Genomic DNA, 57,671 nt, shown 5'->3' on the forward strand with positions numbered 1-57,671 from the left:
CGGACGCCATGAGATTGAAAGGAGGGTGCATGGTGCGAGGGATGCGGGATAAAGGGCGGTATGTTACCGCACGCTATGCGATTGGTATATTTATGGGAGCTGTCATATAGCGGTGGCCATCTGATTCAATAAGGCGTCGCCAACATGTAGCCGTTGGTGGCCAGTGCATCCCAATCACTCCCCTGGCCGACAAGGCGCCGCTGCCACGGTGGTAACGGATCACCGCACCATCGGGAAAGGCACAGAGCTGTTCATCGAGGCTATTAGACGGGCTGAGGTGTTGAGCAGAATACAAACCCAGCAACATTACCCCAGCAGCGGGTTCGCCGTTGGGGGACAGCAATAAGCATTGTTCGCCGACCGTGGGCGGCGACCAAGTGCGGGTAGTGCCAGCGCGCAGGGTCAACCAGGGCAGCCAGGTGGAGTGCAGGCCACCCGATTGCACCCGTACGCGGGGGCGGTTGGGCTTGAACAGAATGAATGGTGCCGAAGCGAATCAGCGATTCGAGACGGCGGGCAAGATCAGCGAAAGAGTCCATGCGGCGAGTGTGCCACAGGGGTTAGAGGGTGGAAATCAAAGCTGGTTGTGGGTAGGACTGGGACAACGGGATGGTGCTGATATGTTAACGACCAATACAAGGGATGTGACCATGGCGGACAGGTCAAACTCAATAGAGACCTTCAATATATTGTTTAATCGGCTCCGGCAAGAGATCTTGTGGATGATCACCACCGAAAGTCGCCCATTTGCTCTTGCCAGAGATCACGATGGAAGCGAGTTCCATATTGCTTCTCGAGTCAACGATGATCAGTTTAATCTCAACTCGGTCCGAGATACCGGACCATTCAGTGTTTCGGTCTTCCCAGTGCAAAATCTCGGGAATGACGAGGTATGTGAAGCTACCTTTGCCCTCTATCTGAAGGCACGGCAGGTCGGTGCAGTGCAAACTGACGACAACTCTGTCGGAGAATCTCGAAAACGCAGATCGAGCCGCAGCGGCAGTTTGTCGCCCGGAGGCTTGATACTCCTTCTCGCCGTAGGCGCCATTTTTCGGTGTTGCAATGAGTATGGGTTTGCCTCGCTCCAACTTAGTACTGGGCGATGTAACAACTTCGTGCTTGTAGGTGGATACGCATGCACACAAAGAGAGGCCAGCTAAAAACGGTATCAGATGACGCATATTTCACCAAACAGGTGCTGTCGAAGTTCCCGCATACGCGTCGGCCACGGAGCTGTACTTGCTGGCTGCCGGACTGAAGGGTTGGTTGTCATTGTGCAACATCGATCACTTGGGCGAACTGTGGCTTGTAGAGAAGAATGCGCTCAAATGGCGATTCGCCAATTCTTGCTCCAACGGGCCACCACAACTCCTGATCTTGTGCACTGTCCATGAAGTCAATCACCAACAACAGCCAATATACATCGCAAGGCAGATACGCTTTGGCCTTCTGGCTCTTCGCATTGACCACCTCATGAATGTGGTTAACCGATAACGGACAAGCGTCATAGCCCTGTACCAGCCGCCATGTCGGATCAAGGTACTCCGTGGCGTTGTAATAAACGCATCGCAATTGCGGAATATTCTTGAACAATTCTGGATGGACCCGCCCCGTAGCCATATTCTCGATTTGCTTGGCCAAGTTGGCTAGCGCGCGAGCCAAAGGTGCTTTTTCGAAGATAGGTTGGTTTGGCTCAAAGTCTACCGACAGTTCAATGCGCTTGCCCCCATCGGCCAAATATAACTTCTGAGCGCACGCCAGCGTTTTCTCTCGGTAAATGCGTTGCTTTTGTTCGCTCGTGGGTTCGTGACCGGGCGAGATGTACAAATTCGTAATCTCAATGCCAAGCGTTTTGTCGCCACGAATGATGACGTCGGGTTTGTCGGTATACTCTAACGCGCCCTCAGGCACCCGGTAATGCGCCTGAAATTGTTCGAAGTAGCGCTGCTCAATCTTCTGGTGGCTATTGCGTTTCATCTGCATGGATATCAGCCATAATCAGTTGCTTATTTCGTAATCTGCTTGCAATATTCAGTATCTGCAATATTTAATCAGACCGCAACAATGCGCTATGTATTAAATGTCGCATTTTTAAAGATGTCTTCTGATAAGTAGTTCGACTAACTGCTCATCCTGGTCAGTCAACCCCACCATGACCTTATCCGGACTGGTCTCAATCTTCAGGTATTTGGCGGTGCGCAACTTGGCAAACAGGCCATGTCGTAGCGTCCCTTTCCGCTGATACAGCTGTGGCTTACGCGGGGCATAGGGCGTGCCATCCGGGTTCAACTGCGCGGCAATCCGTTGTTGCTGGCTACGGCGTAGCTCGGGCGCAATCTGCCGCGCCAGCTTGTGCCGTTCGGCTGGTTTGAGCTTGGCCAACAGGCTGTGCAGTTCACTGTCCCAACGTAATTCAGCCATCGATCACCTGCCCATTGACAATGATCTGCAGCGGGTTGGGCAGCGGGCAGCATTCGCCCAGATCGGGTTCCGCTAGGTGAATCGCTTGCAGGGTTTCGCCTTGCTGTTTCACTTGCACCGGTTCCGACAGCTAAATCTGCAGCTTCAAGTCATAGCTGCTGTGATTGAGGATTTCCGCTTCAAACTGGATGGCTTCACGGGCGGTATCGGTGTTTTGCAATAATGACGGCTGATGCTGCCGTAACCATTGCAACACCGGCACCATCACCTGGTCAGTGTGTCCCGCGAAATCCAACAGCCCGACCGTGACCTGGTAACGATACTCAAACGAGGGGCTGCCCAGGCCGGCCGCGATCTGGTCCGATTCGATGACTTCACCAACTGGGTGGCAGGGCTTGATTGGATGAGCCTCGATTGCAATTACCCACTGCTCAGTTGCTACGCGGCGGTATGTGGTAGCAAGAGTGGTTCGCCAATCTATAAATGCAATATTCGGAATGTTGAAAATTTTCGATCGGATTTGATATAGTCTCGCCCCCATTTCATAAGTTAAAAAAATGAATTCCAAAATCCAAAAATTGAAGATGAGCCTGTTATTGAGCCTGGCTTTGCCAACGGCGGTGGTCGCAGCTGGCGCGAACGGTGACGCACGTATCCAGAAAATGGTTGGTCCACATATGCTTACCATTGTGACGACCGATCGTGTGGCGGGCGCAATTGACTCGATGACGTGGGGCGGCGTTGAATTTGTGAACAGTTCCGATCACGGTCGACAAATTCAATCATCAGCTTCTTTCTTGCCCTGCGGAGAAGCGTACAACCCAACTGAAGCTGGATCGGAGGTGGATGGCGTCGGTAATTACAGCAGTAGCAACCTATTGGCAATCAGTGCTGTGGATAATGTGCTGCGGACCAGTACACAAATGGCATACTGGCGGCGGGTCACTAGTGTGCTGAATTGTCCGAGCAATTTGCCGGCATTGTCCAATTTCAAGATGCACAAGGCCGTGACGGTTGGTAGCGGGCCATTCCCTCACGCGATCAAATATGAAACAACCTTTGAAATTCCCGGCGGTTTACCGTCTGCGATCAAGGCCAGTGACTGGTCCACGCTCGAAGTTGTGACGGGATACTTACCATCGACAGGATTTTCGGCAGATGATGCCTTCCTGTATACACCCAACACTGACCATCGGCTGCGTACGCCGATCGCATGGCGTCCCTGGCCGGAAGCAAATAGCCGCTACCAAGAATTCCAGACACCGGTGATTATGCCCAATCGCAGTGGCACTGCTGCACTCGGTATGTATTTCTTGCCTTCCACTAACGGCCCTTACTTAAAGTACCGGGTAACTGATTTTTCGGCTTCCGGTGTGGTTACCTGGACATTGCGGGTTGATGAGCCCCGACCATTTGCACACGTGGCTCAGGATCAACCGACACCGGCCTATACTCGGTCATATCGCGTGTATGTCATTGTGGGCTCAATAGAGAATGTGCAGACCACGATGGATCAAATGGCCAGCAATCCTGGGGCATTGTAATTTGATGGTAAGTCGAGTCATTATTCAACAATGGCTCATTTAGTTCATAGGGCGGCCATTAAGGGTGGTGGCCGCCTGTAAAAGGAGCCATTTTTCCTTGATATCACTCATGCTGTACTCCCTTCTGACATCGTGCGAACAGTGCCACCTGTGCCACGCACGCTTCCAGCGCTTGTCGATGGTCGATTAGGTTTTACGCCAACTGCCGGTTGGTGGTCGGTTGGTCGCTGGGTAACGGGTACGGTGTCACAGTTGGGCACACCTGCACCCGAACGGCAGCCATGCCGGCTTCATCCTGTACATGACCGATGCCGCGCAGAACCCGGCCGACGTGGATGCGCTGCGCACTGCCTTGAAAGACAGCAAAGGCCCTGGCAACTTCCGCAATCTGTTCATGTACGCGCCCAACGGCAAGAAAGACGGCATCCAGATCATGCCGATCAGCGAGGTAGCGGCCAAGGATGAGTTCTTCAACATCAAGAATGTCACGCGGGATGATGTATTGGCGGCGCACCGGGTACCACCGCAGCTGATGGGGATTGTGCCGAACAATACCGGTGGCTTTGGCGATGCCAGCAAGGCGGCGCAGGTGTTCTATGAGAATGAGATTGTGCCGTTGCAGGCACGGTTACAGGAGTTGAATGATTGGCTGGGGGAAACGGTGATCCAGTTCTGATCATATACGTTAGCGATGCTAGACGCCATCCGCCCAGGACGCTAGCCAATCGATTAGCAGCGGGTAGCACCGCTACCCCTTGTGACGTGCCCCAAGCCAGCCGCCCATCATCAATCCGGCCAACGACGAATAGATAATGACGGACAGGGAGGTTTCCCAATGCGGCTTGATCACAAAAATGCAAATGGTCCACGCCAGGACGGCAAATAGTAGGCACCCGCCCACGCCCAGCCCGATGATCCGCAACACCTTCACTTCCAATCCTCCAAGGCCGGGCAGTTGGTATAAAGCCCGGTATCACTGCCCCCGGCTTTCACCAGCGTTTCAACAAACGTGGCGCAATTGTGCGGTAGCACACCCCATAACCAATCTTGGCTGGCCAGCTCGTCAAACTTGCGCTGCATGGCGTCGGGCTTGGTGATCTTGATCGATTTGCGCTGCAGCTCCGTTTTGCGGTTCTCTTTCAGGCAACGTCGATAACCCGCCTCATCCATGTAATACGGGCGGTCATTGCCATCACCGGCAATATGGAAGTAGTGTCCACCCACACCACCTGCATTCAGGATGGCATGTCCGCAAGGATTCGGAAATGTGCCGCTGACGACGATGACTTGTGAATGGGTCCAGGGAAACAGTTTCGAGAAACACTGATAGAGATTGATACCTTCGTACGCCATGACCAACGATTTCCACGCAAAAAAAGCACAAGGATATGCAAACGTCACATCGCAACGCAACTAGATGCGGCAGGCGGCAACTAGCCTTGGCCAACCCCCAGCGCGCGCACCACGCCCGCACGCTAAAGGGGTGGCTTTTTATGCAGCTGCATGATTGCTCGGAAGGGCCGCCAGCTATAGGGCTTCCAACGTTTAATCACCCCGCAAAAGGCTTGCGAAATCATGCAGCCAAGCTCATGCAGTTGCATCCTCAGCGCGTCACTAGGGCAGGCTCCGATTCAAGCAGCAGGGGGAGGGTCAAAAAAAGGTAATATGGGTAATTCGCTCTGGAATTGTCATGTAAGTCATTGAAATTATTGGTTATGAAACATTACCTTGCTAGGGTAATTTTAGGTAATACAAAAGGTAATATTTTTATAAGCTATTGAATTTATTGGGTATGCTGAGATAGGCAAATGACCTCTTAAAAAGGTAATTTCATTACCTCAATATTACCTAAAAATTACCTTTTGCAATCCGTTTCAAGCTATTGATGTATATGGCTATTCTTGCTTTTTGAAAACTTGCATTACCAATATTACCTTTTTTTTAACCCCCACCGACTTGGCGAAATCTCCGCGCATGAGGTGCGCACGCACGTATACATCGTGTCTGTGATTCACATCATCACCGAAAGATATAGGCATGATTCAAACCTATAGAAAGCGGCTACTCATAGTTGAGTATCGTAAGAAGTGGCTTTGCTCGGAGCCAAACATAACGAAAAGCAGATGGCTAGGATGGGAATTTTTAGAAGGATAGAGGCGGGATTGTGAACAATGCAAAACGTTTTTGTGTAGCAAAACAAAAGGGGCTAGCTTGCGCTAACCCCTTGAAATGCTTGGTGGCGAATCAGGGACTCGAACCCCGGACCTGCGGATTATGATTCCGTCGCTCTAACCAACTGAGCTAATTCGCCGACATGAGCCGCGCATTATACGGATTCTTTTCTGCCTGTCAAACGTTCTGTGTAACTTTCTTTAATATTTTTGGCGGCTACGATACCAAGCCCATGGCCGATCTGCGCTTTGATAATACTATCCATATGATTGGCAAGATGTAATTGGTTTCACAGTGAGCGGCTTCGGTCGCCGTAGCTAAAGCCACTTGGGGTGTAGGACACGCCTTTACCCAGGCCGATGACTTTGAACAGTTCACCCATTTCTGCCGGACTGGTCAGTTTTTGTACGGCGTTGGTAATAGGGAGCCAGGTTTTTGGGACTGTTTGATCGCATTCCGCCAGAACGGATTGCAAGCCGCCGCCCAGCAAGAACATGGCCTGTGTCGTGTAACCGAGGAAATCCAGTCCATGGTCAACTGCGGTATGGGCGATGGCACTGAAGTCGACATGGACAGTGATGTCTTGCAAGCCAGGCAGAAAGAAGGGATCGCCATGGGCATGATGACGATAGTGGCACATCAGCGTACCTTGATCGCGTTGCGGGTGGTAATACTCGCTGGCGCCAAAGCCATAGTCGATGAGCAAGATGATGCCTTGTCGTAGATGGTCGGCCAGACTCTTGATAAAGCCGCGGTTGGTCAGGCTGATTTCAGTGAGATAAGGGGCTGATACATCCAGTGTTTCACAATGCGCGATCAGGCTTGGATGAGAGAGTGGTCTGTCTTCGAAGGCCAGTTGATCCTGCTGCCAGATTACACCACGTTCCAGCCAGCCACCTTCAGTGTGATGAACCAGCCGGGCGGGCATGGCATCCAGTACTTCATTGCCAAGTACCACGCCATTGAAGCTTTCGGGGATCTGATCTATCCATTCAACGTGTTTAAGCAGGTGCAGATCATGCTGAAAGGTTTGCCATTGGCGCTCTTTCAAGTCTGCAGATACATCCAGAATATAGTAGCGATCTGGTAACTGGCCGAGCGCAGCCAGCTCGCGCAGGATATCGAGGGCCAGTTTGCCGCTGCCGGCGCCGAATTCGAGCACATGACGAGCAGTATGCTGGAAAGCCTCAATCACTTGGCGGGCGAGTACGCGACCAAAGATAGGTGTCATTTCCGGCGCGGTGATGAAATCGCCAGCACCACCGAATTTGGCGCTACCGGCGGTGTAATAACCCAAGCCGGGGGCATACAGGGCATCTGCCATGTAATCGGCAAATGACAGCCAGCCATCATATTGATCGATATGATTGCGGATGTATGAAAGTAGATTTTGACTGTGCGCCAGTGCCTCTGCACTGGGCTTAGGTAGTGATGACATGGGTGTTATGCTACATTTGTTCGATTGGTGACTTGAGTTTACAGTGTGTTGATGTGGCCTGCGAGCAATGGGCCGGTTTGATTTGATGCATGTTGGGGAGATCGCGGTGCAAGGCAAGGTGGTGTTGGTGACAGGCGGTGCAAGACGGGTGGGGGCAGCGATTTGCCGCCAGCTTCATGCCGCTGGTGCGCAGATCATGGTGCATTACCGCAGTTCGACAGGCGATGCTCGCTCGCTGGTAGCTGAGCTGAACCTGAAACGTCCGAACTCGGCTGCGATGGTGCAGTGTGATCTATTGAATGTATCGGCGTTGCCGGCACTGGTGGCGCAAACGGTGGAATCGTTTGGCCGACTGGATGGGTTGGTGAACAATGCATCCAGCTTTTACTCAACTCCGGTGGGCGATATCACTGAAAAGGACTGGGATGACCTGCTGGGTTCAAACCTGAAGGCGCCATTGTTTTTGTCACAGGCCGCTGCAGCTGAATTGCGTAAACACCATGGCGCTATCGTGAATATTGTTGATATCCATGCCGAGCGGCCCATGCGTGGCCACATCGTCTATAACATTGCCAAGGCGGGGCTGGCCGGCCTGACGCGATCGCTGGCCCGAGACCTGGCACCGGATGTGCGGGTGAATGGTGTCTCCCCTGGCGCCAATATTTGGCCTGAAGGTGACTCGGTGTTTGACGAGGTTGCGAGGCAGCGTATTCTACATACCGTGCCGTTACGACGGGTGGGTGAACCTGATGATATTGCCCGTACCGTCAAGTTTTTGCTGCAGGATGGGGACTATATTACCGGCCAGATTATTGCCGTGGATGGTGGCAGGTCAATCAACCTTTAGTTTTGTCATTTCACCAGCTGTTATTTGCTAAATTCCATAACTATCATTCATTTTACTCATCAAATTGGTAGTCACTTCTGATTGCCACGTCTGAATTCCCGCCACAGCCATCAATTGAATTGATCAAGATGTAAGCGTGATATGTTTGGTCGCAAACACGCGTTACTGCATATGCTATTCCGCCAGACGGAAGAAATTCATGCATCGGTAATGAAATGACGCTGATAATCTATTTGAATAAAATAGCCAATAAAACAAGTTGTTGGTTTGGATTTCCCAGATGCTAGATTGATAATGGCAGATACTGTTTGCTTATTCTGAATATTTCAAATTGATGAAATCTTGCTGACGCAATATTGCAATCTCTGTACGCTATGCTGCCCAAATTTCCAAAACTATTATTTGTGGAATTTGGCATATAACAATCAGGGAAGAGATACATCATGCTATTGAGGATTTCACACGTGCCGCGCATCATCGCCTTATCGCTGCTGTTGATGGGTACCGCCCAAGCAGCGGGTTCCGTCGTTGTCAGTCAGGTTTATGGCGGTGGTGGTAATAGTGGTGCAACATTGCGCCATGATTTCATTGAACTGTTCAATCGTTCGACTGCGCCTGTCGATCTGACGGGATGGAGTGTGCAGTATGCCTCCAGTTCGGGTAGCACATGGCAGGCCACTGCACTGAGTGGTGTGTTGCAGCCAGGACAGTATTTGCTGGTACAGGAAGCTGCGGGCAGTGGTGGTAGCACCCCCCTGCCAACACCAGATGCCATCGGTACCATCAATATGTCGTCATCCAGCGGCAAAGTGGCACTGGTGAATACCACAAGCTTGCTCAACTGTGGAAGCAACTGCTTGCCGGATGCGCGTATTGTGGACTTTGTCGGTTTCGGCAGCGCCAATAGTGCAGAAGGTGGAGCAGCACCTGGGCTGAGCAACAGTAATGCTGCATTGCGTCGTGGTAACGGGTGTACTGATAGTGACAATAACGCGGCGGATTTTGCAGCCAATACGCCTATACCACGTAACCGAGCGGTTGTTGTTACGGCATGTAGTGATACTGGCGGCGGTAACGGTGGTGGCAATGGCAATACTGCGCGAATCAGAGATATTCAGGGTAAGGCACACTTGTCCCCAGTGAATGGCCAGTCGGCCAGCAACGTGCCGGGCGTGGTTACACTGGTGCTGAGCAATGGCTTCTTTATGCAAGACCCACAACCGGATAACGATGTAGCAACATCTGAAGGGATTTTTGTTTACACCAGCACTGCACCGACAGTACAGGTGGGCGACGCCGTGATGGTAAGTGGCAAGGTCGCAGAGTTTCGTGCGGGTGGTACATCTGGTACCAATAATCTGACTACAACCCAGTTGACTGGGGTGACTGTTAATCGTGTGTCCAGTGGCAATGCATTGCCTGCCGCAGTGGTTATCGGTGCTGGTGGCCGCATACCACCAGCAAAAGTGATTTACCAAGGCTCTGTGGGAGATATTGAAAGTGTAGGGACATTCAACCCGGCGATCAACGGCATTGATTTCTGGGAAAGCCTGGAAGGCATGCGGGTGCAATTGAACAATGCCGTGGCCAGCAGCCCATCCAACAAATATGGCGAAGTTACGTTGCTGGGTGATGGCGGGGCGTTTGCCAGTACCCGTACACCGCGTGGCGGCGTAATCATTTCGGCCGATGATTATAATCCGGAACGCCTGATCGCGCTGAATGGTACGGTGAAAGTGCCGAAGGCCAATGTGGGTGATCGTTTTGCACAGGCTGTGGGCGTGATCAATTACACCTTCGGGAACTTCAAGCTGCAACTCAGCGAGCTGAGCCCATTGATCAATGGGGGCTTGAAGCAGGAGCAAACCCGCAAACAGACTGCAGATGAACTGGCTATTGCATCATTCAACGTGGAAAACCTTGCACCTGCTGATCCACAAAGCAAGTTCGACCGATTGGCTACTCAAATGGTGAACAACCTCCAGGCACCGGATATTGTCGGTTTGATGGAGATTCAGGATAACAACGGTGCTACCAATGATTCGATCGTCGATGCAACCAACACCTATAACACCCTGATCGATGCGATCGTGCGTGCTGGTGGGCCGCGCTATCAGTTCCGGTCGATCAACCCGGTGGACGATCAGGACGGTGGGCAACCTGGTGGCAATATTCGTCAGGGCTTCCTGTTCAACCCGGCCCGCGTGTCATTTGTGGATCGTGCCGGCGGTACCGCAACCGCTGCGGTCAGTGTGGTGAAGCAGGGCGGGGTTGCTGCCTTGTCATTCAGCCCGGGGCGCATTGCGCCGACTGACCCTGCATTCCAGGCTAGTCGTAAACCCTTGGTAGGTGAGTTTCTGTTCAATGGCCAGAAACTGTTTGTGATGGCAAATCATTTGAACTCGAAGGGGGGGGATCAGGGCTTGTTTGGCCGCAACCAACCGCCGGTGCGCTCCAGTGAAGTGCAACGGAATCAACAGACCGCCATTCTGGCTGATTTCACTAAACAGTTGTTGGCGGTAGACCCGAAAGCCAATCTGGTGGTGCTGGGTGACTTGAATGACTTCGAATTTTCACCTGCAGTGGCCAAACTGAAGGCGGCGGGGCTGCATGATCTGGTGGAAAGTTTGCCTGCCGGGGAGCGCTATACCTACGTGTTTGAAGGCAATTCACAAGCGTTGGATCACATCATGGTCAGCCATAATCTGGCTAACAAAGCAGAATATGATGTGGTGCATACCAACAGCGAATTTGCAGATCAGACCAGTGATCATGATCCGGAGGTTGCCCGTATCAGGTTTGCACCACAATTGAATGACGTGACGGCACACCTGACGGTCGGTGCATCGGGTTTGAGCTTCAATCGTGCGACCAGCCAGTATCAAGGCACCATTACATTGACTGCTAAACAAGCACTGGCCTCACCACTGGGTGTGGCATTGCAAGGGCTACCTGCGGGCGTATCTCTGCTCAATGCAACCGGAAATGTGGCTGGGGTGCCTTATGTCAAGCTTGCGACCCCGCCTGCAGTTGGACAGATGATCAGCATCCCGGTGTTGTTCAGCAATTCCTCCAACATTCGTATTGGTTTCAACACCATTGTTTATAGTGGCCAGTTGTAAAGGTTGATAGCTGGGTGCTTAAAGCCGTTTCACCAAGTTTTATTAGCGGCTCTTAACGGCACCCGGCATGTCAGGCGGATTGGGTGGGCAAGTTATTGTCTGGGCTTGCCCTGAGACTTAGCCTTGCCAACTGCGGTATCGATGTCAAATGAATCGGGGCGGCTATGCCCCGATATCACGCGTTTTAAAGGAAATATTATGTTTGCACGCTTCAAACAACATGTGCTGGCCTGTTTGGCTGGGTTGGTAATGACGACGTCTGCCTGGGCTGGGCCGATGTATCACGTAACCATTGATACCCAATCGCTTTCATCCCAAACCGGTTTTATCGATATTGGCCTGATGGGATTGCTGGACTCCCCGTTGGCCCGGGTGGTGGTCAGCAAGTTACAGGGCGGGACGCAGACAGGTGTGGCAGACGTGATGGGTAACGTGCTGCCCACAGCAGATGGTTGGGCGTTGGTGAATGATGCCAATAGCGACCTGCTGTTGCCATGGCAGTTTGGCGCCCGGCTGAGTTTTGATGTGGCGCTGACCGGTGATTGGTTGACCGCAGCATCGGGAAGCGGTACCACTTTCGCGGTGAAATTGTTCGATCAGGCATTCAACAACGTGCTGACGACCGATACGGCTGGCGATTTGCTGCGACTGGAATTGATGGCGGGTGGCAATGTGGCCCCGGCGACGTTCACAAGCGACCAAGCTGGCAACCCGTCGGTGGTCAGCCTCTCGGTTCAGCAACTGCCGGTGCCGACCACCTTGTTATTGGGCCTGACCGTGTTGGGTGGCATGGCAGTCACACGCCGATATGTCCGCCGCTGAAATGGTGGCCTGATGGCAAAAAGCTGGCTTGCCATGGCAACGTCAGCTTTTGTTTTTGGGCTTGGTTCGGGTTAATTGCCAGACCATGCCACCTAATATGCCGACCCCCACCAGAAGCACCGCCCATAAGGCGGCACGTTTCCAGTCTATTTGTTCTGCCAAACCAAAAGCAGTTTGCTTTGTGGGCTCGGTAGTGTGCTGCATGGTGCCTAACACTGCCGAGTCAATCGCGGGTGCCTGCGAACTACCCCAGCCTGGCACCAAGGTGTTGATTGGCAGGGCGGTGGTTTTCAGACTGGGTTGGCCAATTTGTAGTTGATAGGGTGGGTTGCCACGTGCCAGGAAAATGACCTGATAGGCGGTGCTGCCGATACGAAGTGTGGGCGGTGTCTGGCCAAAACCACCGCTACGTTCATCGGCATGTATACGCAGGCTTCGTAACGGTTGGCCAGTCAGTGCAAGCTGTGTGTGGGTCCATTCGCTATTACCTTGTTGCACGCGGTAAACCACCCCGTTGGTCAGGGTGGCCCAAGGCTGTTTAGTGTCATATTTGCCCGCGATATGAACGGGTAACAGCGTGTTGGTCTGCGGCAACTGGATATCAAGCTGATCGATCACGATGGCGCGCGGTAGGTTGAGTGTCAGCTCATTCTGGGCACTTCGCGTGGCCTGCATCGGGGGGGACCAGACCGTTGGCGCTGGCTGCCAAGCCTGATCGCCATAGCGCAGGCTGACTTTGCTCAGGCTGGGGGCGTTGGCAGGTGCGCGCCACAACAGGCGTAAATAACGGGCTTTAGTACCATTCAGCTCGATGCGCTGTTGGCTGATTCGCTGGCCGTTGAACTCCAGGCGCGCCAGTTGGCCATCGGTTAGCGACCGCCAATGCTGCAGATCGTCACTTCCTTGAATCTCGATGCGCTGGAACCCTGTCACCGCGGCATCCCACTCGATATCCAGGCTGATCAATGGCGTATCGATTTTACTGGCATCCAGCAAATAGCCGATGATGGGTGCCGCCTTTGTTTCCTGAGACTGGCCCTGTTCAACCCGTACGATGGTACCGCTGGTGTTGCGTTCTACCTGGACGGTCAACGGCTCATTGGCGTTGCTGGCATCGCCATGCAGTGGAAAAGGAGTCAGCGAAGCGTGCAGTTGTTGCTGTTCATTGTGGCCACTCTGCCGAATCAGGCTAAACGGTATGTTTTCGCCTGAGGCATTGGTCATGCGCAGGTCGGCCAATGTCGGGTCATGTGCGGCCAACATGGCTTGCATCGGCAGGGTCAACCGATAGTAAGGGCCGTTGCCTTGCAATTGAATGGGCGCTTGGGCCTCAAACGTAGCGGGTGTCGCGTATGCACCACCGGCGATTAGCAGCATGGCCAGATTGCGGCAAGCCGATAACATCATGGGGTTTTGTCCTCTTTGACTTCGCTATCCGTTTTGGGTGGCAGCGGGGCGAAGTAACCAACAATCAACAGCAATACTCCCACCCCAATAAACGAAACGATTCGCGCCAGCCCGCCGCGGTTGCCCAGCTCGACCAGGAACAGCTTGCCGACCACGATGGCCGCCAGTGTGGCGCCTACCATCCACATTTGCCGCTGGGCGCGGGCATGGCCGGCGATCATCAGGCCCAGCGCCGCCAAACTCCACACCAGCGACAGGCTGGCTTGCACCAACATGGAAGCCATCAGCTCATCGAATTGGAACGGCACACCGGCTAGATGATGGGCGCCACGGAACACTGCGCAGGTCAACATCAACCACAACGAAAAACCCACCACCCATTGCCACTGGCTGGTTGGCAGGGAGGGTGACCATTCTTTGTTACGTGCCTGCAACCACATCACCACACTGGTCAATACCAATAACTGGCCGATTTCCAGTGGGTTGAGCAATGGCAGATAAGGTAAGGGGGCCGCCGCGCCTGCGCTGGCCAGATTGCTGAGCCAGAACCAGCCAAACATGACTGCTGCGACAGGCAATGCTGCTGTGTTACGATAGGTGTTTTCATATTGAGATATTGGCCAGAAACGGCCCAGGCGTTGTGATGTCGCCATCACCAGATAGGCCGCTGGCACCAATACGCCGCCAAGCCAGCGCCAGGCGGTATGGTGTTCACTCAGTTGCAGCAGCAGGAAGCGCATCTCGACCGACATGGTCAGTAGCCACAACCATAGCCCCCCCACATGCAACATCGTTGACAGTGACGATGGCAACAAGCTATCCAGTTTGCGCAAGGTATAGAAGTGCAAGCCAATCACCAGCCCCCAGCCTAACCAGCCCAAACTGGCCAATGGGTGATATTGGCCGGTATCGTTGACCGCAATCAGTAGGATCAGTGCAGAGGCTGGCACAATCAAAGCACACAGGGTTGCCATATCGCGCCATGACCAGCGCCGGGCCGCCCATTGCCATACCAGTGCAGTGCCTGCGAGCAGAATCAACAACAGGTGGCGGGTGGTGGCGCTGTCATGCAAGCGCCACAGCTCATTCACCCAAGCGTAAGCCCACCAGCCGGTGGCCCAGACCAACAGGATGGCACTGATTTCACGTAGGCCGGTGATAATGGCATTGGGCTTGGTTTGCTGGGCTTCCTGCCATAATCGCCATGCGCCTATATAGGCTGCCACGCCCAGTGTAATGGGCGCCCAGAAATCGATGTGGCCAAAAGCAGGCAATTCTGGATTCAATACCAAGCGGTCAAGGTGAGCCCACATCAATGCCGCACCACCCACAACTTGAAGTGCCAGGCCAAATACCAGCGACCAGCGCTGTTTCAACCACACACTCAGCCACACGATGCCCAAGCCACTGACTGCCCAGACTGCACTGGCTGTATTCCATGGTGTGACAAACAGCACGGCCATGTTAATGAATACCAGGCCGAACAACATGGAAAAACCCAAGGGTTTCATCACCAACGGGTCGACTTTGGCCACAGGATCGCGCATGGCCAGCACCAGGCCTGCGATGGTTGCAAGACCAAGCATGCCTGCAGCCACCACACCACGCCAACCGGAAGCCAGCACAGTGCCATCGGTGCCAGATTGCAGGTGACTCAGAAAGATAATGCCCGCCAATGCTTGAATCCCCAATGCTGCCGGTAACCAGCTGCGGTCTTGCAGCCTCAGGCCAGCATAGAGCGTAGCCAAACCCAGCAAGGCCCAGGCCATGGTGGCGCCTTGCGCGTCCAGCAACAAGGCGGGTACCAGATCCCAGGCGGCCAGGCCCATCAAAGCCAGCGGGCTGGTGTTCTCCCAACTGCGGTGCTGTTCGGCCGGTGTCTGGCGTAATTGCCAGTAGCTGAACAACCATGCGCCACCCAGCATGATGGCACCTAAGGTGGCTCCATCCAGCAGTGTGGTGGTGCCAACGTACAGGGTGGAAAGGTAAGCCAGGCTGGCCGCCAATTGCAGGCATAGCGCAAAGCCGCGTGCTACCGGCCGCTGTTGCCGTAGTCCTACCCAATAAATACCTGCGCCTTCTACCGCCCAGGCGGCCGAGGTCCAGCGTGCATCCAACCCAAGTGGAATGGCCAAGGTGCCAAAGATGACGCCTAGCGCCAGTAGAATTTCCATCAACAAGGCATGGCGCCATTGCGAACGATGGTGTAACACGCTGGCCAGGATCAGATAAGCCAGCCCCATGGCTAATGCGCTGAAGGCTGCACCGAATTCGAGGTGTCTGACCACGGCATACTGCAGGCCAAAACCGATCAGTGGCGTGCCGAACAGTATGGTGCCATCGACGTAATTGGCCTGCTTGGTGGACCAGGCAAGCAGGGCAGCACGGTCGGACGGGGCTTCTCCTGCATCCAGCAGGGTTCGGCGGGCAAATAGCAGGCCGATGGCCAGATACATGGCGAAGAACAGAATCAGGAAAGGCTCGGTACTGGCAAACAGTTCAGGCCGATAGCTGCGCAACCCCCAGGCACCACCAATACCGAACGTGCCGACGAACCCAACAAGATTTAACAGCCGCCATGCCTTGAACCATGCGATAGCAAAAATGCCGGTATTCAACAATGCGAAGTAACTGAACAGTGCCACATGATTGCCGCTACCAGTTGATGCCAGAATCGGGGCCGCAAAGCCACCCAACGTGCCTGCCACCGCCAAGCCCAGGGCATCCTGCAATATGGCCAGGATTGCGGCACAGATGGTAATGATGATCAGCAGTACAAAGCCGGTTTGAGGTGTCAGCAACGGGTGCAGACGCATGGCGGCGAACACGGTCAAGTACATGACGGCAACTCCGGCGCCCTGCATGGCCAATCCGTAGGCTGCCTGCTTCAGGCGTACCCGCCAGCCAATAACCAACAGCACGATGGCGGTGAAGGCGACACCCGCATAACGTAATTCAACAGGTACGACGACGCGCTCTGCCGCATATCGCAGCAGGAAGGCCAAGCCCAGAAACAGCAGCAGAATGCCGACACGCAATACGGTATTGCCACCAAACAACCATACCTGAAAAGCGGCAATGCGCGTCGATAGCCAGTCTGGCTCAGCCGATACGGGGTGCGTCGGTTGGGTAGTTCGGCGATATGCTGGTGCAACACTTGCCGGTTTGGATTCTGATTCAGCCTGTGCTTGAGGGGCTGTAGCAGTGGCCTGCTCAATGTCTGGCTGACTATCGGCCGGAGAGAGCGGAGTCAGTTCAATTTCAGGCTGTGGCGGGGTGGGTGGAGGTGACCCTTGTTCAGGTGGCACCGCTAGTATCGCCAATTCGTCAAATTGAAGCGGTTCAGGAACTGTAGCTGGTGCATCGACAGGTTGTTCGATGGCAATTGGTACGGCCACTACGGGTGCTGTTGGTGGGGCGGTGGTGGCCGGTTTCTCGATTTTGCTGAGACGGGTGTGGATATCCAGCGTGACCTGGTCGAAATGGCTGCGGAATTCGGCCAGGATGGCCATTTTGGCTTTGGCGTCGTCTTCCAGCGCTTGCAGACGTGATTTCAGGCTGATCAATCCGCCCAGCAGCCAACCAACAATGGCACCAAACACGCCGGCCTGAAATGACTCGAACATGGAGCCAGCGATGACGGCACCAATGATCATGAGCGTGAAACTTAGCAAAGGTGTCTCCAGTGTGCGGATGATAGGTATGAATGCTTCGCGATTACCTCTACCAATAAGTGCGGGGCAGATCTTGGCTCAACGTGATCTGGCCAACCTGTCTTGCCATCAACCAACCGCGGAGCAGGCCAATCAACTCCGCTTCATCAGTTTTTCTGACGTGGTTGACAATGTCTGCCAACAAGCCATTGGCGACCCGATCATCATTACTGTGGCCAAATTGCGACTGAAGTTGGGCCAGCCATTCCGCAAATTTCTCGTACCGTTTACCACCATACGCCATCTGCCCGAACTCACCGAGATAACGCATTTTTTTACCGGCAATACGGCTTTGATGTCGTGCCAAGCCATCCTCTGCTGCTTTGGATAGTGTAGCTTGCAGTCGCTTGGCGTACTTTTTGAGGACAGGTCCCAGTGCTTCGTCAAAATGGATAAGCGTTTCCTGATTGGTAAGGGTGGCAAAATAGCGACCCCACTCCAGTAATAGGAGTTGATAGCGTCGGCTGCTTAGCGTCAAACGTGCTTCGTCATGCGCAGCATAGCCGCGGGCGACCAGTCGCGCATGCAATCGGCTTCGGGCGGTGTGGGGACCAATCTGCTCAAATAGGGGTGGCAGTGTCTCTCCCAGTAGCACGTCCCAATCCCGGGCATTGCCCAGAACAGTTCCCAGCCAACGTAGTTCGGTCATTAGAAAGGACACTTTATCCGGGTCTGGTAAATGGGGACGGAATGCACTGAGCAAGACGCGTAGCCGGCGCAGGGTCACTCGCATTTGATGCAGGTATTCTGACTCGTCCGGGCGGCGTAGAAATCCAGTCTCGTTTCTCTGGAAGCTATCAAGCAGGCTGTGTGCCAGCGTGCTGACGGCGTCAGTCAGCGGGGTATCAGCTGCGACTGTGGGCGAGGTCCATTTCTGTGGTGCAGTGATCTGTTCGCCATAAGCCAAACGGTAACCGCGTTCGGCCTTGCTGGCATTTTCAATATGGATGTTGTAACGGCTTGCAATGGCCAATGCTATGTCAAACAGTGCGGAAACTGGCCCAGCCTTCAGCTCTAGCTCAATTTCGCAAATCGGTTCGGTTTTGTCGGTTACGACAATTTCACCTTGGTCCAGTGCCAGCTCGATTTCCACCTCGTCAGTGGGGCGAAGGACGCGTACTGTACGCTGGAAATTGGTCGCAAACACTGGCTTCAGCCGTGTAATCCGCTCTTCATCAAACCAGTCAGCCCACGGGCTGTCAGCAGCCGGAGCAAAGTCCAACGCACGACCTGAAACCGGGTATTCCAGCTCTTGGCGGGAATGTAGGCCACCAATGACTTGGCCCCCACCTTTGATGGTCTGTAGCCACTGCTTACCGGCACATCGCAATCGTAAGCCGATGCGGGCTGCTTGCAGTTCATGATCCGGGGTGTCGAAATAAATGTTTTCCAGCGACACTCGTTGGCTATGGGCTTTGGTCGCTGGTTTCAGGAGGGGATCTTTCAGCAGCTTGCTGACATCGCTTGGGTCAATCAGCAGTTTCAGTTCAACTTCCATGGTCGTGGCTGCCGCAACTTAATAATAGAGAACCGCCCGAGTGTAGACGAGGTGGGCTACAGGTTCCAGCACCACAGAAAGAAAAACGGACCGCCCTCAGGCGATCCGTTCCTAATATCAAGTTGAAGTCAGCCGGTAAGCCGGGTTCTGTCGTGGACAATCATTCCTCTAGGCCTTGCATTGCTCCAAGGCTCAAGCTGCCTACCCGCGGACTCAGCGAGCAACCTCAACGTCCGCCTATTTGGCATTGCTCCGGGTGGAGGTTACCGCGTTTCACCGTAACTGAATACGCTCGTCTCTGTGGCCCTATTCCTCGTCTCGCGACGTACGGCCGTTAGCCGTCACCCTGCTCTGTGGAGCCCGGACTTTCCTCCCCCCGATTGCTCGGGCAGCGATTGTCTGGCTGACTTCAGGCGGAATTCTACCACCGAATCGGAAAAATTCCGCCGCTGATCCGGATGAATGCCAGTATTTAACCCTGCATGCACCAGCCGATGGTTTCGCCAGCACGCAGTGGCACGACTGTTGAATCGCCGAACTGGTATTCGGCGGGCACGGTCCAGCTTTCCTTTACCAAGGTGATGGTATCCGAATGACGTGGCAGGCTATAGAAATCTGCCCCATTGAAGCTGGCGAATGCTTCCAGCTTGTCCAGGGCGTTTACGCTTTCGAAGGCTTCCGCATATAGCTCAATCGCAGCATGGGCAGAGTAGATGCCGGCACAGCCACAGGCGGCTTCCTTGGTGTGCTTGGCATGCGGTGCAGAATCCGTACCCAGGAAGAATTTTGGATTACCGCTGGTAGCGGCTTTCAGCAGTTCCACCCGATGTTCTTCGCGTTTCAATACCGGCAGGCAATAGTGATGTGGCCGTACACCACCGATAAACAATGCATTTCGATTCATCAGCAGATGCTGTGGCGTCAAGGTCGCACCAATATTGCTGGGTGCCGCCATGACAAATTGTGCGGCTTGTTTGGTGGTGATGTGTTCGAACACGACTTTCAAGCCAGGGAACTGACGAGTCAACGGGGTCATCACTTTGTCGATGAAGACGGCTTCACGGTCGAATACATCTACGTCGCCATCGGTTACTTCCCCATGCACCAATAAAGGCAAGCCCTGTTTTTCCATTTCTGCCAGCACGGCAGCGCATTTGCCCAGCAGATCGGTCACACCTGAATCGGAATTGGTGGTTGCACCGGCCGGATACAGTTTGATGGCTTTGACGAAACCACTTTGCTTGGCCTTGATGACTTCCGCTGGCGAGGTCAGGTCGGTGAGGTACAACACCATCAACGGTTCAAAGCGGCTACCTGCAGGCAGGGCGGCCAGAATGCGTTCACGATAGGCCGCAGCGAGTTCTACTGTAGTGACAGGTGGCTTCAGATTGGGCATCACAATGGCTCGCCCGAATTGGCGTGCGGTGTCCTTTACCACATCGCGCATGGCGATACCGTCGCGCAGATGCAGGTGCCAATCGTCAGGGCGGGTCAGGGTGAGTTGCTGGGTCATGAGGCGGCTCGCAAAATCAATGAAAACAGACAGACATTATAACTCTGTTCAGTCTGCTGCTTTCAGCTTCAGCGCGGCATCGTATAACTGCTTTTTGTTGGCTCCAGTGATTTCCGCGGCCAACCCGGATGCCTGTTTGACTGGCAGCCCTTTCAGCAGGATACCTAACACACGGAGCGTTTCAGGGCTGATCGATTCATCAGCTTCAACTTCCGGCGCACCCTCAATGATCACCACAAATTCGCCACGGGTCTGATTGCTGTCAGACGCAAACCAGGCTGCCACCTGGCCTAACTGGCAGCGGTGAATGGTCTCGAAGGTTTTGGTCAGTTCGCGGGCTAGCAGGACTCGACGTTCCGCCCCAAATATCTCGGCCATGTCTGCCAGACATTCTTCGATCCGGTGTGGTGCTTCATAGAATACCAAGGCATAAGGGGCATCCACCAAAATCTGTAGCGCCTTTTTGCGCTGACCTGATTTAGGGGGCAAGAAACCGTAAAACAAGAACTGGTTCTGGGTGAAACCGCTGGCCGACAAAGCGGTGACCACGGCACTGCAACCAGGGATGGGGACAACCTTGAGGCCAGCCTCACGTACCACATCCACCAAAATGGCACCAGGGTCGCTGACTGCGGGGGTGCCTGCATCGGATACCTGCGCAATGGATTTGCCTTCCCGCAGCCAATTGATGATACGTTCGGCTTCACGACGCTCGTTATGTTCGCGCACCGAGATGGTTTTGGTCATGATCTGGAACGAGGCCAATAACTTCTGTGTGACCCGTGTATCCTCGGCTGCAATGATGTCCACGGTGCGTAAAACCTCCAGGGCACGCATACTTAAATCGCGTAAATTCCCAATGGGAGTGGCCACCACATATAATACGCCTTCTTCCACGGCGCCATTTTCCAAATGCGACAACGTATTACCTCATTCCTGCTAGCGATAAGCTGCTTACTATACGCAGGCTGTGCGCACCAAGCCAGCCGCACGCCTGCTCCGATTGAAAAACGCGATGCACAACCAGCTTACAAGTTGGCGCCCATGCCTTCTGCCAAACCAACTGCTGCCACTAAAACTGCGCCAGCCAAGCCGGCAACCAAGGCAAGCGACACCGCGGTGGTGCAAGTGACCCCACTGGAGACTGCACCGCCGCTGGCGTCAGTGGCCAAAGCGGATACGCAGGCAAGCAGTCCGCCAGCCCAGGCAACCCGTGGCCCAATGATCGCCTTGATACTGCCCATTGGCACGAAAGCCTTGGGCATGCCTGCCGAGGCGATAAAGGAAGGGTTTAATGCTGCAGTAACAGCAAGGCCAGAGACTGATTTGCCGATTCGTGTCTACCCAACCAACGAGCAGACCGATGATCTGCTCTTCAACTATAAGCAGGCATTGGATGAAGGTGCCAGCGTAGTAGTGGGGCCACTAACCAAACCGGCGATCACTACATTGGCGAATTCGGGCTTGGTGTCTGTTCCGACGCTGGTATTGAATACGCCAGATGCCGGTACTGTTTTACCTGGGCAGATGTTTGCATTCGGATTGTCGGCGGAAGCTGAAGCCCGCCAAGTGGCACGTGGTGCGTATGGCGGCACTCAGACACGGGCCTTGGTGATCAGTATCGATACCCCGTTGAATCGTCGTATTGCACTAGCTTTCAGCGAAGAGTGGCGGCAGTTGGGCGGTAACATTGAAGCAGATTTCCAACTAGGTAGTCAGGCTACATTTTCCCGGTTACGTGACACAATCGAGCGGATTCGCCCGGAGTTGGTATTCCTGGCGTTGGACCCAAGACGTGCCCGGCAAGCAAGGCCATATATTGGTTACGGTATGCCAGCCTATGCAACGTCTCAAGTACACAACGGCATGATGAATGCACCGGTAAACCGTGATCTGTTAGGCGTGCAGTTTGTTGACATGCCTTGGTTGACTGACAAGGGTAATGAATTGGTTGGCCTTTACCCCGTAAGTACACAGAAACTGACGGCTGATCTGGATCGCCTGTATGCGATGGGAATCGATGCTTATCGAATTGCAGCAAAAATGGCCAAGGGTGAGGTGCCTGCCAGCTTTGAAGGGGTGACGGGCCATATTGAGCTGAAGCGACAGCAGTTTCTGCGCACGGCCACCATGACTTCATTTGGTAGCGATAGCGTCCAATGAGTATCGATGGTGCCGCTGCCGAAGCGGTAGCTGCCCGTTTTCTGATCCGCCACGGTTTGAAGATCGTGGCGCGCAATTATCGTTGCCGTTTGGGTGAAATCGACCTGATCGCCTTGGACGGGAACACATTGGTGTTTGTCGAGGTCAAAGCCCGTTCGGGGTCTGGCTTTGGCGGCAGCATATATAGCATTACACCGGCCAAGCAGCGCAAGCTGCTGGCCACTGCCCAACATTATCTTGCCAGCCTGGGTCGTGAGCCTGCTTGTCGTTTCGATGCTGTATTGTTCGAAGGACAGGGCGCACCGACTTGGCTGCGCAATATCCTGGAAGCCTGACAATGGATTTGGTTGAACGTATCAACCGGCAATTTGCCGACAATATTGAACTGACAACCCGCGTGATGCATGAGCTGTCGCCTGGCATAGCTCACGCTGCTGAGCGTATCGTGTCCTGCCTGATGGCAGATGGCAAGCTGCTGGCTTGTGGCAATGGTACGTCAGCTGCTGACGCGCAGCGTTTTGCATCGTTGTTGTTGAACCGATTTGAACGCGAGCGTCCGGGTCTGGCCGCTTTTGCCTTGGCCAGTGATGCCACCACTTTGGCTGCTATTGCTGAAGATTATGATTTCGACCTGGTCTATTCAAAGCAGGTGCGTGCCATTGGTCAGCCAAATGATCTGTTGCTGGCCATTTCGGCCAGCGGTAGTGCAGCGAATGTGGTTGAAGCCATTCACGCTGCCCATGAGCGCCAAATGGGCGTCATTGCCCTATCGGCAGAAGGCGGACTGGTTGGTGATGTGCTGACATCGGAAGATGTTCACCTCAGCATTGCGGATGGCCACCCACCTCGCGTCAGGGAAATACATATGTTGACGTTGCATGCTTTGTGCGACGCCATCGACTGCATGTTATTGGGAGCTGATTGAAATGAAGAAGACATTTGTATTGATGGCCTTTGCCACACTGGCTACGCCGGTATTGCAAGGTTGTGCACCTCTGGTTGTGGGCGCTGCTGCCGGCACGGTGCTCATGGCCAATGATCGCCGCACGACCGGCACCCAGATTGATGACCAGTCGATCGAATTGAAATTGGAAAACCGCGCCAAGGAGGAGTTCGGTGACCGAGCTCATGTCAACGTCACTAGTTACAACCGTGCAGCCTTGTTGACAGGTGAAGCGGAAAGCGATGATGTGAAGCAGGGCCTGGAGCGGTCTGCGCGTACTGTGCCTGGGGTAGGCAAGATCCATAATGAACTGGTAATCGGTCCGAATTCCACGCTGGGTGCGCGCACTGCTGATACGGCCACCACGACCCGCGTCAAAACAGCATTGATCAGCAATACCAGTATCAATGCCAATCAGATCAAAGTGGTGACGGAGGCAGGTACGGTCTATTTAATGGGTATTGTCAGCCGATTCGAATCAAAAACAGCGGCTGATATTGCTGCAGGTGTATCTGGTGTTAAAAAGGTCGTTACCTTATTCGAATATCTTGATTGATTTGTTCTGATATCCTCGTTCTATCGTCAACTGGGATAAGGTTTTACTGACGCTACCTGATTCCCAGCACGGTCAGGTTCGACCATGGCCTGAACCGGGTAACAATCTGGCGGGTGAACAACGGATAAATTCCCTTATGCTTACTGCTTCCTCACAGCGTACCATGGGTGCGCTGCTGATTCTGCTGTCCGCATTTGCGTTCGGCGTCATGCCTTTATTCACTCACTATGCTTATGCTGCTGGCGCAGATACGCGTACGGTGCTGATGCTTCGTTTTTCGTTGGCTGGCTTGGTCATGTTGGCGGTGATGTCGCTCAGGCGCGATCCCTGGCCGCGTGGCAAGGCCTTGCTGGGGTTGGTGGCAATGGGTGCCTTGGGGTATGCAGGTCAGTCATTTTGTTACTTCACAGCTTTGCATTATGCCAACCCGGGTTTAGTGGCCTTGTTGCTGTATTTGTATCCAATTCTGGTGACCATATTGGCGGCTTTGTTTTTGCATGAGCCCCTGACACGCAATAAGTTGATCGCGCTGGGGCTGGCTTGCCTGGGGTTGGTATTGACTATCGGCCCGGCCCTGGGCGGCTCGCCAACTGGAATCGTGCTGGGATTGATGGCCGCAGTCATCTATTCCATTTATATTGTTGTTGGATCCCGTATCACGGTAGGTGGCAATGCATTTGCGACTTCGACAGTGATCATGCTGTCAGCTGCTGTGACGTTCTCCGTCAGCATGATTGGCAGTCAGCTGTCTTGGCCTGTTGGGGTTGTTGGGTGGTCGGCCATGTTGGCGATTGCATTGATTTGCACTGTGGTGGCAATCATTGCTTTCTTCGGTGGGCTGAAACGTTTGGGGCCGAGTGAGTCGTCGATGCTGTCGACTTTTGAACCGGTGGTCAGCGTCGTAGGTGCAGCATGGCTGCTAGGTGATCAGATGAACGCTATGCAATGGTTGGGCGGGGTCTTGATTTTGGCTGCTGCCATGGTACTGGCCCGCCGCCCACGTTGACACCAATCCGGAACAAGTTTGCTTTTGGCACGGATTTGCTGATTATTTATCGCAATGCGGATCGCTGGAGCCACAAGTGACTGTACCGACGGATGGACGGATACGCTTTTCCCGTTCTTCGGCCATTTTGGCTTCGGCAATTTGCCGATTGAGCTCTCGTAGTGCTTCATCGGCTTTTTGTCGTTCGTGTGCCTTTAAACGCTCATCTGCAGATCGGCGCTTCATCTCCGCATATTCCTGCTCATATTTTTCCCGGCGTTTTTGCGCCTCGTAAGCATATTGATTGCGATGGCTCTCGTTACGGGCCGACGAATATTCCCGGTCTGCATCCTCACGTAACTTTTTCAGCTGTTCGGCGGCTGCAGCGCCCCGCGCCTGCTCGGCAGCGATGCTGTTGACTTCGACTTCGGCGATTTGCATCGCTGCATTCTGACGGGCCTCTTCTGCCTCACGTTGTGCAGTCTCTGCTTGTTCTGCAAGCGCTAGCCGGCGTGCTTGAGCGCGTTCCTTTTGAATCCATAGCCCGCTCATCAATACGACAACAATGACGCCGGCGCCCACCATGACTTTGGTGTTCATGCTCTTTCTATCGCTTTCGAAGTTGACGAAGTGTTGTTGATTCTAGCATGCGATTATCCAAATGAAATGACTGAAACCAGCTAGATTTGAATGTTTTTTAACGAGTTGAATCAGTAGTGCATTTGATGCTGGTCTGTACCTGAATATCACAAACCAGATTTGGCGGTATGTTGGGTAGATTGGACAAGATTTGCCATCCTGCCATGATACTTTCATGGCAGGATGAAGTCAGTCGCTGTGGTCCAGACTCAGCTCTTGAATCTTGCGTGTGAGAGTATTCCGACCCAAGCCAAGGAGGCCGGCAGCTTCGATGCGGCGTCCCCCAGTATGGGCGAGAGCGGTCAAGATCAAGACTTTTTCAAATTGGCGGGTCAATTCATCAATAATGCCGGTTTCGCCACGACTCAGACGCTGACGTGCCTCGATCTCCAGTGCGCTGACCCAATTGGTGGTGCTGGCTTCATCACCAGACTGATCTTCGCGAATTTCGGGGGGAAGATCAGCAACTTCGACATTTTGGCCAGGTGCCATGACAGTCAGCCAGTGGCAGACGTTTTCCAGTTGTCTGACATTGCCTGGAAAGTCGCGCTGCGACAGGAATTTCATGGCATTGTCAGACAGGCGTTTGGGTTCCATGCCCAATTCGCGAGCGCTTTTTTGCAGAAAGTGGCGTGCCAGAATTGGGATGTCTTGTTGCCGTTCGCGAAGCGGGGGCAAACGTAGGCGGATGACGTTAAGGCGGTGGAACAGATCTTCACGAAATACCCCTTCCTTGACCCGCTGTTCCAGATTCTGGTGTGTGGCGGCAATCACTCGGACATTGGCCTTGATGGGTGTATGCCCGCCGACACGATAATAAAAGCCATCTGACAGTACACGTAACAACCGGGTTTGCAGATCAGGAGGCATATCGCCGATTTCATCAAGGAACAATGTGCCGCCCTCGGCCTGCTCAAAGCGTCCACGACGTTGGGCTTGTGCACCAGTGAAAGCGCCACGTTCATGGCCAAACAGTTCGCTTTCCAGCAAATCCTTGGGAATGGCTGCGGTATTGATGGCAATGAATGGGTTGTCGGCCCGTGGGCTGTGGCGGTGCAGGGCGCGGGCGACCAATTCCTTACCAGAACCTGACTCGCCTGTGATCATGACGGTCGCGGACGATTGACTCAATCGGCCAATGGCCCGGAAAACCTCTTGCATGGCGGGAGCCTGACCCAGAATCTCCGGTGTGCCTTGGACATCTTCCGTGGTACCACCTTTACGCATGCTTTCGTCGATGGCACGGCGTACCAGCTCAATGGCATGGTCAATATCGAATGGTTTGGGCAAGTACTCGAATGCACCGCCTTGGAAGGCAGCAACAGCGCTGTCCAGATCGGAATGCGCGGTCATGATGATCACGGGCAGATCCGGGTGTTTTTCCTTTACCTTTTGCAATAGATCCAGACCGGATTCACCAGGCATGCGGATATCGCTGACGACCACTTGTGGTAATTCACGTTCCAGTGATGTCAGTGCATCGTGTACGCAGGAGAAACTGCGGAAGTCGATATTTTCGCGCCCCAGTGCTTTCTCAAATACCCAACGGATGGAACGGTCGTCATCAATAATCCAGACGGGTTTCATGTCTTATCCTTCGATTCTGCGCCAATTGGTAGCAAGATGGTGAAGTTGGTATAGCCAGGGCGGCTGTCAAAATCGATGGTGCCCTGATGCTGTTGGATGTAGTTTTGTGCAAGGGTCAGGCCCAATCCGGTGCCATCTGGTCGACCTGATACCAGTGGATAGAATATGTTGTCACGTAGATGTGGTGGAATACCGGGGCCGTTGTCGACAATCTGTAGACATAAGGCTAGCCGATAGCGCTTGCGTACCAGTGTTACCTGGCGGGAAACCCTGGTCCGGAGGGTGATTTCCCCCTTACCAAGCATGGCTTGTACCGCATTGCGTGCAATATTCAAGACAACTTGGATCAACTGTTCCTTGTCGCCTGTCACCGGTGGCAGGCTGGTATCGTAATCTCGACGTATGGTCAGTCCTTGCGGTACTTCTGCCAGCAACAGGCTGCGTACTCGCTCCAGCACTTCATGGATATTCACCTCGGCAACCTGTGGAATGCGGTGGGGTGTCAGCAAACGGTCAATCAGTGATTGCAGACGTTCTGACTCCTGAATGATGACCTGGGTATATTCAGTCAATTCCTTGCGATCCAGCTCGTGTTCCAGTAGTTGAGCTGCACCACGGATACCGCCCAATGGGTTCTTGATTTCATGTGCAAGGTTGCGAATCAGCTCTTTGTTGGCTTGCTGCTGAACCAGAATGCGTTCTTCATTTGCAATTTTCATTTGCTGGTCGATCGGGCGGATTTCCAGCAGACATGCCGCGTGAGGCGATTCGATGGGGGTGACCGTGCAATCCACTCGCAGTTCACTGCCCGTTGTAGGGCTGAGTCGCAGATCATGTTCGGCGATACTGACATTTTTGTTCAATGCAGAATCGACTACGTCATGTAATACGCTGCCAAACTTGGGTAAGGCGATGTGAAGACTTTGTCCATTGACATTGCGCAGTGTGAAATCCAGCAAATTTTCTGCAGCTGGATTCACATAGCAGATACATTGCGCATGATCGAGCGCAATGACCGCAGTATCAAGCAAATCCAGGCCAGAAAAGGCGTTGAAGGACATGGTGCGCATGGTTGCCAATAATGGGTGAAGTTTAAGCAAATATCAGGCCAGGTAAGATCACACAGCCTGATTCACCAGACAATACAATTGATTGGAACAATTCAACCAGGCCCGAGACCAGATGGGCCATTGCAACAGGGCCTCATATCAGGGCGGCATTGCACCGCCCGGGCCAGTACGCACTATTTTAGTGCATTATCGGATGTTTGACAGCTCTCTGCGAATCGCATTGATGTTAGATTCATGGTTGGCCAACGATTCCCGCGCTTTACCCAGTTTTTCGAGACGTCGGGTGGCATCTTCGCCGGGTTTGGCAACCTGTAACTCATCAACTGATTTGCGGGCATCTACCAGTAGTTTTTCTTCTCCACGCAATTCTTCTTCCAGAATACCTCGTCGTGTAGTGTCGCGTTTCCGCTGGGTATCGCCATCCACACGTGGGAAATCCGACGGTCCGACATTGATTGGTGCGGATGAGCCGGATTTACCGCTACCGCGGCTACTACGCGGTGCTGAAATCTGGTTGTAAGTGCCCAGATCCAGCTTTTTGGCCCCTTTGATCGGGCTATTGGAATAGGTGACCTGTCCGTTTTCGTCGACATATTTGTAGATTTCGGCATGAGCTATGCCGGAAATGGCGCTTATTGCCAGCAAAGCAATCATGCACTGATAAAGCTTCATGTGAACGGGTACTCGGAGAGGGTAAAAAGGAGACAGTTTGAGTTTACGTACATTCCCGCCCTCAGGACAAGCCATCGTCAGGAAACGGGGTTGAATTCTAAATTTGATATTGATGTAATGCAAACGGAATATCTGGTTATGGGGCGTAAAAAAGGAGCGGTGGACCGCTCCTTTCTTGTACGGCTGCAGTCCAAATTAGGACGAGTAGTACATTGCGAATTCGACCGGGTGAGTGGTCATGCGGAACTTCTGAACTTCTTCCATCTTCAGTTCGATGTAGGAATCGATCCAGTCGTCGCTGAACACGCCGCCACGGGTCAGGAACTCACGGTCCTTGTCCAGGGCTTCCAGCGCCATTTCCAGGCTGTGGCAAACCTTCGGCACCAGTGCGTCTTCTTCGGGTGGCAAGTCGTACAGGTTCTTGTCCATGGCATCGCCAGGGTGGATCTTGTTCTGAACACCGTCCAGGCCCGCCATCATCAGTGCAGAGAAGCACAGGTACGGGTTAGCCAAAGGATCTGGGAAACGCGCTTCAATACGGCGAGCCTTGTCGGACGCAACATACGGAATACGGATGGAAGCTGAACGGTTCTTTGCAGAGTAAGCCAGCATTACCGGTGCTTCGTAACCTGGAACCAGACGTTTGTACGAGTTGGTGCCAGGGTTGGTGATGGCGTTCAGTGCCTTGGCGTGCTTGATGATACCGCCAATGTAGAACAGCGCGAATTCGGACAGGCCGGCGTAGCCATTGCCTGCGAACAGGTTCTTGCCGTCTTTCCAGATTGACTGGTGAACGTGCATACCGGAACCGTTGTCACCAACGATTGGTTTTGGCATGAAGGTTGCTGTCTTGCCATAAGCGTGGGCAACGTTGTGTACCACGTACTTCAGGATCTGAGTCCAGTCAGCACGTTGTACCAGTGTGGAAAACTTAGTGCCGATTTCGTTCTGGCCGGCGGTTGCCACTTCGTGGTGGTGTACTTCAACCGGTACGCCCATTTCTTCCAGCGCATTGCACATTGCAGCGCGGATGTCATGGTGTGAATCAACCGGTGGAACTGGGAAGTAACCACCCTTGACGCCAGGACGGTGGCCAGTGTTGCCACCTTCGAAATCTTCTGCGGACGACCAAGCAGCTTCTTCGGATTTGATCTTGACGTGGCAACCGCTCATGTCGGTACCCCAGGTCACGCCGTCGAAAATGAAGAATTCAGGTTCCGGGCCAAAGTAGGCGGTGTCGCCTAGGCCGGATGCCTTAAGATAAGCTTCAGCGCGCTTGGCGATGGAGCGTGGGCAACGGTCATAACCCTTGCCATCAACCGGATCGATAACGTCACAGCTCAGGATCAGAGTGGGTTCGTCAAAGAACGGATCGATATTGGCCGTTGCAGGATCGGGCATCAGCAACATGTCGGAAGCCTGAATGCCTTTCCAACCTGAAATCGAAGAACCATCGAAGGCGTGGCCGCGTTCGAACCATTCTTCGCTTACCACGTGGGCCGGCACGGAAACGTGCTGTTCTTTGCCACGGGTGTCGGTAAAGCGCAGGTCGACGAATTTAACTTCGTTGTCCTGAATCAATTTCAATACGTCGGCGACCGCCATGTTGTTCTCCTGACGAGTAGGTGGTGTACAGTTGTCTCAAAGCGCAATTTCGACGCCAGCCCCCAGGGCAAGTTCCCATCCGTATTGAGAAGGAGGGCGTCAGCGCGACACGGCTAGGTAAAGCATGAACTGTGCCATGCCCCAAAATCGGCCAAGTTATTGTGCCACAACGGAGCATGGTGCCGCCATTGAATATGCAGGCACATATTTGGTGCGTTTAAAATGAAATCGCACTATTGTGGTGCGGTGCTTGGATTGGCGTGGATGAGTACGTTTTGCAATAATTCGGTCTTACACACAGGAGGCACCATGAGCAAGACCAACAATATTCTGCTGGCGGCCAAAGCCCGCGCTGAACAGATGGGCCTGCCGTATTCCGGCGCATTGACACCGGATGAGGCCCACGAACTGATGCAGACCTTGCCTGGCGCCCGCCTGGTGGATGTGCGTTCCCATGCGGAATGGAATTTTGTCGGTACGATACCGGGTTCAATCAATATTGAATTGAAGCGTTTTCCAGGCATGATTGACAATCCGGATTTCCTACCGCAGCTTAAGCAGCAAGTGGATCAGGAGGCCGTGGTCATGTTTCTGTGTCGGACTGGTGGGCGTTCGGATCACGCAGCCCGTTTGGCCGCTGCCAATGGTTTCAGTGATTGTTTCAATGTGCTGGAAGGCTTTGAGGGCGACAAGGACGAGGGCCAACACCGTGGCACGGTAAGTGGTTGGAAGGCTCGTAAGTTGCCTTGGGTGCAGAGCTGACCCTATGTGGCGATTATTGATGATTGTCGCCGTGCTGGCGGGTGGTGCTTACTGGTTCAATGTGGGGAATGTTCGTCAGCAACTGGATCCCAAGCTGAAACCATTTAAGGGGCACGGTGAATCCGCTGCGACGCAGGCTGACGAGGTGGTACGTTGGCGCGACAACAACGGCACCTGGGTATATGGTGACGTGGCGCAGGCACCCAAAGGGGTCAAGGTGGAAAAAGTGGCCCTCAAGCCGTTGATGGTCGTGCCAAGCCAAGCCCCGGCAGTTGATTCGGGTAAAGCGGATTCCCCGCCACCGGCTCAGCCACCCAAGTCTGCATTGGAGCGAATGCAGCAAGCTGTTTCCAGTCAATAGCTATCTTTCATCACGCCCCGCCAAGGGGCGTTTCAAATTGTCTGCAATCTGGCATCATCACCCACCCGCTACCCCAATAAATTGCCTGAGCCATGTCTGACCGCTATGTTGTTATCGGCAACCCCGTTGCCCACAGCAAATCCCCGTTGATTCATGCCTGCTTTGCCAAGCAGTGTCATCAGCAATTGGTATATGACCGGTTGCAACCAGCACAGGATGGCTTCAGTCCGGCAGTATTCGAGTTGATTGCTGGTGGAGCCAAAGGAGCCAACGTCACGGTACCTTTCAAACAGGATGCGTGGCGGCTGGCGACCAGCCTGAGTGAGCGCGCCACAGTGGCGGAAGCGGTCAATACATTGAGTTTCAAACAGGGTGAAATTGTCGGGGACAATACTGATGGCGTGGGCCTGACAAGGGACATTGTGGATAACCTAGGCATCAACCTGGTAGGTAAACGGGTGCTGTTGTTGGGGGCGGGTGGAGCCGTGCGTGGCGTATTGTTGCCGTTGCTGGCTTTAGCGCCGGCTCAACTGGTAATTGCCAATCGTACGATTGACAAGGCTACGGTGCTGGCGAGGCAGTTTAGTGCTTATGGTGATGTGGTCGGTGGGAGCTATGTGGATCTGGCGGGACAGTCTTTTGATGTGGTCATCAATGGGACTTCGGCGAGCTTGAGTGATGCGTTGCCGCCGGTGCCAGCGGGCGTATTCGCATCGGGTAGCCTGGCTTATGACATGATGTATGGCAAGGCGCTGACACCGTTTTTGTACTTTGCACAAAGTCAAGGGGTCGCCACGCTGGCCGATGGGCTGGGCATGCTGGTGGAGCAGGCTGCTGAAGCGTTCATGATCTGGCGCGGGGTTCGTCCACAAACGGCACCAGTGCTGCAGATGCTACGGGAACAAATGGTATGAGGCTGATTGGCCGCATACTGCTATTCTTGCTGATTGTGGTTTTGGCTTATCAGCTATGGTTGTTTGGTCATGTATGGTGGTGGGTGGAACACAATCCAACGGCATCGGCTTTTATGGAAGAACAACGTGCCAAGTTGCAGGAAGAAGACCCGGACGCAGATTTGCGTTACCAGTGGGTAGATTATGAGCGGATATCACCCAACCTGAAGCGTGCGCTGGTTGCCAGTGAGGATGCCAAATTCCTGGATCATGAAGGTTTTGACTGGGAGGGCATTCAGACTGCTTGGGAAAAGAACCTTAAAAAAGGCCGGATCGTGGCAGGGGGCTCGACCATCAGCCAGCAGCTGGCCAAGAATCTATTTCTGTCTTCCAAGAAAACCCCATGGCGTAAAGCGGAAGAAGCTGTGATCACGTTGATGTTGGAACAGATGATGACCAAGCGTCGCATCTTCGAGATTTACTTGAACGTGATCGAATGGGGAAATGGTGTCTTTGGTGCTGAAGCGGCGGCACAGCACTATTTCAAAACCAATGCCAGCAAGCTGGGGGCGGGGCAGGCTGCCAAGCTGGCGGCCATGGTTCCCAATCCACGATACTACGACAAGAACCGTAGCGATCGGAAACTGTTGCGCAAGGCTGCCATTATTCAGCGGCGGATGTGGGCTGCAGACTACCCTGCCTGAGGTGCCTCGCTATTGAGTTTTTTCTCAAAGAACAGGGCTTGGCCCATGGCCGGGTCCAGACCATAGGGTTCAAATCCTGCACGCTGGTATAGCAGACGGGCACCGTGATTGCCCTCCAGTACCTCTAGTGTCAACTTGCAGCAACCCCGTGTCTGTGCCACTTGCTCAGCAGCTTCCAGTAGTTGTTGTGCAATACCTTGACCACGACAGGATTCGTGTACTACGACATCGTGAACATTCAACAAAGGGCGTGCCGCAAACGTCGAGAATCCTTCAATCAGATTGATGAGCCCGACGGCACAGCCATGTCGATATGCCAGAATGCCTACAAAGTCGGTTCTTGTACGCAACCGTTCCACAAGATGTGCCTTGGCATACAGTGACAGGCCATCGCCCCCACCCATTGGGTCGTGTGCATAGTGGTCTAGCAGTGCCAGAAAGTCGCGTGCATGATCGTTGTTATCAAAATCGACGGTGAGGAGCAAAGTGTCGGCAGATTGGGAATGCAATGTCGGCATCGTAGTCGCTGGCCAATTCGGTAATGGTGACCGAACAGTTTAAGAGTTGCATGCTTGGATGTCGATGCAGCCCAGTGAAAGGTACAAGGTGGGTATTCGTTTTCAAATTCTCGGCATGCCCGAGACCGATAATGCGCTATTGGTGTATGTGGATAGCGGGCAGGGCATGGACCGTTTGCTGTTCGATTGTGGGGATCGCTGCTTGGAAGGCTTGTCCTACGGCGAGATTCAGGCCATTGATCAATTGTTCTTCTCGCACCTTCATATGGATCATGTGAGCGGATTCGATAATTTTTTCCGGTGTGTTTTCAATCGCACCAACAAGTCCAATCGCATCTGGGGCCCGCCCGGTGCGGCGGCAGTTCTGCAACATCGTTTCCAGGGCTTTTTGTGGAATTGGGTGGATCATATGAGTTCGCAATGGCGGGTGTCAGAGATCCATCCGGACGACATTCGTACTTGGCGTTATGAGACCAGTGAAGCTTATGCCAATGCTTATCCCGAGCTGGTCGCCCCAGGCGGTTTGCAATGTTGGGATGGCGGTAACTACGTCGTCGAAGCGATCGCGATGGATCATCGTGCGCCGACCATGGCCTATGTGGTGCGTGAAAAGCCGCGTTACAACGTGGACACCACCAAAATGGCTGCATTGGGCCTGCCTTCCGGGGTGTGGCTGAAAACCCTCAAGGATATGACCCAGACTGGCGAGGTGATGATTGCAGGCCAGTCGCATTCACTGGATGTATTGCGACAGGATTTACTGCAGACCGTGCCGGGTGACGCGATTGCTTATCTGACAGACTTCCTGTTGGATGACGCAGCGATTGATCGGTTGGTACCGTTTTTGAAAGACTGCAAATGGGTGGTGTGTGAAAGTCAGTATCGGCATATTGATGCAGAGCTGGCGAAGCGCAATTTCCACATGACGACCACGTGGTCAGCCAAATTGGCGGCAAAAGCGGATATCGGTGAACTGGTGCTGTTCCACTTGTCCAATCGGTACCCCAAGAACGAATGGCCAGAAATGTTGGCGGAAGCCCAGGCGATTTTCCCGAGAACCCGTTTTCCAGAAAATTGGCAGATTGAGTAAGAACCTGTTCAAGGCCTGTGATGAGTGCGCACTAGCGATGTGAAGCGTAGCGCAGAAACTGTAGTGTATGTGTGATACATGAGAATGTTGAGCAGTACATGCGCCCCGATCATGGTCACGCAGTAAGACATTGAACAGATGCTAAGAAAAAGGCCGCAGGGCAGGGGTGGCCTGCCACTGCGGCCTGATGTCGCCAGATCAGTGTGCCTCTTCCCAGCTTTGACCTACGCCAGCTTCTGCCACCAGCGGTACTTTCAGGTCGGCTACACCAGCCATCAGTTCCGGTAACCGCTGTTTGACTAGTTCCAGTTCCTGATCTGGCACTTCCAACACCAGTTCATCGTGTACCTGCATGATGATACGGGTAGCCAGCTTGTCAGCCTCAATCCAATCCTGCACCGCAATCATCGCCAACTTGATCAGATCTGCTGCAGTGCCCTGCATGGGTGCATTGATTGCGGCCCGTTCTGCCCCTTGGCGGCGCATGGCTTGGGATGCATAGATGTCCGGTAGCCACAGGCGGCGTCCGAACACGGTTTCCACATAGCCTTGCTGCTTGGCAGTTTCACGGGTGCGATCCATGTAGGCTTTCACGCCTGGATAGCGGGCAAAGTAACGGTCGATATACATCTGCGCCGCGCTGCGTTCGATTTCCAGTTGCGCAGCCAAGCCAAAGGCCGACATGCCATAAATCAGGCCAAAGTTGATGGCCTTGGCGTAACGGCGTTGTTCGCTGGTGACTTCCTGCAGACTAAGGCCGAATACTTCCGCCGCTGTGGCACGGTGAATATCCTCGCCATGGGCAAAGGCAGCCAGCAGATTTTCGTCACCAGACAGGTGTGCCATGATGCGCAATTCAATCTGCGAATAGTCAGCCGAAATCAGGTGATGACCGGGTGAAGCCACGAATGCTTCGCGAACCCGACGGCCTTCAGCCGTACGCACCGGAATGTTCTGCAGATTGGGGTCGTTACTGGCCAGTCGACCTGTCACGGCCACCGCCTGGGCATAGTTGGTATGCACACGGCCAGTCTGCTGATTGATCATCAACGGTAGCTTGTCAGTGTAAGTTGATTTCAGCTTGGACAAGCTCCGGTGTTGCAGAATCAACTTGGGCAGCGGGTAATCTTCTGCCAGCTTCTCCAACACGTCTTCATCGGTAGAGGGCGCGCCTTTAGGGGTTTTCTTGACCACAGGCAATTGCAGACGCTCGAACAGAATCTCACCAATCTGTTTGGGCGAGCCCAGATTGAATGGCTGGCCTGCTGCCTCGTGCGCTTTGGCTTCCAGGTTTAAAATGGCTTGACCCAGTTCGTGGCTTTGTTGTGCCAGCTTTTTGTTGTCAATCAACACCCCGTTGCGCTCAATCTTGAACAGCACTTCACGCACTGGCATCTCGATTTTTTCGTAGATGAAGCGAATCTTGTCGTCCAACTGTGGGTACAGCGCCTGATGCAATTGCAGGGTGATATCAGCATCTTCCGCGCTGTAACGGGTGGCCGTGTCGAGATCGACTTCGTCGAAGCCAATCTGTTTTGCGCCTTTCCCACATACCTCTTCATAGGTGATGGTTTTCACGCCCAGATGGCGCATGGCCAAGTCATCCATATTGTGCGTCTTATGGCTTTCCAGCACATAGGACTGCAGCAGCGTGTCATGCTCGATACCACGTAGGGTGATGCCGTGATTGGCCAACACATGCTGATCATATTTCAGGTTCTGCCCGAGCTTTTTCTTCTCCGGGTTTTCCAGCCAGGACTTCATTTTGGCCAGAACCAGCTCGCAAGAGAGTTGTTGTGCCACACCCGGCGCGCGATGAGCGACCGGGATGTAAGCTCCTTCGTTCGGGCTGATGGATAGGCTGATGCCTACCACTTTGGCCAGCATCGGCTCCAGACTGGTAGTTTCCGTATCGATGCAGGTCAGGGTAGCTGTTTCCAGCTTGGCCAACCAAGCATCCAATTGGGCTTCGGTCAGCACGGTGTCGTAATGCCGTTCTGCCGGTGCATCAAATGCAAAGTCGGTTTGTTCCGGTACAGTGCTGCTGGGCGTTGGAGCGGGGGCAGTGGTGTTAGTCGCGGTTGCTTTCAGTTCACGTAACCAGGTCTTGAATTCGTAACGGGTGAACAGATCCAGCAAGACTGCATTGTCCCGTTCACGCCAGGCTAAATCCTCAGGGCCCATTGGTAATTCAACATCGCACTTGATGGTGACCAGTTTGCGGCCCATTGGTAGCCAGTCCAAAGTATCGCGCAGGTTCTGACCGACAACGCCGCCAATCTTGTCAGCATGGGTGATGATGTTGTCGAGCGAACCATATTCTGCCAGCCACTTGACGGCAGTCTTTGGGCCCACTTTGGGCACGCCCGGTACGTTATCGACTGTATCGCCAATCAGGGTCAGATAATCGACAATCCGTTCCGGTGTGACGCCGAATTTGTTGTTCACACCCTCAACGTCCAGCGTCTCTTCCGTCATGGTGTTGACCAGGGTGACATGTTCGTTCACCAACTGGGCCATGTCCTTGTCGCCGGTAGATACGATGGTTTTGATGCCATTTTTCCAGGCTTGTTCAGACAAGGTGCCGATGACATCGTCGGCTTCCACGCCATCGATCATCAGCAGGTTGAAACCCAAGGCTTTGACGGCAGCGTGGACCGGTTCGATCTGGCTACGCAGATCATCCGGCATGGGCGGGCGATTGGCTTTATATTCGGGATACCAATCATCGCGGAAGGTCTTTCCTTTTGCGTCGAAAACGCAGGCGCTATAATCGGCTTGTACCTCCCGCTGCAGTTTGCGCAGCATGTTCACCACACCATATAAGGCGTTTGTGGGCTCACCGGCCGAGTTGCGTAAATTTTGTATGGCGTGAAATGCGCGATACAAATACGATGAGCCGTCTATCAGCAGTAGCGTTTTCATAGAAGAAGAATAGTTATGAGCCTGACCGAGAAATTACCCAAAATCGAAGATCCGGGTGTGCTTGCGCAAAGTTACCGGGCGCGGGAATCGTGGCGTGTATTTGAAATCATGGCCGAATTTGTTGAGGCGACCGAGCGCCTGCAGGCGATTCAACCTGCCGTCAGCATCTTCGGCAGTGCCCGCACCCCGCGAGACCACCCATATTACAAGCTCACCGAAGAAATCGCACGTTTGCTGTCCGATGCGGGCTTCTCGGTGATATCCGGTGGTGGCCCTGGCATCATGGAGGCAGCCAACAAAGGCGCCTATTATGGCAAAAGTCCTTCTGTCGGCCTGAACATCCAATTGCCGCATGAACAGCACGCCAATCCATATCAGGATGTGTCCCAGACCTTCCGTCACTTTTTTGCACGTAAGGTCATGTTCGTCAAGAATGCAACCGCTTATGTGGTGATGCCGGGTGGCTTTGGTACGCTGGATGAGCTGACCGAGGCATTGACACTGATCCAGACCGGAAAATCGCGCAAGATGCCCATCATTCTGGTTGGCAGTGCCTTCTGGGGTGGCTTGATCGAATGGTTCAAGGCAAGGCTGGCTGGCGAGGGCATGATCAATCCAGTCGATCTGGATTTGATTCAGGTAATCGATGAGCCGAAAGCGGTGATCGATGCCATCTTCAAGTTCTATGAGACCCGCGGTTTCGAGATGTCTCCGACGGAACGCGAGATGCAGTTCAGCCTCTAACCTGTGTTACCGCATTAGGAAAATCAATGAAACGCGCATTTGCAGTGGCCGTGTTGGCCATATTGGCCAACAGTACCTGGGCCGCGCCTCCGGCTCAGGATAGCAAGATTCCGCCCCCACCCCCCATGCCGGAAAAATCGGCGAAGGACGACACCGTACAGGCTGAGCCACAGGTCACAATTATCAAGAAGGCTGATGAGGTCATTTCGGAATATCGTCTCAACGGTAAGTTATACATGATCAAAGTCACGCCACGAGGCGGCCCAACCTATTACATGGTTGATGAGACAGGCAATGGGCAAATGGTGCGTCGAGAAGGGGAACCGGCTCTCAAGCCACCAATGTGGGTGCTGTTTACATTCTGATTCGGTTCCAGAATGGTTTGCAGGTCTACGCGAAAATTCAACGGTGTGCCGGTGATTTCAAAGACTGCCGTCATGCCGTTGGGTGCGTAACGCACGGGTGGCCCGGCTTGCTCTGAACCCCATACGGCGCTGACAATGGGGCGAATCCAGTCGCTGATTTCCAGTGGTTGCTCGCCAAATTGCAAGGTTTCCAGATCTATGGCGCGAAACTGACTATACAGGATGTTGCCAGAGGTGCCGGCCTCTGGTTGTTGTGCATTGTAGGGCTGCTGTATACGGAAACTCGTTACCAAACTGCCACGATTGATGCAAACAACGTGTTGAACGAAAACGAGTTTCATGTTTTCGATGATCGACGACATAATGGGCTCCAGAGAAATGCGTAACCGGGTCAAATCGCGTTGCCCCGGCGTAAGGTTCGGTTAATGCAAAACGGAATCGGGGTCGCTGATTGTCAGACCATCCAGTCGTTCCAGTGCATTCCAGTCCAAAGTGTCATCAGCGTCTTCACAACACAGCAGGTGCAGCATGCTTTCATTCAGCTCACTCATCAGTTCACGTAAATCCACTTGCCAGTCGCTTCTCAAGCGGGCGTAGCACCGGGTCTGTAGATTGATGAGTACGCAAGGCAGTCTATCGTCGCCAGCCAGGTGCAAATTGGGGCCATCGTCATGGGATTTGGCCAGGCCTTTTCCCGATAACGTCGCCAGTCCTGTGAAAATGCGGCTGATCGATTCGATATCACGTGGGTTCAGTCGAATGGCATGCAGGGCGTTGATGGCGGCGCTGACGGGCAACAGGCAACCTGGTTCGCCCCAATACACAACCTCGCTATGATTGGGTGGCGTGAATTTGTCTTCATCATGCCGATCACCATGGCATAACAGGATGTAATTTCCCATGATTGCTTCCTCTGTCGGTTTGGAACCTGTTCACCAGTTCGGCTGAGTCGATTGGCTGCCTGGTGGAAAAGCATTCCGTTGATATGGGCTTGTCCCGCCCTGGATTGCCCTGCTGTTATCGGCCGAGCATCGGGCTTTGCGCTTTGCTCTTCCTATATCAAGTTCCATGCCAGGGGAAAATCGTTGAAAATGGCGGTTTTCCGGTGCTTGACGTGTCAAATTGACATGTCGACGCCCATTTTTTACACGTGGTTTGTAAACTCCCTGTCAGACGAAAGTACGCCACTGTGATCGAACACGACAACGACAGTACGTTGACTTCCCCAGTGCTGAATTTGGGTAACAGCCTGGGCTTTGTGCTGGGCATGACCGTTTTGTGGCATACAGATCCGGCAATGATCGGTGCGCAGTGGGTTGCGTCAGCGGGTCATGGGCCGATTACCCTCAATCGTTTTGCCCCGCTGTTTTTACCGGTTGATCAAATGACGGCGCTACCACTTGGGCATCAGGGCGTCAGTCGTGCGCCGACCATGTTGATGTTCACCGTAACTGGCGCACTGCAGGTTTTGCCACCAGATAGTCGCATGCTGATCGAACTGGATGGGGTTGCCATCTCGGGACCTACCGAGCTGACGCCTGATCATCTTGAACGTGGTGTGGTATTGGGGTTGGGGGGCGTGGTGCTGTTGTGTCTGCATCGTGTCATGACACTACCCAGGCGCGGGCTGGCAACTGAACTGATTGGCGTCGGTAGTGCCATGACCCGGGTTCGGGAGTTGGTAGCACAGGCTGCTGGTACTGATCTGCCAGTGTTGTTGCTGGGCGAAACGGGTTCCGGTAAGGAGGTGGCGGCACGTGCTATCCATCGCTTGAGTCGTCGTCGGGACAAACCGATGGTCAGTGTTAATATGGCCACGTTGAGTGAATCGCTGGCAGCAGCAGATCTATTCGGTGTCACCAAAGGGGCATATACCGGCGCCCAGTCTCAGCGACCAGGTTTGTTTGCGGAAGCAGGCGAAGGCACGTTGTTTCTGGATGAGATTGGCGATACCCCCAGTACAGTGCAACCGATGCTGTTGCGGGTGCTGGAAACCAGCGAGTATCGGCCGTTAGGCGCTACCAGGAATGAAGTCAGCCGGGCTCGCCTGATCGCTGCCACGGACAGGCGACTCGGGCCGGACTCATTCAACCAGCCTTTGTTGCGAAGGCTGGAAGCGTTGGTGATTCATATTCCGCCGTTGCGGGCAAGGCGGGAAGATATGGGGGTATTGATTCACCACCTGTTGGCGCAATGGCAAATCAAAACCGGCGCTTCAGCCAAATTGCCAATCAGTTTCATCACCGAACTGTGTTGTTACGATTGGCCAGGTAACGTAAGGCAGCTGGCACATGTGCTACAGAATGCCGTATTGACTTGTCAACGTGGCGAATGGCCAAGGTTGCATGATCTGGCAGGTGATGCTGATCGATGGTATCCGGTGCAACTTGCATTGACTCCAACCCCCGTACCAATGCCAGTGCAAGCTGCTCCTACCCGGCAAGCACCGTCTACCCTGACGGATGCGCAAGTCGTCGCGGCACTTGACCGGTCGGGCTGGCGTATTCGGGCTGCTGCAGTGTTACTGGGAATCTCCAGGCCGTCTTTGTATGCTTTGATCGAATCCAACAAACTGATTCGTCAGCCGGATGCGATAGGCCTGGAAGAATTGCGTGCGGCCCTGTTGGCGGCGGATGGGGATATCGACCAATGTGCGGCGCAACTGAAAACCCCAAGGGAAGCCCTGCGCAGGCAGCTGAAGCTGCAGGGCTTGCTGGGCTGAACTGTCGACCCATCAGCGATGGGTGCCGCTACCTACCTCGCTTTCCGGGTCAAAGCTGAATACGCGGCACTCTGGGCCAAGTGGGGGCCCATTTTTGATGTGACGGGTGATGTTGACGTTGATCAAAAATGAGAGCTCCCAGAACCCGTTTTTTTCCACAATAGGCAACTGCTTTTGATATGTTCTCGTGATTCTTAGATAACGATCACGCTCACCAGACCAATCGCTGCTGGTTGCCCAGCTCGTATTCTGAGTATCGAGCATGGTGATGGAACCACTGTTCGCAATCAGGGAAGGGGTTTCGGAAATCCGGTCACCATCGTTGTCGCGGTAGGGGCCGGATGGACGTGCGATGAAGGCACATTGGGTGATCTCGAAATCAAAGCTTTCAATTTCGACAGGCTTGCCATTCACCACGCAATATTGAAAGCTGCCGGCAGTGACTTGAAGCTTGATCAACTCATCCTGGATCAGCTTCAGGGTGCCAGCAGCGCGCCCCCTGGTATGAAAAGCGTCACGGTGTGAAGGTGATTCAACGTGCCAGACAAGGTTCTGCGTGTTCTGGTTGATGTCAAATGTAACGGAAAACAAAGCGGGCCTGGTTTCTGGGGTCATGGTGTTCTCTCGGTTAACATACGTTGATATGCGCTGTCACGACGTAGCGCGATGAAATCCGGTTCCGCTTCAATCAGCGAATCCGGGTACCCAAGTGCTCGTGCCTGGTGGAGTGTTTGCAAGGCTGTTGTCCGTAGTCCCAGTAATTCATAGGCCAATGCTGCACGGAAATGTACATCGGCATTGCGCGGGGCGTTGGCCAGTGCTTTGTCGATACGTTGCCGAGCTTGCTTCGCTTGCCCAAGTCTTGCGTCATACAAGGCTGCACGAGATATCAAAGTCACCTCATTGGGCGAACGTTGCAGCAAGGGGGCGATGAGCTGGCTGGCACGCTGATACGCCTTTTTCGAATCGCCCTCCCGACCAGGTACCCATCGTAGCGCATCCCCAAGATTAGCCCATTTCAAATAGTTGTTCGGGCTTCCTTTGTTACCTGATACGGCATGTTCAAATGCTGTGGCCGCGCCCAGGTAATCACCTTTGGCAAACAATGCAGTACCCAGATTGCTGTAAAGCCTGCCACTAGGGCGGATTTGCAGGCCTTGTTGCAGAATTCGCAAGGCTTCATCCAGTCGATTCTGCCGGACCAGTGCTGCATTGAGGTTGGCATAGGCATAAACGGCATCCGGCTGCAAAGCAATGCTGCGCCGAAATGCAAGCTCAGCAGCTGCGTAGTTGGCTTGTCGATAGCGTAGTGTCCCCAGAATATCGAGAAATACTCTTTCCTTGGGGTAGGTCTGCATGGCATGTTCAAGTGTGGCTTCTGCCTCGGTATGGCGCTCCATTTCAATCAGCAGATTGGCCTTGGCGTCCAATGCCTGCTGATTGGCAGGATCAAGGGATAGGGCTCTGCCCAGTACTTGCAAGGCCACATCGGGTTGGCCTTGAAGGCTCAGTACCCTGGCATGGGCAACGTGGGCCAGCGCCAGTTGGTCATCACTACGCATGGCGAGCTGTGCGCTGATCGCTGCTTGTTTCAACCAGACTTCATCCTGCCCATCGCCGACATAACGCAGTACATAAGCAAGTGCCAGCCAAGCGGCGGCGGCTGCATGATTGGGGGAGTTTGTCAAAACGGCCTTGAAATGACCAATGGCTTCATCCAGCGCACCGTCACGATCAAACCGGTTCATGGCTGCCTCGCCCATCGACAGGTGATCGGCCGTTGTCATTGGTGGTGCAGGTAAGGCGGTGGTCGGCTGATTTGACAGGTGCTGAGGCCAGACGGCAATTACTATGGCGATGCCGATTGCCAATGGTGTCGCCCAGAGCAGGTGTGTCAGCCAGTGTGGAAGGGTTCGACCAGTTTTGACTGTTGGGGTTTCAAGTTCTACATGAGAACCGGGTTGCAGGACCAGTGCAATGTGTTGTCGCACCGCTGCCATGGTAGAGAGGCGTGTTGCGGGGTCTTGGGCTGTCATTGCCCGTATCAAACTGATCAGACCTGCGGGTAAATCATTTGGTAGGGGCCAATTGGCACTGTCAGTATAAATTCGGGCGGAGGCCAGGGCGAAACCATTCAGCTCTGCAAATGGCCGGTGGCCGCATATTAGCTCATATAACACCATACCCAGTGCAAAGATGTCACAACCTGCATTGGCACGTTGTCCCAGCAGTTGTTCGGGTGCCATATAGGCTGGGGTACCTAGTGGAACTTGAGTAAAACTGGTTTGTGTCTGTAGTGGGTCAATCTGGCGGGCAATGCCAAAGTCCAGGATGCGGATGGTGCCGCTGGGTTCCTGCATCAGGTTGGAGGGTTTGATGTCTCCGTGAACCAAACCAGCAGCATGGGCTTCGGTCATGGCGATGGCGATCTGGTCGATCATAGTCAATGCCGCTGCTGCGGGTAGCACACCTGCTTCAATCACCTGACGCAAGGTTTGGCCCGGTACCCGCTCCATGACAATGGCAGGTACGCCATCCAACGTGGCCACCGCGAAAATTTTCACAAATGCTGCGTGGTGCAGCTGTGCTGCCAACCGTGCTTCTCGCAACAGCTTGTCTGTTTCGTCCGGACCGCTGGTCTTCAGCAGTTTGACAGCCACTTCGCGATGCAACTGTACGTCCCAAGCAACATAGACCTCGCTGAAGCCACCTTCGCCAAGTTTGTCTCGGAGTTCATATTGTCCACCCAGGCTACCTGTCAATAATGTGCCGGTGGTTGTATCAAGCGAGTAGTGCAATCCAATGCCCCTTACGACGGCGGTTGGTTGTGTTTATTGTTTGATTGCAGTCTGTAGCTTTGTCGTCACGCCCTTAGTAGCCGGGATGATAAATACTCAATGTGATGCAGGTTCGCCCGTGCAGATCATCGCCTACACTCCAATTATCCTTGGTGGGTATGGGTGGGCGTCAAGAATGTATGCGTTTCTGAACATGCGGTGGCGAATTCCTATGCGTTTTTGCATGTGTCTGCAACCTGGCTGCCATACTGTTAACGTGGGTGTGGCATGAGTCTGGCGGTGTTGTACAGTCGTTCACTGACAGGCATGGATGCGCCTTTGGTCACCGTGGAAGTTCATTTAGCCAATGGTTTGCCGTCCTTCACTATTGTTGGTCTGCCAGAGGCTGAAGTGAAAGAGGCAAAAGACCGGGTACGCGCTGCGCTACAGAACGCCCGTTACGATTTCCCGGCCAAGCGGATCACCGTCAATCTTGCTCCGGCAGATCTTCCCAAGGAATCCGGGCGTTTTGATTTGCCGATTGCGCTCGGTATTCTGGCGGCTTCCGGACAAGTGCCTGGTGAACAGTTACAACGCTATGAATTCGCCGGGGAATTGGCACTGACTGGGGAGCTTCGGCCTTTTCGTGGGGCGCTGGCCATGGTCTATCGGGCGGCCAATAGCGGGCGGGCATTTATCCTGCCTGAGGCTAATGCCACAGAGGCTGCGTTGGTCGATGGGGCGAGTATCTATCCAGCCAGCAGCTTGTTGCAAGTGTGTGCCCATTTGAGTGGTGCTGAGCCTTTGGTCCGGCATTCTGGTGATGATGTGGGGTCAAACGTTGCTCAATATCCTGACATGGCCGATGTGAAAGGCCAGCAACAGGCTAAACGAGCACTGGAGATTGCAGCGGCCGGTGGCCATAATTTGATCATGGTCGGACCGCCGGGTAGTGGTAAATCCATGCTGGCACAACGTTTTGCTGGTATTTTGCCTGACATGACCATTGAACAGGCGCTGGAAAGTGCGGCTTTGCATTCTCTGGGCAGCGGTGGGTTCAAGCTGTCGCAATGGCGGGTGCGGCCTTATCGATCGCCTCATCACTCCGCATCTGGTGTAGCGTTGGTCGGCGGAGGCAGTCAGCCAAGGCCGGGTGAGATCAGTCTTGCGCATCGAGGAGTGTTATTTCTGGACGAATTGCCGGAATTTGACCGGAAAGTGCTGGAAGTGTTGCGGGAACCTTTGGAGTCCGGGTGCATTCATATTTCAAGAGCTGCTCGTCAGGCGGCATTTCCTGCACAATTTCAATTGATTGCTGCGATGAATCCGTGTCCATGCGGCTATCTGGGCGACCCGAAAGGCCGTTGTCGATGCACACCAGATCAGGTATCGCGTTATCGCGGCAAAATTTCCGGACCGTTGCTGGATCGGATCGATTTGCAGCTGGAAGTGCCGACCTTACCACCTGAAGCGCTGTTGGGTGTCGCTGACGGTGAAGCGTCTGCGGTGATCCGGCAACGTGTGAATAATGCCTATGATTTGCAAATGCTCCGCCAGCATAAGCCCAATGCGCAGTTGAGTACCCGTGAAATCGATCGTTTATGCAAGCTGGATGGCCAAGGTGAAACCTTGCTTAAAACTGCAATAGCACGGTTGAATCTGTCTGCCCGGGCATACCATCGGATCTTGAAGGTGGCACGTACCATCGCTGACTTGGCAGGGGTGGAACAATTGGGGGCATCACATATTGCCGAGGCTGTGCAGTTACGTAAGTTCGATCGTCAATAGTAGCGGTATGTTGCCAGCTGAACGCAATCCAGTCATTTCGTTCAGCATGTGTTTATGCAGTTGGAGGGATATTTAATAGGGTAAATACAACAGATCAGACTGATGATTTGCGGTTTACTGCACACTGTGGGTTAAAAATGCGCAAGCTATCGGTATAATCTGCGGTCATTTTCTGAATTTTGATGGCCCGTTGGGGCATAGCAGGCAACATGACGAAGGACTATAAATCCTCTTCCCGCTCGAGCGGCCGCCGCTCTGGTGGGGGAGGCGGTGGTGGCGGTGTCTGGAAGGGCATGCTGATCGGACTGTTCGTAGGGGTCGCAGGTGCTGTGGGTGCGGCGTTGTTCCTGAATCGGCACAACAATCCGTTCATGCAGCCTGCGCTCAAGCCGACTGAGCCCCCGAAAATGACCAAGCCTGACGAGCCCAGGCAACCGGCGCAAACCGAAACCTTGAAGCCAGGGGTAGGTACCAAGCAGCCAGATACGCCAGAGCCAAAACGTTTCGATTTTTATCAAATTTTGCCAGGAAATGCGGAACCAGCTGTTGCGCCGCCTGCCAAACCCGCGGAGCCGGTAAAAGAGCAGACGCCGGCCACACCAGTACCCGCGGCGGAAAAGCCAGGTCAGTTCCTACAAGCTGGCGCATTCCAGAACGAGGCAGATGCAGACAATCTGAAAGCCAAGCTGGCCATGATGGGGGTGGAGGCGAACATCCAGACCACCACCATTCCCGACAAGGGTGTTTGGCATCGTGTTCGCATTGGTCCGTTGAAATCAATGGATGAAGTCGACAAAATGCGCCAGTTGTTGACCAGCAATGGTATCGATTCGAACCTTGTGAAGCAGAAACAGGAAGCCAAGACCGCACGCGCGGATAGTGCCAACCAATAACCATCAACACGGAATCAGACATGAAATTGATCAAACGACTCTTTGCTGCAGTGACTGTTGCTGGCCTGATGGCCGTGGGTGCCGCCCAGGCTGCGGAACCTTATTCCTCGCTGCCGCAGGCGCAGCCTACCCAGAGCAAGGAAAAGATCGAAGTGATTGAGTTTTTCTCCTATCACTGCCCGCATTGCTATCATCTGGACCCGACTTTGAGTGCCTGGGTTGCCAAATTGCCTGGTGATGTCCAGTTCCGCCGTGTGCATGTGGCTTGGCCTGGCATGACCAATATTCAACCTTACACCAAGTTGTTCCACACCATGCAGGCGCTGGGTGTGCAAGACAAGCTGCATATGCCGTTGTTTGACGCGATACAGAAACAAAAGATCGAAGTTCGTAACCCTGAGATCGCTGCAGATTGGTTCGCCAAGCAGGGTATAGACAAGGCCAAATTCAACCAGGCTTTCTCCTCATTTGGTGTTGAATCGGGCGCACGTCAGGCTGAGACCATCAGCAAGAACTACCGTATCGATGGTGTACCAGCGTTGGTTATCAATGGCAAGTACAAAACCAGCATACAAGATGCAGGTGGCGAGCAGCAGATGCTGGCAGTGGTTGATCAGTTGATCGATAAGGAACGCAAGTCCATGGGCAGCAAGACGGCTGCTGACGGCAAAGGCGAGAAAAAGAAATAATCTGTCTTAAGCTGGTTTGATATCAAGCCGATGCACCAAGCGTCGGCTTTTTATTTTACTTGTCACAACAGAGTGTTAGAATGCGCGGCCTTTTTTTGGATGGAGGCATGATGGCAATCTGCGGTATCGACTTCGGCACATCCAATTCCACAGCAGGGTGCATGGTAAATGACCAGCCCACGCTGCTGCCGCTGGAAGCGGACAAATCCACCATTCCCTCCGCACTGTTTTACGATTTCGAAGAAGAGTCGGTCTACACTGGCCGTGCGGCCATTCAAGGTTATTTATCTGGTAGCGAAGGCCGTTTGCTGCGCTCGTTGAAGAGCGTATTGGGCACATCGTTGATGGATGCCACCACGGAAATCTTCAACCGTCCATTCACGTTTCGACAAATTCTGGCTACGTTTTTCAATGACCTGAAACAACGTGCAGAAGCATCAACTGGCCAGCCGTTGACACAAGTGGTGCTGGGGCGACCAGTCCACTTTGTAGATGATGACGCTAAAGCTGACAGGTTAGCGCAAGACACGTTGGAAAGCATTGCCCGTGATGCGGGCTTTCGCGATATTGGCTTCCAGTTCGAGCCCATTGCCGCTGCATTCGATTATGAGCAGCAAGTGGAAAAGGAAGAGTTGGCACTGATCGTCGATATTGGCGGTGGTACATCTGACTTTTCTTTGATCCGCCTGTCACCTGACCGACATCACCAGTTGGATCGCATGGCCGATATTCTGGGTAATGCGGGTGTTCACATTGGCGGGACTGACTTCGACCGGCTGTTGAGTCTGGCGGAAGTGATGCCGCTGTTGGGATTGGGTGGCCGTCTTGCCCATAAGGATGCACCGGTTCCTTCCAGTTATTATCACCAGCTTGCCACATGGCACACCATCAACTTCCTGTATGACCGCAAAGTGAAGCGGGAATTGAGCGAAGTATTATCGGAAGTGGCAGATCGTGCGCGCTTTCAGCGTTTGGTCCGTTTGGTGGAAGAGCGCGCAGGGCATCAATTGGCTATTGCTGTTGAACAAGCCAAGATCGAGGCCTGTGATACTGGTCACGCCGATGTTGCATTGGACATGATTGAGTCTGAGCTGCGCCTGAATTTTGAATTGGCTACGTTGGAAGCCGCAATTGCAGATGCGGTACAGTCAATCGACCAAACTGTGGAAGCCATTTTGCGTCAAGCGGGGGTGTCGCCTTCCCAAGTGACCACACTGTTCTTCACCGGTGGCGCGAGTGGTATTCCATCCTTACGCCATGCGGTGTTGGGGCGTTTTGCCCACGCCAAATTGGTGGATGGCGATCGCTTTGGTAGTGTGGGCACAGGCTTGGTGATTGACGCCTCGCGTCGTTATCGCTAAGCATTGCTGACAAAACCCTTCTGGTGTCGGTTGCAAACCTGTCATACCTTGGTATTGCCTGCGTTTGCATGCCTAACTAGAACCCGCTTCACTGGGTGTTGTACGTGGCTCTGATGTATGCTGGCTTGATCCGTGGCTGACTTGGCACGTTCGGCCACGGATACTAGCCCCGGTAATGGGGCTTTTCACACAAGCACAGGAGTCAGGCAGATGCGGTTTGCAATGATGGGTTCAGGTGGTGTGGGTGGCTATTTCGGGGCGCGATTGGCTGCGGCAGGGCATGATGTTCACTTCATTGCGCGTGGCACGCACCTGCAAGCCATGCAGCAACAGGGGCTGCATATCCATAGTAATGTAGGTGATCTGCATTTGCCCCACCCTCAAGTGACGGCTGATCCAGCCAGCATTGGCGCTGTGGATGTGGTGTTTTTTGCAGTTAAATTGTGGGATACGGAAACCGCTGCGCAAGCGTGCAAGCCGTTGATCGGGCCGGAGACTGTGCTGATCCCACTGCAAAATGGGGTTGAATCGATTACCCGCATCAGCCAGCATCTGCCACAACAACAAGTTGTAGGCGGTGTGGCCTATATTTCTGCAAATATCAGCCAGCCTGGTGTCATTGCCCATGTAGGGGACTTTGCCAAGTTGCGTTTTGGTGAACCCAGCGGCCAAGTGTCGGCACGCTTACAAGCCATTGAAACAGCCTGCCGTGAGGCCGGTGTGGATGGACAACAAGTACCTAACATTCAACGGGCACTGTGGGAAAAGTACATCTTCTTGGTCACTTTGTCTGGCTGGACCAGCGTAACCCGCACCCCGATTGGTTTGAGCCGGCACGATCCTGATATTCGACCACAATTGATTGCAACATTACAGGAAGTCGCCGCACTGGCCCGTGCCCAGGGTGTGGAGTTGGCAGATGATGTCGTTGATAAACAATTGTCGATTATCGATAGCCTGCCGCGCGAGATGAAGTCTTCCATGTTGCATGATCTGGAGCATGGAAGGCAGCTGGAAGCACCATGGCTCGCCGGCGGGGTAGCGCGCATGTCAGCAGCAGCTGGATTGGCTGCACCGGTCAGTTCAACTCTGTACGCGGCCCTGAAGCCATGGGCGAACGGTGGGCTTACAGCAGCACTCGCTGTAAATAGCTAAGTACGTTTTCCCCCATAATCTGGCGGATTTCCTGCTCACTGAACCCTGCTTGCAGTAGCGCATCAGTCAGCTCCACCAGCCGGGCCGCATCAATCGGGGTACCAACGGCACCATCCCAGTCGGACCCCAGTGCAACATACTGGGCACCAACCAGTTTGGCGGTATAGCGCATCGCCTTGGCGATATCTTTTACGCCGTTGCCACACACCGCCGTGTCCCAAAATCCGATCCCGATCAGCCCACCTTTGGCGGTGATGGCACGCAACTGTGCATCGCTCAGGTTCCGGTTGTTATCGCAGGTACCTTTTACCCCTGTGTGCGATACCACAATTGGCTTGGTGGCATGTTTCAGCACATCACCGATGGTATCGGAGGAAGCATGGGCCAGATCGACCACCATACCCAATGCTTCCATTTGCTTCAGCCATTCAAGCCCTTTTTCGGTTAAGCCACCTTTATTCATACCGTGGGCCGACCCACCAATATCAGTATCAAAAAAATGGCTGGGCGACATCAAGCGGAATCCCGCTGCATACAAACGCTGCAGATTGGTCAAATCCCCATCCAGTGCATGGGCACCTTCAATCCCTAACAATCCGGCAACCTGATTGGGGTCTTTTGCACGTTTAGCCAGAAAATCAACCAAATCACTGCGTTGCTTGATCAGAACCAGCTTTCCAGCCGATGCTGCGGCCATTTTGTGTAGTCGTTCCGCTTGATACAGCGACCGCTGATACAAGCTATGCCGTGTCTTCCCTGGCCAGCCTTGGGCAATGCCCAGCAGTGAAATGTTATCGGTCGAGTCGTCGTTGTGTTCAATGTTCTGGCGCTTGGGTGTCTTGGTCACCACCGTAAAAATCTGCAGGCTGACATTTCCCTCAATCAACCTGGGTACATCCACATGCCCACGGCTCGCCCGCTTCAACAAATCCCGCCCCCACAACAGGCTATCTGCATGCAGATCAGCAATCCGTAGTTGCCGATGCAACTGTTTGGCCTTGTCCGATACCGGCTGCGGTGGAGTGGTCACCGGGTTCATCTGCCGCTCCGCCATCACCGGGACAACGATAAAGAACAACCCAGACAGCAGCAGAATAAGCGGCAAGCCGATGGTCAATAGTTTTTCCATGAAAGTTAATTGTGAAGTTATCAACTTGATATTAATGTAATTTCTATTGATACCTGAAAAAGGTTACCCCTAGATGTATCCCTGGGGGGCGTCTGCAAAAAAATCGATACTTCAGTTATAAAACCCGTCTCAAAATTGCAACAGGTATCTGGAAAGCGACGGAACTAATGGTGCTTGCAAGCTTGCTCTCGGTTCAGAGATAAGTCCGTGTTGCTTGCCCTTGTCGCTATCGACTTCAAAGGGACCTCATGACACTTAATGTAGTGTGTCGTAAGCACAGCCTGCGGTTCATATGGTTAGTGATTGTTTGATAGCAGTTCGGCCGAAGTAGATGTCTGCACGCCGGATCGCGGAGAGGCGCTTTCATCTTGAATGCAGCCATTGAAGCATCTGGTGTCTTCTACTCGTAAAAAGGGCTTTGCACCCTTTTTCTATTGGGTCCTCTCAGGCTCTCCAATGCTCTTTAAAAGGGCATTGTATTGATGAGGATCTGCAGCATAGATCTTGTCCAAGACGAAGTTCGCAACCTTGGCGATCTCTGGAATCTCTACAGGCTTGAACCCGCGATCTGGAATTGACTCAAGGTGAGAAAATTCATTGCTGAGCCGGTTCACCAGTTCAATTGCTGTTGCGTCTTCATCGCCAAAGAACTTCTTGATTCGTTCAAGTTTATCGTTCTTGTCGTCGTGGTACGGAAACTTGAAGAACAAGAAGGCTTCTAGGAACTTGCGAAGGTTGTTCCCAAAACCATAGAACGGCTCATGTGCCCCATGTGCGGCGTCTTGGTTCCTGCACTTGTAGATTTGGTGGAAGAGATAGTTGAACTCAGTGATGTAGTCCTTCAGGTAGGACGGCATCAGCATGATGTTGCTTTTGGGGCCGTTTCGCTCCACCATGAAGTGCTCGTTGTCATCCACGCTCTTGGTCTTGCCACAGTCCCCGGCTGGCACCTTCTTCTTGGGGACGGAAAGACGCTTCAGATACTTCAGGAAGTCCAGATTGTGGGTGGAGATGAAGAGCTGACTGTGGCGATAGCCGTTGGAGCCGTCCGCATTCTTGAACGGCCTTGCAATCAGGCTCTCGATCAGGCTGAACATGAAGAAGATGTGGTTCCCGTCCAGACTGGAGATTGGATCGTCAATGTAGATGATCAGATCCTTGCCCTTGCTGCCAGGCTCTTCCAACTTGGCTATGAAGTAGCAGAAGGCGACCAGGCTGCATTCGCCCTCACTCAAGTTGTAGGCTGATTTGCCATCACGCGTGATCTCAAACTTGACGGCGTTCTTCCCCGCGTTGTCCTTGGCTTCGAGCTTGATGCCATCGTGACCGAAGAAGTGGTTGAGCAAGGCATTGACCCGCTCCGCACCTTTGCGTTCATCCTTCTGCTTGCCTTGCAAGCGGGCGACATCAGCTTCCAGCTTGACGATCTCGGCTTCGGCGTCGGTATAGGCCGTGTTGGCAGTGTCGGCGTCTGTCTTAAGACCAGCTATGCGGGTCAATTCGGTGTCATAGGTGATGTCAACGATAAAGGAGGCCACGTCGGTGAGTCGCAGAGCTTCGCGTGCGGAGTCCTTGTCCTTCTCTAGTGAGTGGGTGCGGCCATTGCTCTTGACGATCAGATCGTTGATGTCGTCGGCACACTTCTGTATTGCCGCTGAATCGTGCTTGGGGGCCGGCATGGCTACTGGCTGGAAGAGAGAACTCTTCCTTGAGTCCAAGGCAGTCTTCAACGCTTCAAGGTCTTGCTTGTAGACCTTCAGGCATTCGGCAAGAGATTTCTTGTTGGCTTCAAACGAGACTTTTTCTTCGGCATAGAATTTATCGCCGGTCAAAGTCAGGAAGCCAGCAATGGCCTGAATTTCGTCGTTGAGCGATGTCAGACATGAATCGATGGACGACTCCAGATCTGAAGATTCCTTGCTGAAGTGCGAGTCCAGAACCTTCCATATATCGTGGGGAAGATCCTGACGGCAGAAGGCGCATGTATCGCGTTTGTCCTTGTGTAGTGGGATACCTTGCTTCACCCACGCTTGAAGGACAGTCTCGTTCAACAGCTCTTGAATGGCCTGCGTCGGCTTGATCGATCTGGAAAGAAGCTCTTGGGCCACCGTTTCGATTGAATCAATTTTTAGGCTGATCGAGACGGTATCGGTGATGTCAGGAAGTGCCTCCTGCTTCAAGAGGTTAACTTTGGTGGCCTGTTCGTCAGTGGTTAGCGGCGTGAATCCCGCCTTCTTTATGGCGCCGATGTCTTTCTTGATGCTTTCGATGTTGTAGACCGCTGGTCCATAGATGCGATTCAGTTTGATCTTATCGTTGGCATGAGAGCGAAGCTTGCCTTCCAGAGCATCAGAAGCATTTTTATGGTTGTTCTTGGTCCGATCTCTTTCCTTCTTTTTGGCATCTAGATCGTGCCGAAGACCTGCCTTGGATTCAATGCTGCCAAGTTTCGCATGGATGGCAGCTATTTCATCTTCGATCTCCTTGTTCTTCTCCCCGACGATGGCGAAGGTCTTTATTTCCCCGCCAATGGCCTGATTGATCAGGAAACTAAGGTTTTCACTGACAAAATCCCGGTTGTAGACCCGAACATCGTAGCCATGACCAGCAATGTCAGCCTGTGTCACGTCACCTTTGTCACCGTGGACAGTGAAGGTCGATCCTACGTAATTGAGGGGCATGCGTCCCGTTTCCAAAGCACGGAAGATTCGCGAGAGGGTAGTCTTGCCAGAGTAGTTCCGTCCGTAGAGGATGTTGAGCCGCTTGAAGTTCTGGACGGTGTTACACGCGTCCTTAAGACTCCTCTTCCAGTTGAGGTCCTTAAAACTACCGAAGCTGCCGATGTCAACGTGACTGAACATGAACATTTCCTTGGCGCTGGCTATTGGCTGCCGACTTGCAAGCAAAAAGCTTGTTCAGCCAGTCTACTCTGAGCTTAGGAAAACAGCATTGGGGTGAACTGGTCCGAGTTTCGAACAAACTGCGCAGTCAGCTATGTGTACTACTACAGACGTTCTAGCATGAGGGACTGAGCGGCTGCAATGGCCGATCAGCTGCCGCTGCGAATACTGATCAAATCGGCGCATGATGATCACCGCAAGTCAACCGGGTGCTGGCGAATGACCCGATTCCGCAAATGAAATCAGAAGCTACAATCCTATTGCTTCCCTATTAGATAGGCGCAGTGTGGTATCTGGATCAAGATAAAAATCTGATGAGTGATGCCAACGGTCAGTTGGGGCTGGTCAACAAGCATTTAACGCTTTGTGGTGCCCAACACAAAGCTTGCCCGGCTTCAGCCTGTTCGACCAGATCGGTAGCGGGTGGTGGTGCGGCATGGTAAGAGAGTGCCTTGTCTTCGAGCAGGATGCGCGGTTCCAGCCGGGGGCGGTTCTGTTTGCCGGGCCAGGTCAGTTCGAGTTTGGTCTGGGTTGGCTTACTATGTTTCTCGGTCATTTTTTGAGGCTTATTCTTCTTCGGTGAACTGCGCCAGCAGGCCGTTTTTCTCGCGGCTGGCGGCGTAGATGGTGAGTTTCAGTTCGGTATGGTCGATCTGCTCGTACAACGGGCGGCGTAGCGACAGGTTTTCGCTGGCCGTCAGGATGGTCGGCACCCCTTCGCCGCGCCGTTCGATCAAGTTTTGCCGCTTGCTGACCGGGTCGGCCGGGTAATAGCGGGAAAGCAGGTTCACCAGGGTTTCGTTGCGGGTGATGCTGTTGGCTTCCATGCTGCCCACGGTCAAGCTGTTGGGCAGGCCGCCCGGGGTGGAAAGCTCCAGCCGGTCAGCGAACAGGTGTAGGCGGATGCGGGCGCCGTGCATAGAGTAGTCGCGGTGGGCAACGGCATTGACGATGGCTTCGAAGACGGCGGCCAGATCGTATTGCGGGATGTCGATGCGGCCAGGTCGTTTGACGGCTTCAACCCGCATATTGCGTTTGACGAAGTTGAAAGCATGGCGAATCTGCTCGTCCACCGGGCTGTCGTAGTCCTGGGCGTCCACCTGGTATTCGGCGTTGCGTTCCTTGCCGGAGTAGGCGACACACTGGATGTAGGCAGAAGAGAGATAATCGGCCGGACGTGCGGTGAGTAACAGCACGCCGCTGACGCTGAGACGCAGTTCGCCGCTTTCATCTTCGCCAATCAGGTAGAGCTTCTTGAGCTGGGTGATTTCTGGCAGATTGCCGCGCAAAAAGCGCGTTTTGAGTTCCGGGCTGATGGCACCCCGCGTGGTTTGCGGGACCAGTTGTTCGTCGAAGCGAATCAACCGCACCATGCTGCGTTGCTGGAATGCCCGCGCCAGTAGTTCAGGCGACATTTCGCGCTTGCTTGACCCCACACGGTGGAAATAGCCGTGCGGGCTTTTATGCACGAACACGCTCTTGCTGACGCGTACCCAGACGACAGGCTTCATTTCGCCCTGCTGATTGGGGATTTCCAGCAGCCGGGTTTCGATGGCCAAGGGTGGGTCGATGGCGTCGCTGGCAATGTTGGTGAGCCAGAGATCGACGGTATCCAAGTCTTCACGGGCAATGCCTTCGACGGCGCGAGTCTTATCGGCAACCCCAAAGACAACGATGCCGCCATTGGCATTGGCAAAAGCGGCGAGTTCGTCGGCAATGCTGTCACGGCCAGGCTGGTCTACCTTGTTCCCCTTGACGGTAACGTTTTTGAATTCATAGGCAGAGTCTTCGCCGAGCCGGACTTGATAGAGGAGTTCGCGGACGAGGTCGGTGGTGTCGATCATGGTGCGGTCCTCATGAGGCTTTCAGGTGCCAGCGGATGGCGAACAAGCGTTGGCGCTGCGGCGTGATTTCCAGTGCAGCTTCGATTTCGTTGAGCAATTGGTCTTCTTCAGCATCAATACGTTTTTTCTCTTCATGGTAATCGAGCATCACGCGATCACGTTCCTGCTCCAACTGTTTGATGGCCCGCTTGGCGGCAAGCTTTTCTTGCAGCGAGGTGAGTTGTCGCGTGGCTTTGCGGGCTTCTTTGATTTCCTGATCAAGTTGCTTGATGCGGATATCGAGGGCGATTCGCCGGTCTTCAGCCCAGGCTTCGAGTTTTTCTGCTTCTTCGGTGAAGAAGCGTTCGTTGAGCAGTAGGGCCGCCTCGAGTTTTTCACTTTCCTGTTTCGCCATCTGTCCGGAAAGGACAGTTTCGGCAATCAGTTTGGTCGTGCCGTCGAGGATGCGCGCGGGCAGGCTCAGCATTCGCCCTGCCGAGGCGGGATCGAGAGTCTGGCCGCTATCGCAGGTGGCAGCGATCAGCAGGTGCTCAATGCGCTGCTTGGCGGCGGTCAGTGTCAGCATGTCTACCCAGAGCTCGCCGGACTGCCCGGCAAAGTTTCTCAGCCAGGCATGCTGGCCGCCCAGGGTGTGATTGAGGTCGAATTCGAGTGTCGCAACAGGGAGCTCCTGCAAAGCCTGTTTGGCCTCGGCAATCAACTGTGCGCCGAGGCCTTCGTTGGGGCGCAGGAAGCGGGCATGGCTTTGTTCCGATTCCTGCCAGCGCACATCGTACCAATGGCCGTCGTGCAGAACGCGGTGGGCTTCGAATTGAGCACCGGGCAGCATCATGCGAGCCAGCAGGAGTAGTTTTTCCTGATAGTCGTTGAGATGCTGCTCGGTTCGTTCCTTGGTCAGGTTGAGGTGTTTGACGACGTCGACGTCGAGGTTCTCCAGCACCGAGCGCCGGGTTTCCTGGGTGCGCGCTTCGAGTTCGGTCCTGAAGCGGGCTTGCAGCCGATCGAATTCGGCATCGATCTGTTCGGTACTTTGGCAGCGCTGGTAAATCTCGTGAATGTGGCGTTCGATGTCGACGCCTGACTCGATGCTGCCGAGGATTTCATCGGAAGCGCCGAAAACACCTTCGAACAGGCGGAATTTTTCGCTGAGCAGTTCAAAGACACGTTCGTCGGCCCGGTTGCCTTTGTTGATGAAATTGACCACGACGACATCGTTTTTCTGACCGTAACGATGGACGCGGCCGATACGCTGCTCGACCCGCTGCGGGTTCCAGGGCAGGTCGTAATTGATGAGCAGGGAGCAGAACTGGAGGTTGATACCCTCGGCGCCGGCT

The 57,671-nt window shown here is 53.7% G+C and carries 50 protein-coding genes, 1 tRNA gene, 1 other RNA gene and 1 pseudogene (1 of these 53 running past the window's edge); 23 read left to right on the plus strand and 30 right to left on the minus strand.

What is annotated here, in order from left to right:
• Nucleotides 1-73 precede the first annotated feature (73 nt).
• The 5 genes from FFS57_RS17625 to FFS57_RS17645 form a co-directional block, all read right to left on the minus strand.
• Nucleotides 74-478, minus strand: a complete 405-nt coding sequence (locus FFS57_RS17625) for a phage baseplate assembly protein V (protein WP_502705924.1) — start codon at nt 476-478, stop codon at nt 74-76.
• A 190-nt stretch (nt 479-668) separates the two neighbouring features.
• The gene (locus FFS57_RS17630) at nt 669-1,181 is read right to left on the minus strand and encodes a DUF4823 domain-containing protein (RefSeq protein WP_137939136.1); all 513 of its coding nucleotides are present in this window, start codon (nt 1,179-1,181) and stop codon (nt 669-671) included.
• Nucleotides 1,182-1,269: 88 nt separating this feature from the next.
• Complete coding sequence (locus tag FFS57_RS17635; RefSeq protein ID WP_137939137.1) at nt 1,270-1,983, minus strand: hypothetical protein; 714 nt, start codon at nt 1,981-1,983, stop codon at nt 1,270-1,272.
• A 108-nt stretch (nt 1,984-2,091) separates the two neighbouring features.
• Nucleotides 2,092-2,421 carry a phage virion morphogenesis protein gene (locus FFS57_RS17640; protein WP_137939138.1) on the minus strand — a complete coding sequence of 110 codons (330 nt, stop codon included), beginning with the start codon at nt 2,419-2,421 and terminating at the stop codon, nt 2,092-2,094.
• A 130-nt stretch (nt 2,422-2,551) separates the two neighbouring features.
• On the minus strand, nt 2,552-2,962 hold the full coding sequence (locus FFS57_RS17645) for a phage tail protein (protein WP_171014041.1): 411 nt from the start codon (nt 2,960-2,962) through the stop codon (nt 2,552-2,554).
• A gap of 16 nt (nt 2,963-2,978) precedes the next feature.
• Between FFS57_RS17645 and FFS57_RS17650 the strand changes: the two genes are divergently transcribed.
• Together FFS57_RS17650 and FFS57_RS17655 are read left to right on the plus strand one after the other, a co-directional pair.
• A complete protein-coding gene (locus FFS57_RS17650) occupies nt 2,979-3,965 on the plus strand; it encodes a hypothetical protein (RefSeq protein ID WP_171014042.1) in 987 nt (328 codons plus the stop codon).
• 271 nt (nt 3,966-4,236) lie between these two features.
• Nucleotides 4,237-4,641: pseudogene (locus tag FFS57_RS17655) on the plus strand (phage portal protein); the annotation flags it as partial.
• A 251-nt stretch (nt 4,642-4,892) separates the two neighbouring features.
• Here FFS57_RS17655 and FFS57_RS17660 read toward each other — a convergent pair.
• The 3 genes from FFS57_RS17660 to FFS57_RS17670 all read right to left on the minus strand — a co-directional run bounded on the left by FFS57_RS17660 (nt 4,893) and on the right by FFS57_RS17670 (nt 7,575).
• Complete coding sequence (locus FFS57_RS17660; RefSeq protein WP_137939141.1) at nt 4,893-5,318, minus strand: hypothetical protein; 426 nt, start codon at nt 5,316-5,318, stop codon at nt 4,893-4,895.
• 881 nt (nt 5,319-6,199) lie between these two features.
• Nucleotides 6,200-6,276: transfer RNA gene (locus tag FFS57_RS17665), tRNA-Met, on the minus strand.
• 150 nt (nt 6,277-6,426) lie between these two features.
• Nucleotides 6,427-7,575, minus strand: coding sequence for a class I SAM-dependent methyltransferase (locus tag FFS57_RS17670; protein ID WP_137939142.1), 1,149 nt, complete (start codon nt 7,573-7,575; stop codon nt 6,427-6,429).
• Nucleotides 7,576-7,681: 106 nt separating this feature from the next.
• Here FFS57_RS17670 and FFS57_RS17675 point away from each other — a divergent pair, with 106 nt between their 5' ends.
• The 3 genes from FFS57_RS17675 (at nt 7,682) to FFS57_RS17685 (ending at nt 12,366) form a co-directional block, all read left to right on the plus strand.
• Nucleotides 7,682-8,422 (plus strand): pteridine reductase, encoded by a 741-nt coding sequence (locus FFS57_RS17675; RefSeq protein ID WP_137939189.1) that lies wholly within the window; start codon nt 7,682-7,684, stop codon nt 8,420-8,422.
• A gap of 464 nt (nt 8,423-8,886) precedes the next feature.
• Nucleotides 8,887-11,544 carry a DUF8508 domain-containing protein gene (locus FFS57_RS17680; protein ID WP_249384052.1) on the plus strand — a complete coding sequence of 886 codons (2,658 nt, stop codon included), beginning with the start codon at nt 8,887-8,889 and terminating at the stop codon, nt 11,542-11,544.
• Between the two features lie 198 nt (nt 11,545-11,742).
• The gene (locus FFS57_RS17685; RefSeq protein WP_137939144.1) at nt 11,743-12,366 is read left to right on the plus strand and encodes an NF038129 family PEP-CTERM protein; all 624 of its coding nucleotides are present in this window, start codon (nt 11,743-11,745) and stop codon (nt 12,364-12,366) included.
• Between the two features lie 42 nt (nt 12,367-12,408).
• Here FFS57_RS17685 and FFS57_RS17690 read toward each other — a convergent pair whose 3' ends face one another.
• The 6 genes from FFS57_RS17690 to rsmI form a co-directional block, all read right to left on the minus strand.
• Nucleotides 12,409-13,773, minus strand: a complete 1,365-nt coding sequence (locus FFS57_RS17690) for a DUF3999 domain-containing protein (protein WP_137939145.1) — start codon at nt 13,771-13,773, stop codon at nt 12,409-12,411.
• Nucleotides 13,770-17,447 carry a DUF2339 domain-containing protein gene (locus FFS57_RS17695; protein ID WP_249384053.1) on the minus strand — a complete coding sequence of 1,226 codons (3,678 nt, stop codon included), beginning with the start codon at nt 17,445-17,447 and terminating at the stop codon, nt 13,770-13,772. The genes FFS57_RS17690 and FFS57_RS17695 overlap by 4 nt, the downstream gene beginning before the upstream one ends.
• Before the next feature lie 49 nt (nt 17,448-17,496).
• Nucleotides 17,497-18,984, minus strand: coding sequence for a CYTH and CHAD domain-containing protein (locus FFS57_RS17700; RefSeq protein WP_137939147.1), 1,488 nt, complete (start codon nt 18,982-18,984; stop codon nt 17,497-17,499).
• 120 nt (nt 18,985-19,104) lie between these two features.
• An RNA gene (rnpB, locus tag FFS57_RS17705) (RNase P RNA component class A) lies at nt 19,105-19,395 on the minus strand.
• A 61-nt stretch (nt 19,396-19,456) separates the two neighbouring features.
• Nucleotides 19,457-20,497 carry a dihydroorotase gene (gene pyrC, locus FFS57_RS17710; RefSeq protein WP_137939148.1) on the minus strand — a complete coding sequence of 347 codons (1,041 nt, stop codon included), beginning with the start codon at nt 20,495-20,497 and terminating at the stop codon, nt 19,457-19,459.
• A 48-nt stretch (nt 20,498-20,545) separates the two neighbouring features.
• Nucleotides 20,546-21,418, minus strand: a complete 873-nt coding sequence (gene rsmI / locus FFS57_RS17715; RefSeq protein ID WP_249384054.1) for a 16S rRNA (cytidine(1402)-2'-O)-methyltransferase — start codon at nt 21,416-21,418, stop codon at nt 20,546-20,548.
• 123 nt (nt 21,419-21,541) lie between these two features.
• Between rsmI and FFS57_RS17720 the strand changes: the two genes are divergently transcribed.
• The 5 genes from FFS57_RS17720 (at nt 21,542) to FFS57_RS17740 (ending at nt 25,165) form a co-directional block, all read left to right on the plus strand.
• Complete coding sequence (locus tag FFS57_RS17720) at nt 21,542-22,660, plus strand: penicillin-binding protein activator (RefSeq protein ID WP_171014043.1); 1,119 nt, start codon at nt 21,542-21,544, stop codon at nt 22,658-22,660.
• Complete coding sequence (locus tag FFS57_RS17725; RefSeq protein ID WP_137939150.1) at nt 22,657-22,995, plus strand: YraN family protein; 339 nt, start codon at nt 22,657-22,659, stop codon at nt 22,993-22,995. Before FFS57_RS17720 ends, FFS57_RS17725 begins: the two co-directional genes overlap by 4 nt.
• Nucleotides 22,996-22,997: 2 nt before the next feature.
• Complete coding sequence (locus tag FFS57_RS17730) at nt 22,998-23,585, plus strand: SIS domain-containing protein (RefSeq protein ID WP_137939151.1); 588 nt, start codon at nt 22,998-23,000, stop codon at nt 23,583-23,585.
• A 1-nt stretch (nt 23,586) separates the two neighbouring features.
• Nucleotides 23,587-24,159, plus strand: coding sequence for a BON domain-containing protein (locus FFS57_RS17735; protein ID WP_171014044.1), 573 nt, complete (start codon nt 23,587-23,589; stop codon nt 24,157-24,159).
• 136 nt (nt 24,160-24,295) lie between these two features.
• Complete coding sequence (locus tag FFS57_RS17740; RefSeq protein WP_137939153.1) at nt 24,296-25,165, plus strand: DMT family transporter; 870 nt, start codon at nt 24,296-24,298, stop codon at nt 25,163-25,165.
• A 42-nt stretch (nt 25,166-25,207) separates the two neighbouring features.
• On the opposite strand, the gene FFS57_RS17745 is transcribed toward FFS57_RS17740, so the two are convergent.
• The 5 genes from FFS57_RS17745 to glnA form a co-directional block, all read right to left on the minus strand.
• Nucleotides 25,208-25,744, minus strand: a complete 537-nt coding sequence (locus FFS57_RS17745) for a hypothetical protein (RefSeq protein ID WP_137939154.1) — start codon at nt 25,742-25,744, stop codon at nt 25,208-25,210.
• A gap of 228 nt (nt 25,745-25,972) precedes the next feature.
• Nucleotides 25,973-27,370, minus strand: a complete 1,398-nt coding sequence (gene ntrC / locus FFS57_RS17750; protein ID WP_137939155.1) for a nitrogen regulation protein NR(I) — start codon at nt 27,368-27,370, stop codon at nt 25,973-25,975.
• Nucleotides 27,367-28,431, minus strand: coding sequence for a nitrogen regulation protein NR(II) (glnL, locus tag FFS57_RS17755; protein WP_137939156.1), 1,065 nt, complete (start codon nt 28,429-28,431; stop codon nt 27,367-27,369). The genes ntrC and glnL overlap by 4 nt, the downstream gene beginning before the upstream one ends.
• Nucleotides 28,432-28,626: 195 nt before the next feature.
• A complete protein-coding gene (locus tag FFS57_RS17760; protein WP_171014045.1) occupies nt 28,627-29,112 on the minus strand; it encodes a DUF4124 domain-containing protein in 486 nt (161 codons plus the stop codon).
• 195 nt (nt 29,113-29,307) lie between these two features.
• Nucleotides 29,308-30,717: a glutamate--ammonia ligase gene (gene glnA / locus FFS57_RS17765; protein ID WP_137939158.1), complete on the minus strand. Its 1,410-nt coding sequence runs from the start codon at nt 30,715-30,717 to the stop codon at nt 29,308-29,310.
• A 309-nt stretch (nt 30,718-31,026) separates the two neighbouring features.
• Here glnA and FFS57_RS17770 point away from each other — a divergent pair, with 309 nt between their 5' ends.
• The 4 genes from FFS57_RS17770 (at nt 31,027) to mtgA (ending at nt 33,437) form a co-directional block, all read left to right on the plus strand.
• Nucleotides 31,027-31,479: a rhodanese-like domain-containing protein gene (locus FFS57_RS17770; protein ID WP_137939159.1), complete on the plus strand. Its 453-nt coding sequence runs from the start codon at nt 31,027-31,029 to the stop codon at nt 31,477-31,479.
• Nucleotides 31,480-31,483: 4 nt separating this feature from the next.
• The gene (locus FFS57_RS17775; protein WP_137939160.1) at nt 31,484-31,840 is read left to right on the plus strand and encodes a DUF4124 domain-containing protein; all 357 of its coding nucleotides are present in this window, start codon (nt 31,484-31,486) and stop codon (nt 31,838-31,840) included.
• Nucleotides 31,841-31,932: 92 nt separating this feature from the next.
• The gene (aroE, locus tag FFS57_RS17780) at nt 31,933-32,754 is read left to right on the plus strand and encodes a shikimate dehydrogenase (RefSeq protein WP_137939161.1); all 822 of its coding nucleotides are present in this window, start codon (nt 31,933-31,935) and stop codon (nt 32,752-32,754) included.
• On the plus strand, nt 32,751-33,437 hold the full coding sequence (mtgA, locus tag FFS57_RS17785) for a monofunctional biosynthetic peptidoglycan transglycosylase (protein ID WP_137939162.1): 687 nt from the start codon (nt 32,751-32,753) through the stop codon (nt 33,435-33,437). Before aroE ends, mtgA begins: the two co-directional genes overlap by 4 nt.
• Here the strand turns inward: mtgA and FFS57_RS17790 are convergent.
• Complete coding sequence (locus FFS57_RS17790; protein ID WP_137939163.1) at nt 33,425-33,955, minus strand: GNAT family N-acetyltransferase; 531 nt, start codon at nt 33,953-33,955, stop codon at nt 33,425-33,427. The genes mtgA and FFS57_RS17790 overlap by 13 nt on opposite strands.
• Nucleotides 33,956-34,070: 115 nt before the next feature.
• Here FFS57_RS17790 and FFS57_RS17795 point away from each other — a divergent pair, with 115 nt between their 5' ends.
• Complete coding sequence (locus tag FFS57_RS17795) at nt 34,071-35,045, plus strand: MBL fold metallo-hydrolase (RefSeq protein ID WP_249384055.1); 975 nt, start codon at nt 34,071-34,073, stop codon at nt 35,043-35,045.
• 198 nt (nt 35,046-35,243) lie between these two features.
• Here the strand turns inward: FFS57_RS17795 and polA are convergent, their stop codons facing one another.
• Nucleotides 35,244-37,970, minus strand: a complete 2,727-nt coding sequence (gene polA / locus FFS57_RS17800) for a DNA polymerase I (RefSeq protein ID WP_137939165.1) — start codon at nt 37,968-37,970, stop codon at nt 35,244-35,246.
• Nucleotides 37,971-37,985: 15 nt separating this feature from the next.
• Here polA and FFS57_RS17805 point away from each other — a divergent pair, with 15 nt between their 5' ends.
• Complete coding sequence (locus FFS57_RS17805) at nt 37,986-38,714, plus strand: LOG family protein (RefSeq protein WP_137939166.1); 729 nt, start codon at nt 37,986-37,988, stop codon at nt 38,712-38,714.
• Nucleotides 38,715-38,839: 125 nt separating this feature from the next.
• Complete coding sequence (locus FFS57_RS17810) at nt 38,840-39,079, plus strand: DUF2782 domain-containing protein (RefSeq protein ID WP_249384057.1); 240 nt, start codon at nt 38,840-38,842, stop codon at nt 39,077-39,079.
• Here the strand turns inward: FFS57_RS17810 and FFS57_RS25280 are convergent.
• A complete protein-coding gene (locus tag FFS57_RS25280) occupies nt 38,986-39,441 on the minus strand; it encodes a hypothetical protein (RefSeq protein WP_171014040.1) in 456 nt (151 codons plus the stop codon). The genes FFS57_RS17810 and FFS57_RS25280 overlap by 94 nt on opposite strands.
• A 60-nt stretch (nt 39,442-39,501) precedes the next feature.
• A complete protein-coding gene (locus tag FFS57_RS17815) occupies nt 39,502-39,981 on the minus strand; it encodes a hypothetical protein (RefSeq protein ID WP_137939168.1) in 480 nt (159 codons plus the stop codon).
• A gap of 287 nt (nt 39,982-40,268) precedes the next feature.
• On the opposite strand from FFS57_RS17815, the gene FFS57_RS17820 reads away from it, so the two are divergent.
• Nucleotides 40,269-41,801 (plus strand): sigma 54-interacting transcriptional regulator, encoded by a 1,533-nt coding sequence (locus tag FFS57_RS17820; protein WP_137939169.1) that lies wholly within the window; start codon nt 40,269-40,271, stop codon nt 41,799-41,801.
• 12 nt (nt 41,802-41,813) lie between these two features.
• Here the strand turns inward: FFS57_RS17820 and FFS57_RS17825 are convergent, their stop codons facing one another.
• Both FFS57_RS17825 and FFS57_RS17830 read right to left on the minus strand, forming a co-directional pair.
• Nucleotides 41,814-42,416 carry a hypothetical protein gene (locus FFS57_RS17825; protein ID WP_137939170.1) on the minus strand — a complete coding sequence of 201 codons (603 nt, stop codon included), beginning with the start codon at nt 42,414-42,416 and terminating at the stop codon, nt 41,814-41,816.
• Nucleotides 42,413-44,599 (minus strand): serine/threonine-protein kinase, encoded by a 2,187-nt coding sequence (locus FFS57_RS17830; protein ID WP_137939171.1) that lies wholly within the window; start codon nt 44,597-44,599, stop codon nt 42,413-42,415. Before FFS57_RS17830 ends, FFS57_RS17825 begins: the two co-directional genes overlap by 4 nt.
• A 267-nt stretch (nt 44,600-44,866) precedes the next feature.
• Here FFS57_RS17830 and FFS57_RS17835 point away from each other — a divergent pair, with 267 nt between their 5' ends.
• The 5 genes from FFS57_RS17835 (at nt 44,867) to FFS57_RS17855 (ending at nt 50,464) form a co-directional block, all read left to right on the plus strand.
• Nucleotides 44,867-46,366 carry a YifB family Mg chelatase-like AAA ATPase gene (locus FFS57_RS17835; RefSeq protein WP_137939172.1) on the plus strand — a complete coding sequence of 500 codons (1,500 nt, stop codon included), beginning with the start codon at nt 44,867-44,869 and terminating at the stop codon, nt 46,364-46,366.
• 209 nt (nt 46,367-46,575) lie between these two features.
• Nucleotides 46,576-47,259 (plus strand): SPOR domain-containing protein, encoded by a 684-nt coding sequence (locus FFS57_RS17840; protein ID WP_137939173.1) that lies wholly within the window; start codon nt 46,576-46,578, stop codon nt 47,257-47,259.
• Nucleotides 47,260-47,279: 20 nt separating this feature from the next.
• Nucleotides 47,280-47,948: a thiol:disulfide interchange protein DsbA/DsbL gene (locus FFS57_RS17845; protein WP_137939174.1), complete on the plus strand. Its 669-nt coding sequence runs from the start codon at nt 47,280-47,282 to the stop codon at nt 47,946-47,948.
• Nucleotides 47,949-48,055: 107 nt separating this feature from the next.
• Entirely contained in the window at nt 48,056-49,309 is a 1,254-nt protein-coding gene (locus FFS57_RS17850) for an Hsp70 family protein (protein WP_137939175.1), read from the plus strand.
• 210 nt (nt 49,310-49,519) lie between these two features.
• Nucleotides 49,520-50,464, plus strand: a complete 945-nt coding sequence (locus FFS57_RS17855; protein WP_137939176.1) for a ketopantoate reductase family protein — start codon at nt 49,520-49,522, stop codon at nt 50,462-50,464.
• On the opposite strand, the gene FFS57_RS17860 is transcribed toward FFS57_RS17855, so the two are convergent.
• The 5 genes from FFS57_RS17860 to FFS57_RS17880 all read right to left on the minus strand — a co-directional run.
• The gene (locus FFS57_RS17860; RefSeq protein WP_137939177.1) at nt 50,436-51,593 is read right to left on the minus strand and encodes a dipeptidase; all 1,158 of its coding nucleotides are present in this window, start codon (nt 51,591-51,593) and stop codon (nt 50,436-50,438) included. The genes FFS57_RS17855 and FFS57_RS17860 overlap by 29 nt on opposite strands.
• A gap of 431 nt (nt 51,594-52,024) precedes the next feature.
• Entirely contained in the window at nt 52,025-54,454 is a 2,430-nt protein-coding gene (locus tag FFS57_RS17865) for an AAA family ATPase (protein ID WP_249384056.1), read from the minus strand.
• 370 nt (nt 54,455-54,824) lie between these two features.
• Nucleotides 54,825-55,049 carry a hypothetical protein gene (locus tag FFS57_RS17870; RefSeq protein WP_137939179.1) on the minus strand — a complete coding sequence of 75 codons (225 nt, stop codon included), beginning with the start codon at nt 55,047-55,049 and terminating at the stop codon, nt 54,825-54,827.
• Nucleotides 55,050-55,059: 10 nt separating this feature from the next.
• Nucleotides 55,060-56,337, minus strand: coding sequence for an RNA-binding domain-containing protein (locus FFS57_RS17875; protein ID WP_137939180.1), 1,278 nt, complete (start codon nt 56,335-56,337; stop codon nt 55,060-55,062).
• A gap of 10 nt (nt 56,338-56,347) precedes the next feature.
• Nucleotides 56,348-57,671, minus strand: the 3' portion of a protein-coding gene (locus tag FFS57_RS17880; protein WP_137939181.1) for an SNF2-related protein. 1,502 nt of this gene lie beyond the right edge of the window; only the last 1,324 of its 2,826 coding nucleotides appear in the window; its start codon lies beyond the right edge, outside the window; its stop codon occupies nt 56,348-56,350.

Source organism: Chitinivorax sp. B, from assembly GCF_005503445.1.
Classification (GTDB): Bacteria; Pseudomonadota; Gammaproteobacteria; order Burkholderiales; family SCOH01; genus Chitinivorax.

Excerpts from the sequence above, each read along its gene's own strand:
- FFS57_RS17690 (WP_137939145.1), bottom strand. The coding sequence starts at position 13,773 with ATGATGTTATCGGCTTGCCGCAATCTGGCCATGCTGCTAATCGCCGGT.
- FFS57_RS17640 (WP_137939138.1), bottom strand. The coding sequence starts at position 2,421 with ATGGCTGAATTACGTTGGGACAGTGAACTGCACAGCCTGTTGGCCAAG.
- glnA (WP_137939158.1), bottom strand. The coding sequence starts at position 30,717 with ATGGCGGTCGCCGACGTATTGAAATTGATTCAGGACAACGAAGTTAAA.
- FFS57_RS17840 (WP_137939173.1), top strand. The coding sequence starts at position 46,576 with ATGACGAAGGACTATAAATCCTCTTCCCGCTCGAGCGGCCGCCGCTCT.
- FFS57_RS17720 (WP_171014043.1), top strand. The coding sequence starts at position 21,542 with ATGCCTTCTGCCAAACCAACTGCTGCCACTAAAACTGCGCCAGCCAAG.
- mtgA (WP_137939162.1), top strand. The coding sequence starts at position 32,751 with ATGAGGCTGATTGGCCGCATACTGCTATTCTTGCTGATTGTGGTTTTG.
- FFS57_RS17875 (WP_137939180.1), bottom strand. The coding sequence starts at position 56,337 with ATGATCGACACCACCGACCTCGTCCGCGAACTCCTCTATCAAGTCCGG.
- FFS57_RS17725 (WP_137939150.1), top strand. The coding sequence starts at position 22,657 with ATGAGTATCGATGGTGCCGCTGCCGAAGCGGTAGCTGCCCGTTTTCTG.
- FFS57_RS17740 (WP_137939153.1), top strand. The coding sequence starts at position 24,296 with ATGCTTACTGCTTCCTCACAGCGTACCATGGGTGCGCTGCTGATTCTG.
- FFS57_RS17865 (WP_249384056.1), bottom strand. The coding sequence starts at position 54,454 with ATGTTCAGTCACGTTGACATCGGCAGCTTCGGTAGTTTTAAGGACCTC.
- polA (WP_137939165.1), bottom strand. The coding sequence starts at position 37,970 with ATGAAAACGCTACTGCTGATAGACGGCTCATCGTATTTGTATCGCGCA.
- FFS57_RS17790 (WP_137939163.1), bottom strand. The coding sequence starts at position 33,955 with ATGCCGACATTGCATTCCCAATCTGCCGACACTTTGCTCCTCACCGTC.
- FFS57_RS17735 (WP_171014044.1), top strand. The coding sequence starts at position 23,587 with ATGAAGAAGACATTTGTATTGATGGCCTTTGCCACACTGGCTACGCCG.
- FFS57_RS17870 (WP_137939179.1), bottom strand. The coding sequence starts at position 55,049 with ATGACCGAGAAACATAGTAAGCCAACCCAGACCAAACTCGAACTGACC.
- FFS57_RS17745 (WP_137939154.1), bottom strand. The coding sequence starts at position 25,744 with ATGAACACCAAAGTCATGGTGGGCGCCGGCGTCATTGTTGTCGTATTG.
- FFS57_RS17850 (WP_137939175.1), top strand. The coding sequence starts at position 48,056 with ATGATGGCAATCTGCGGTATCGACTTCGGCACATCCAATTCCACAGCA.
- FFS57_RS17815 (WP_137939168.1), bottom strand. The coding sequence starts at position 39,981 with ATGGGAAATTACATCCTGTTATGCCATGGTGATCGGCATGATGAAGAC.
- FFS57_RS17760 (WP_171014045.1), bottom strand. The coding sequence starts at position 29,112 with ATGAAGCTTTATCAGTGCATGATTGCTTTGCTGGCAATAAGCGCCATT.
- FFS57_RS17845 (WP_137939174.1), top strand. The coding sequence starts at position 47,280 with ATGAAATTGATCAAACGACTCTTTGCTGCAGTGACTGTTGCTGGCCTG.
- FFS57_RS17660 (WP_137939141.1), bottom strand. The coding sequence starts at position 5,318 with ATGGCGTACGAAGGTATCAATCTCTATCAGTGTTTCTCGAAACTGTTT.
- FFS57_RS17630 (WP_137939136.1), bottom strand. The coding sequence starts at position 1,181 with ATGCGTCATCTGATACCGTTTTTAGCTGGCCTCTCTTTGTGTGCATGC.
- FFS57_RS17795 (WP_249384055.1), top strand. The coding sequence starts at position 34,071 with ATGCCCGAGACCGATAATGCGCTATTGGTGTATGTGGATAGCGGGCAG.
- FFS57_RS17670 (WP_137939142.1), bottom strand. The coding sequence starts at position 7,575 with ATGTCATCACTACCTAAGCCCAGTGCAGAGGCACTGGCGCACAGTCAA.
- FFS57_RS17770 (WP_137939159.1), top strand. The coding sequence starts at position 31,027 with ATGAGCAAGACCAACAATATTCTGCTGGCGGCCAAAGCCCGCGCTGAA.
- aroE (WP_137939161.1), top strand. The coding sequence starts at position 31,933 with ATGTCTGACCGCTATGTTGTTATCGGCAACCCCGTTGCCCACAGCAAA.
- FFS57_RS17730 (WP_137939151.1), top strand. The coding sequence starts at position 22,998 with ATGGATTTGGTTGAACGTATCAACCGGCAATTTGCCGACAATATTGAA.
- glnL (WP_137939156.1), bottom strand. The coding sequence starts at position 28,431 with ATGTCCTTCAACGCCTTTTCTGGCCTGGATTTGCTTGATACTGCGGTC.
- pyrC (WP_137939148.1), bottom strand. The coding sequence starts at position 20,497 with ATGACCCAGCAACTCACCCTGACCCGCCCTGACGATTGGCACCTGCAT.
- FFS57_RS17835 (WP_137939172.1), top strand. The coding sequence starts at position 44,867 with ATGAGTCTGGCGGTGTTGTACAGTCGTTCACTGACAGGCATGGATGCG.
- ntrC (WP_137939155.1), bottom strand. The coding sequence starts at position 27,370 with ATGAAACCCGTCTGGATTATTGATGACGACCGTTCCATCCGTTGGGTA.
- FFS57_RS17860 (WP_137939177.1), bottom strand. The coding sequence starts at position 51,593 with ATGGAAAAACTATTGACCATCGGCTTGCCGCTTATTCTGCTGCTGTCT.
- FFS57_RS17810 (WP_249384057.1), top strand. The coding sequence starts at position 38,840 with ATGCCGGAAAAATCGGCGAAGGACGACACCGTACAGGCTGAGCCACAG.
- FFS57_RS25280 (WP_171014040.1), bottom strand. The coding sequence starts at position 39,441 with ATGTCGTCGATCATCGAAAACATGAAACTCGTTTTCGTTCAACACGTT.
- FFS57_RS17650 (WP_171014042.1), top strand. The coding sequence starts at position 2,979 with ATGAATTCCAAAATCCAAAAATTGAAGATGAGCCTGTTATTGAGCCTG.
- FFS57_RS17805 (WP_137939166.1), top strand. The coding sequence starts at position 37,986 with ATGAGCCTGACCGAGAAATTACCCAAAATCGAAGATCCGGGTGTGCTT.
- FFS57_RS17635 (WP_137939137.1), bottom strand. The coding sequence starts at position 1,983 with ATGCAGATGAAACGCAATAGCCACCAGAAGATTGAGCAGCGCTACTTC.
- FFS57_RS17825 (WP_137939170.1), bottom strand. The coding sequence starts at position 42,416 with ATGACCCCAGAAACCAGGCCCGCTTTGTTTTCCGTTACATTTGACATC.
- FFS57_RS17685 (WP_137939144.1), top strand. The coding sequence starts at position 11,743 with ATGTTTGCACGCTTCAAACAACATGTGCTGGCCTGTTTGGCTGGGTTG.
- FFS57_RS17700 (WP_137939147.1), bottom strand. The coding sequence starts at position 18,984 with ATGGAAGTTGAACTGAAACTGCTGATTGACCCAAGCGATGTCAGCAAG.
- FFS57_RS17645 (WP_171014041.1), bottom strand. The coding sequence starts at position 2,962 with ATGGGGGCGAGACTATATCAAATCCGATCGAAAATTTTCAACATTCCG.
- FFS57_RS17855 (WP_137939176.1), top strand. The coding sequence starts at position 49,520 with ATGCGGTTTGCAATGATGGGTTCAGGTGGTGTGGGTGGCTATTTCGGG.
- FFS57_RS17775 (WP_137939160.1), top strand. The coding sequence starts at position 31,484 with ATGTGGCGATTATTGATGATTGTCGCCGTGCTGGCGGGTGGTGCTTAC.